The following is a 57,671-nucleotide window of genomic DNA, read 5'->3' as shown; positions in this document are numbered from 1 at the left end:
GCGCCGATTATTGGGATTGAACCAACGACCAACTGGTTAACAGCCAGCTGCTCTACCGCTGAGCTAAATCGGCATTTGCATTTAATAAATTGCTAACTAATTATAGCACAATCAAAAAATAATCAAAATTTGTTTTTTATTTTTTGTCCAATCCTTTGTGTTTATATATTATAACAATAAAATCATTTTCTTTAAATTTTTGATATAGTAAAACACACATAAAATGTGTGTTTTGATGTTATTATACATTTGAAAAAATTGCTCATAGAATCAACACAATAGCAACACCTACAGTTAATCCTATAATCAAAGGTCAAATTAGTCTTACATTTGCTAATTTATTTTTTTTATTTACTTTTTGAATTTCTTGTTTTTCCATAATTTATCCTTGTTTAAATATTATACATTATTTTTGGATAAATACATTTGAAAGAAATTTTTTTGTTTTCTTCTTATTCGCTAATCACTTACTAGTAACAGTCGCCATTGATGCTGCACCTGCTAATAAAAAAGCGTTTTCACTATTTTGATTCTTTAAATAACTTGCAGCAAATATTGAAATCATTGTATCACCTGCACCAGTTGCAGAAACTAAGTCAACCTTTTGTTTAATTTTTAGAGTATAAAAATCTTGCTTTGAATCTAATAAATATGCACCTTTTTCACCATTTGATACTATTACATTTTCAGCACCTAAATTTTGTAATTGTTGCATAGAATGTTTTATATCATGAACTGAATCTGATAAACTAGCAAATATCATCTTTAATTCATCTATATTGGGTTTAATTAAAAATGGTTTAAATTGCAAAAAATTAATAAAATTTGAACTCTCTATATCCAAAACAACCTTTATATTCTTTGAAGAAACAAATTCGAGTATCCTCAATAACAGTTCTTCATCTGCTTTACCCATAAGCATTAAAACATCATCCTTAGTAATTTTATCAAGTTCTTTAAATAACTTGTTTTCTTTGTCTGCATTAATCAATGTTTTTGGTCCGTTGAGTTCAAAATCAGTTGTTTTTCCATAGTATTTAATATTAATGCGAGTTTTTTGTTCTGTTGCTATATTTAAAACATCAAGTTTTTCTTTTGAAAAAGTATCTTTTTGGAACATATCAAAAGTTTGTGAGTCAAAAAATGTTATTGCTTTATTATCAAAACCGTGTCTTTTTAATACTACTGATGCATTTAAACCCTTACCACCAGGTAAAAGTTCGAATTCACCATAACGGTTCACTTTCTTTAAATCAAAATTTTCAGATGTAATGAATAAATCTATTGAAGGTGATAATGTAAGTGTATAAATCATTAATTTACCTGTGGTTTTTTAGGGAATTTTTTATTAATATAACTTGCAAGTCAAATAGTACCAGCTGATGCGAATGAACCAGCGATTAATGCTAATAAGAAAAATACTATACCTAATCCTATTGATAAACCAATATTATTACCAAACAATGATGAACGTGCTAAGAAGATAACGAAGATTCCACCGTGTGGAGCAATTATATTAACTCCGAGAGCTGCTGTAATTAAACCAGCAACAACTCCACCGACAATATTTGCAGGAATCATAACCTTTGGATTTTTTGCTGTATACGGAATTGCTCCTTCTGAAATAAACGACAATCCAAAGAGAATGCTTGATCATTTACCTGCATCACGATCTTCTTTTGATCATAATTTCTTGGTAAGAAACATTGACACTGATATTCCAAGTGGAGGCACCATTCCGGCAGCCATAGCGGCAGCCATTGGTATAGAACTTGTTCCTCCAGAAATTGATAATACCCCGAAAATATATGCAGCTTTATTTATTGGCCCACCTAAATCAACAGCCATCATTGCTCCAATGATAATTCCTAATAATCAAGCTAAATATGGTTTGCTTTCAAATAATTTTAAGAATAAATATAATCCCAAGTTAATGTAAATTAAAACTATATTTACACCTCAAAAGATAATTGAAATAGCAAATGTTGAAATTAAAGGCATAAATAAGATGTTCTTAATCCCTTTCATGCTTTCTGGTAATTTACCAAAGACATATTTAGCAAAAACAATTACCATTGCAGCAGCAAAGAATGCACCTAATATTCCACCAATGAATCCGGACCCTGTTTCAAGCACTTTATCTGCATCTGCGCCTGCTGCTTTAATACTTTCACCTAAGAATCCGTATGTTTTAGCAAGTTGCCCACTTGCTATTGCTCCAACTACAAATCCAGGTAGCAATCCTTGACGACCTACAATTGAAAAAGTTATATATGCAGTTAAAATAGGAACTGCCAAACCAAGCCCAATTTTACCAATTTGGAAAATAATATTTGATACTGGTGCATTAAATCCGAAACTTGATAAAAATTCTTTTGAATCAACATTAGTTCCATTTGATGAGCCAATAATTAAGTCAATAATGAATGCAATCGCAAGCATAATACCACCAAAAATAATAAATGGTAGCATATGAGAAATCCCAGACATCAATGAACGATACATTTTTTTAGCAAATCCATCAAAAGTCATTGCTGCTTCAGTTTGGTTGCTTGGTGCATTTATTCCTTGTAATTTATTTCCTTGTTTATCTAGTATCTTCTGAATTTGTTGCTCTGGTTTATGAATTGCTTTTTGAGTTGATATTTCGATAACATTATCACTATTAGCAAATCTTGATTTTTCAATTTCGCGATCTACTGCTAAAATCACACCTTTAGCATTTTTGATATCATCATCAGTTAGTTTATTATCAATCCCATCAGCTCCTTGTGTTTCAACTTTAATTTTTACATTCATTTGCTTAGCTTGCTTATATAATTTTTCTTTAGCCATAAATGTATGTGCAATTCCAGTTGGACAAGCTGTAACAGCAACAATATCGTAAATATCATCGCTTGATTTTGAATCAGTTTGTATATTTTCAAAACTATCAATTAGGTTTAAAAATTCATCTGCAGTCTTTATTTGTTCTAGTTTATTTATAAAATCTGCTTTAATTAACAAACTTGATAAATTAGCCATAATTTGCATATGTTCGCTTGAACGATCATTTTTAGATAAAACTATTCCAAAAATATATTTGATATTTTGATTATCAATAGAATCTCAATTCAAATCTGAGGTTCTTATAAAAACAAGGGTATTTTTTAAAACAATATCATCTCCTATATGTGGCATTGCGATATGGTCACCTATACCTGTGGATGCTTGATTTTCGCGTTCTTTAAATAATGCTAATGCTTTATCTTTATCCGATACATATCCTTTTTGATAAAGTTCATTTGATAAAAATTCTAATGCTGCATCCTTATTAGCAAAACTTTGAACAAAAAAGATAGTATCTTTTTGTTCGAATAATTTTGTGATTTTCATTTTTCTCCTTTCTTTTTTGTGTATTAAATAATAACAAAAAAGCAAAAAGATGTAATTAATTATTCAAAAATTTGGTGTTTTAACTTATTAGCAAATTTATTTTGTTATATAATTAACAAGTTATAAATAAAGGTATATAAATCGTATATTTACTTTTATATCTATATCATAGACTTAAAAGTAGAATATATAATTTTGTTATTTTTATAATAAATTAATTTTATACCTTTAAATTTATAATAAATAAAGTGTATTTATAAGGAGAAACTATGAAAAAACCAATCTTAACACAAGAACAACAACTTGATATTCTAAAGCAACAAATGCAATTCTTTATAGATTATATTTTAAGAAGCGAGTTATATAGTTATATTAAAAATAATCGGAAAATCCAGGTATCAAAAAATATTAATTCCAAAAATGGTTTTTACGAGCGTACCTTGAATACACAAATAGGTAAAATAAAAATTTATCATCCTAGACTAAGAACAACTAGGTTTGTTTCAGTTTTTATCCAAAAATATAATCGCGAAAGTCCTGCTTTTTTACCTAATATTTTCTATTCATATGCACACAATGTAAAGAGTTCTGATAAAATAGAATATTTATCTAATATTATGTCTAGTTATGACAAGGAAATTCAAAATAATTTTGCTCATGCTGTTATAAACAATGCCTGCGATTTTATGCAAACACCAATAGAAAAAGTTTGTGATTCGCTTTATTTAAATAAAATAAATATCAAAAATGACTTTGATGATAAATTTAATGAATATTACTATTTAATTACTGAGAACTCTAATAATCATCAGATTATATGTATTTGATTAAATGATGATAAAAACGAAAACTACTGAACAGTAGTACTAAACGACTTAAAACAACGAGGTTTACAAAGAATTAAACATATTTACAGCAATAATCATAGATTCAATAATGAAGCTGTAAATATCTTTGGAAAAGTTGTTGTCCATAATAATTTAGAATAATAAACTACCTAACTACCTAGGTAGTTTATTATTCTAACATCTTTAATAAAGTGTTTTTAAAATTCTGTGAAAGGGTTTGACTAAAATTAAAGAATTCTATTTTTCCGTTCATCTTATTAAGCAAATTATCTTGATTCTTTCAAAATGGCCCATCTGTTATCAAGATAAAATTTACTCCTTTGCTAACTAATTCATTTTTTCTGTTTATATAACTATCTATAATCTCAATTGGTTTGGAACCAGAATTTAAGAAGAAATTAACTTCAATATTTAAAATTTTTTCATTTTTAATGAGCATAAAATCACCTATTTTATGTAAAGATTTTATGCTATTTATCTTTTTAAAATTCTGCTGTGAAAACAAATGAATATTATATTTTAAACATATCTTTTTTAGTTGTTGATAACATCTTGCTTCAAATCAATTTCCACTTCTATTTTTTCTACCATTAGAATCTAAACCGACTAAAATACCTGTAACATAGTCAAAAACAGAAAATCTAAGTATATTTACAAAAAGATTTTTTAATCCTGTTTTGTTAAACAATTCAAGGAATTCGTCTATTTTACTGTCTGTTAATGTTATCTTTTCATTAAAACTATATTCTTTTATAAAATCTAAATCATCTATAATTTTAAAAGTCTTGTTTTTAGAAAGTTGTTCTCTTTCATTTTTACTTAATGCTAATAAAAGAGGAAAAACTGAAAGAATGTTTGAATTATTATTTAAAAGTTGCTTAAAAACTTCATCAAAATTAGGGTTTTGAACTAAAACTTCCATTTTTTCTAACAAATCCTTATACTTATCTATTCTCAAAACGTTATCTCAATTTGTAAAAAATAAAAAATTTCTGTTAGTCACTAACAAACTGCTTTTAAACTCTTCAATATTAGTCATATTAATAATTAGTAATAATAATTTCTTCCCCTGTTCTTTTGTTTTTATCCCTGTTTATCATTCTTTTAACAACTATTACCTCTTTGTTAAATCCTTTATATAACTGATTTATTAAGGGTGTATTATGATTTGTAATCATAAACAGACATCCTTTTTTATCTAATTTTTTAACTTCTTCTGAAAGTCGAATATGATCATCTTTGGTGAATCCTGTTTTATTATATGCTACAAATATTGCATCGCCTACTACATCATAAGGACTATCAATAAAAATAAAATCTCCCTTTTTTGCTTCATTTAATACTTCTGCAAAATCATGATTCATTATTTTTATCTTTCGATTTAAAAATAATGAAACATTTTTAATGTTTTCTTCGCTAAAAGATGGGTGGTTTTGATTTCCATTGAACGGAACATTAAATTCTCCTTTAGAATTAACCCTATATAAGCCGTTAAAGCAGCGTTTGTTTATATATACAAACATAGCTGCAAGTTGCATATCATATTCATTTTTAAGCAATTTCTGGTTATATTTTGCTCTTATGTAATAATAATCTTCTTTACTGGTATATTTTTGATCATATTTGCTTAATTCATTAATAAATAACTTGTAATTATCTTTGATGTTTTTATAAACATTAATTAATGCAGTATTAATATCATTGATAAAATATTCTTTTGCTTCAATTGTAAATAATACAGCTCCACCACCTACAAAGGGTTCAAAATAACGATTTATATTTTTTGGTAGTTTTTGCTTTATTTTATTTAATATTTGTCTTTTTCCACCTGCTCATTTAACAAAAGGCGATATTTTTTGAGAATCCATAATTTAATTTTATTATATTTACTCACATCACATTTTAAATTTCAAAAATTTATGATGTGATGTAAAAACATCTCCAGTGAGATGTTTTTAAATTATTACAATCCTAATTCTTCATCTGTTGGAATTTGTAGATTTGAACCTACATATTGGAATATTTCTGGACTTTGTTTGATGTATTTACCTTCTAAAATCCGAATTACACTATCGACAGTATCTTCTAAGGAAACATATTGACCAGGTGCTTTAGTAAAGTGTTCAGTCATAAAGAAATTTTGGGTAAAGAAGTTTTCAAGTTGTAAGGCTTTTTTAACAATTGTCTTAGATTCTTCATCTAGTTCATCAAAACCAAGAATTAAAATAACATCTTCTAAGTCTTTATATGCTTTCAAAATTCTTTTGGTTTCTATAATTGCATCAAAATGTTTTTTACCAAGTAATTTTTCATCAACTGAGTTAGATTGTGAAGCGAGTGGGTCAAAAGCAGGGAAAATATTTTTGGCTGATTGCACACGTGAAAGCACTAAACTTCCATCAAGGTGGTTAAATACAGCAACTGCTGATGGATCAGATAAATCATCCATAGGTAGGAACATTGTTTGAAATGATGTGATTGAACCATTTTCGTTTTTATATAAACGATCTTGGATATTAGCAACATCTGATTCTAAGGTTGATTGGTATCCACCAACTGATGGTTTTTTACCTAAGGTTGCACTAGTTTCATTTTCGGCTTGTAAAAAACGGTAAATATTATCGATAAATAACAACACATCCTGATGTTCAACATCTCTTAAGTATTCTGTAGCAGTTACCCCGATTGGAACAATTGACATACGAGCACCTGGTGATTCGTTCATTTTTGAAATATACATTGCAGAACGATCCATTAAGTTTGAACTTTCAAGTTCATTAAATAATTCGATGGCTTCACGAGAACGTTCTCCCGAACCGATGAAAACATTTGATGTATTAGCACTGTTTTTGTTAACATTAAAGATAATTTCTTTCATTAACACAGTTTTACCAACTCCTGCACCTCCAAAAATACCTAATTTATATCCTTTGATAATCGGGATAAAGAAGTCAATTGCTTTAATTCCTGTTTCAACAAGTTCAATTTCATTATGTAAATAACGATTTGGATTAATTGTTGAATCCATTTCAATGTATTTTGGATGGGTATCACGATCTAATAAAGGTTGTCCACGGAATGAATAAATGTTATTTAATGATTGCAATCCAACTGGAACCATAAAACTTTGTTTAGTATTAATTACAGCATCATCGATCGATATTTCTTGTGAGTTATAAATTATAATAGCACGAATAGTAGTATCATTTAGTACTCTTTTTACTAGCAGATAGGTTTTTCCATCATGTAAAGTAAGCAGTTGATTTACTTTTGGAAGATTGTCTTTATCAAATTCTACTTCTATGACATCTGAAAATAAATTAATAATTTTTCCTGGCATTATCTATCTCCTAATTCTCTAGCAACTTGTTCTAATATCGCAGGTTGGATTTTGAATAAATCATCTGTTTCAATTTCTCAATTTAAATTATATGTATCTGAATATTGTTTCAATGCATTAGCAAAAAATGATTTATGTAAATTATCATCGTAGTTTTCACCACTCATTACAGTATTATATGAATTACGCGCTTGCTCATCAACTTGAATTAATTTATCAATAAAAGCGATTGCTTTTTGTTCATCTTTAACACCTTTTAAAATAGTTCAACTGATTAACTTTGATGAGAACAAAATAAGATCTTGGGTATGTAACGAAAATCCTCTTTGGGTAAACATCTTATCAATCATTTTTCCTTTATAAATTAATAACGAAGTTTCTTTATTAAAATCATAATCTAGCATCGCAAGCTTTAAATGACGTTTATATTCTTTATATGCTTTACCAATTTCAGCAGCAACCTTAGTAACAAGTCTACTTTGCACACTTGAACCAGTTCTGGATACTGATAAGTTAATGTTTATTGCTGGTAATACCCCTTGTGAGAATAAATCAGCACTTGTAACAACTTGTCCATCGGTAATTGAGATAATATTTGAAGCAATTAACGATGTAATATCACCATCAACAGTTTGCAGAATTGGTAATGCTGTAATAGTTTTACGACCTACAAACGAACCAGCTCTTTCGAGTAGTTGTGAATGTGAAAAGAATGTATCTCCAGGCATCGCTTCTTTTCCTACTGGTCGATCTGTTAATAAAGCAATTTCACGGATAATATTAGCATGCTTGGTTAAATCATCAAAAACAATTAATACATCATCTTCATAAGAAATATTTTCAGCATGTGCCATACCGATATATGGTGCTAAATATTGTTCATATGCACTTGTTGATGGTGCATCAATTATTATAGTATTTTCTAAAGCATCATATTCTGCTAAGGTATTATAAATTCTGGTAATCGCTTCGCGTTTTTGTCCGATTGCTACATAAACACATTTTACCCCGTTGCGAGCTTGGTTAATAATCGCATTTAACGCAATATGAGTTTTTCCGGTTTGACGATCTCCAATGATTAATTCACGTTGTCCTTTACCAATTGGGATTAATAAATCGATTGCTACAATACCGGTAAATAATTGTTCGTTTAAGGTTTTGACGGTGGTTAAATCATGTGCTAGTTCAAAGATTTTTGCTCCGAGTGGAGTAGGTTTATATGTGTTTTCTGCAGTTGGTAAAATCACATTCCCTTCGATGTCAATAACCTTACCAAAATAATTTTGAAAAGTATCAATTCTTGCTTCATCGTTTTCTAAAACAACTTCTGAATTAATCCGTAATTGTGCATTTTTGGTATTAGCAATCAAAAAGGCACGGGTTTTGCTTGCATTGATTAACATAAGTTTTATCTTAGGATTTTCCTTAAGGTGATAAAACTGTCTCTGTTTATAAGGGAATTCACCAGATACTTCAACTATGTAATCAAAAATTGATGTAATTTTTGGGTTATTCATATTAAATTCCTTTCAATCCTATTCCTAAAAATACTGAACCGATAGCTAGGAATAGAATAATTGCTACGATTGCGATAATGTAAATAGTTTTAAGTTGATTATTTCTTTTAAGTCTATTAATAATAGCTTCAACAGAATTCAATGCAACTAAAATGCTTCCTGTGGCTAAAAATAATATTCCTAAAATTGTTAACAGATTATTATCAGTTTGTTTAAACTTTTGTAATTGACTATCAATTAATTGATAGTGTTGTTGATATGAATCAATTGTTTTTTGACTTTCTTTATCTGCATCACTTTGATCTTCTTCGGGTGGTGTAGGCGGTAGTTTATTAGCAATAATTAACTGTTTAAGTGCTAACATACCAGGACCAATTTCTTTTACTAAATTAACATAATTATCATATCAAGTTATAATATTAAATGTAGGTTGTTGTGATTGTGAATATTGTAATAATTTGTTAATGTTAACTTCTGTCTGTTTAATAAAGTCGTTAAATACTTTGGTATTCGCTTTAATTTGTTTAATATTTTCTTCCACTGTTTTTCTTACTTCATTATTTTTTAAAGCAAGAAGAATAAAAGTTAATTCATCTTTATATGCTTGTGCAAGGTGAGAAAAATATGGACCATTATATCTTTTTGACTCAACTGATGAACCTTTAAGATTTCTAAATAAAAATCCCATAACTGCTTCAGAAGAAGTTTTTATTGATTGTGCATTTACTTTGTCATAATCTGGAGTATTTATAACTGTAAATTTTGGATCATTTAACAATGTTTCACGTTGGATGTTGAATGGTTTTTCGGTTGCTGTAAATTGCACCCCGTAAACTACCATACTAAAAATTGCTGTTCTAACATCTTTTAAGAAATTTAATTTATCATAGTCTAAATAGAATGTTTTAGTTACTTCATTGTCACCGTCTTTAACTGTATCTTCGTATTCAATACCTACTGCTTTATATAAATCTTCGAATTTTTCTTTTAGTGCTTTTATTTCACCTTGATATAAGAAATTGAATCTCTTGTGAGTTTCATCATCAGTGGTATCAAGGTATTTATATTTTGTAGAACTTGGAGCATCTTTATCAGCATCTGTTTTATTTGCATCCGAATCAACTTGTGCAACTTGATATTCACGTTTTAACTTAGGATCTAGTAAGTCCTGAATTTCAATAGTAGGTATTAATGAATTTCTAGCATTATCGGTAGGTTTTTCAAGTTTTACAACTCGATATCTATAACGAATGTTAATCGGATTATCAAAGAAGAATAAACTATCTTTTACTTCTTGTGAAACATTTTGGTCATTGAAAACCCTATATAAATAATCTCCCAAATCTTCTCCATCATTTCTTGCGATAGGCAGATTTTGATCAACAGGGTTATAAAGTTTATAACTGATATTCGGAAATAATGGTGGTAGTTGCAAAATTAATTCTTGAGGATTTATCGGAGGATTTAATGCATCATTGGGTTGTTCAGGTAAATTCGGATTTGTATTCGGTGCAGCTGAATCAGGTGGAGTGACTTGATTGTTTTGTGGGGGCTGTTGCTTAGGTTCTATCTCAATATCTTTGTTAGCTTCTAAGTCAAATGCTGTATATCTTGGTTTGATCTTATTTATAAAGTATTCATCTCAAGTTTTAAATCCTTTAGGTGGTGTAACAGTATATGAATCGGTTTTAGGATCATATACAACTTCAACATTCTTACCGATTTTAGTGATATCATCAGGATTCATAAAGATTTCTGAAATCTTATCTTTTAACTTATTGATATACTTATTTAAAGCTGTATCGAGTTCAGTTTTATTAATGGTATTTTTTTGATCTTTACGTTTTTCATCAATATTAATTTCATTTTGATCATTACCTTCAATAGCCTTCTCATAGTTTGTCGGATCACTTTTACCGACTTTTATATTTGTATAATCCTTACCATTGAACTTAACGGTTGCATAATCATAATATTTATCCCGAGATATTACCTTTGGAAAGATTGCATTCATTCCGTATTTTTCAGGGTTAGCAGCAATATCATCTTTATGATCACTAAAGAATTTAATTAACTTATCTAAGTAAGTTATTTTACTTCGATTTCCACGATAATCATCTTTTGGTTTTTGTTCTTCACTACCTTTTCCTGGTTCTTCCCCAGGATTGGATGGTTGTTGTTGACCACCCTGACTGCCTGGATTTGATGGTTGTTCATTACTTCCTTGATCCCCTGGATTTTGGGTATTTCCACCAGGTTTTGTTTCAGGTGTTGTTGAAGATGGATTTACAGCAGAATCAGCAACTTTTTGTTCTTTATCTCTTTCGTTCTGTAAATATTGAATAAGATTATCTAAAAAAGGTTTTAAGTCTGAATGAAACTTATCATCTGCTTCTGTTCTAAATGTATCAAAATCAGGCGATATATCTCTAGGTTTATTTTGCTTTGGATTGCGAGGATCCTCTGGTGGATTATTTGGATCGCTAGGTGTCCCAGGATTATCTGGAGTACTTGGATTTTCTTCACCATCTGTTTGCTTAATATCTAACTTTGCTTTGTTTTGTGTAGAAAACGAAATTATAGGTGTCATTGTGGTAGTTGCTAACGAAAGAACATTAAGAATTTTTTTTCATTTTTTACTCATATGTTTCCCTTTCTGTTAAATTCAACAACTGCTTTAATTCTAATTCATATAAATCATTTTTCAAGTCATCTAATAAGATGGTTTCATCAATGCTTAAACCGACAAATCGCAAGGTTTTTAAACGAGATATTTGATATTTAAGTGGATCAAGTTCTTTTTTGTATTTTTGCTTTGTTGCAGCAACTTTGAAAAAATGGATATTAGAAAATGAATTTACTAAGGTTTTATCAGGTTTTGAAACTATATTAACATTCTTTAAAAACATAAAGAAAGTGTTTTTGTTTTGTGGATTAACTAATTTAATTAACATTCTTGGATATGCACCGATAGAGTTATCAGAAACTTTAATTCAAGTATTTTCTTGATAATGATTAATATATAAATCATAATTTTTAATTCTTAATTTCTTATTATCCAAGAAAATCATTTCAATAGGTTTACTCATACTCATTTCGACCTTCTTCAAAAATAGTTTGTTTTTTCTTAGTTAATAAAACAATTTCTTCTATTTGTTTTTCTTGTTTAATGCGATGGATCTGTTTAGTAACTTTAAGAAGTTCTTCATCGAGTTGTTTTACTTTTTTATTAGCAGCAACTAAAGCATTTTTAGCATTATAAAACGATGATTCGATAATTAATGAGTTAATGGCGTTTTCAATGAAAATGGTAATTTGATTATCAATAAAACTTTCAATGTTTGGATAAATTTTATAATCTTTAATAACCTTATCAAACTCATTTTCTGGATGGATGTTAAGTAATTTACCAACATCAAAATTTGACATCGGAAGCAATGTAAAAGGTTCTTTATAGTTTTTATTTGAGTTAATAACTAGATGCACATTTTTATATTCACTATCTAAATATAAAATCTTGGTTAGTTGTGCTAATGTTCTTGTGAGGTTTTTTTCTGCAGAACTTTTAAATGTTTTAATTACATTTAAATTATTGCTTTTAGCAAAATTTAATGCACGGTTTCCGATAGTAATAAAATCAACATTTTTACCTTTAATTTTATTTAAAATTGTTTTTTCATAACGAGTATATGAATCGGTTCCATATTTTTGTTCTTCAGTTAAATAAATATACAGTTCTTTTTCTTTAATAAATGATTTTTTTAGATTTCTTAAAAAACTATTATTTTTAACAAATGAAATATCTTCAATAAAACTGTTTTTGATGTTATATTTATTTTTAAGTGCTTGAATTAACTGCACATTTAATAAAGCATTATCAACATAAAAAGCAAGTTTTCGTGTTAGTTTAACAATTGTTATTAATAAAATATTTTTATCATTATTAACTTTGATTTTAATATTTTCAAAGTTTTGTTTTTTCTGAATGATATCTTTTAAATGCATTTTATTCTTCTTTTAAAATATTATTATTAAAGAAAAGTTTTAAAGCATTGGTATATTTTGAAATAAATAAAACTATGTTAGGTAGAATTTCAACAACATAACCACCTAGTAGCAACCTTAATAAAGATAAATTAATTTCATTTAATAAAATTTCAAATTTGTCTTCATTTTGGTTAGGATTTTCAGTTAGATAAACCTCTCCGTCAACTTTTTGATATTTAGCAATTTCTAAATTTAATTCATCTATATTTTCATCTGGGTTAACAACCAAATCAAAAGATTGTGTTTTAAAACTTATTGCTTGATTATTAGATGATTCATATTTAGCTAACATCGGAACTAGTTTGTTAAGACTAAATTTTGGATTTAAATTAAAAGTAATTACAAATTTTTGAAAAAGTAAATCATATTTATTTTTAAATGCCTTTTTAACTTGTTCCTCAAAGTTTTCAAATTCCTTTGAATTAAAACTTGAATTAAGTTTTAACAAAACAGAAGCAAAGAATTGTTTGTAACTGACGAATTTTGATTCTGAAACAAGTTGGTTATATGAGTTATAAACCTCTAAAAGTTCAGGTGTTTCAACTAGTATAGTTTTATTTTTCATGAGTAATTACTCCTTTATTTTTAGATGCAAAATTAATTTTATGTAATCAAACATAAGTGTAAATAAGAATTGAGATAAAGAACAATCCGACAACAATTAAATTAATAATGGTAAGTATTTTAAGTAAGGAAATTGGGGTAGGTGCTGATATCAACATAAAGTTATCTTGAGCAACTAACAAGTGATTTAAAGCATAGATAAAGATTAATGAGCTATGTAAAAATAAGGAACTAAGAATTGCAAAAATTGATAATCGATTTATATTTTTATGACGAACAATATAATGAATATAAATTGCTGCAGAGAAGATAGTTATCGCAAAGACATTATATACATAATCGCTTGGGCTAGATATAACAAAGATTGAAACTGTTAATAGCATTCATAACAATCCTTGTGTTAAGGACATATAAATGGTAAATAATGCTGTATTTTTATTTTTTCTAAAGAAAAATTCAATCCCAACAAAATATCCTGTAGTAATTAAGAATCCAATTACTATGAATAAAATGTATAAATAATTATATGAATCACCACCATCTAATAAGGTAAGACGATTTCGCAAATTGATAGTCATTGTTTTAATAACTAATAACAATAAAACACCTATAATAGCAAAATATAAAACAAATTTATCTTTAGAAGCATTATCAGAAATTTCATTTTCACTATAACGAAGCACTTTTTTGATGTTTGCTCCTAAAATAGATAAACCAACTAAGATAAATAATAAAATAATGATTACTAGGTTTTTAGCAGCTTTAACATTAAATAATGCATCAACAGCTGCTCAATAAGAGTTTTTGCTTGAAAATAATAAGTATTCTGAACCTTTTATTAATTCGTTACCTGGGACTGTTGCTCTAATGGTATCTGGATTTTCTTGTGTAGGTTCAGGAAAATAAGCATTTGCATCTCATAAAAACATATTAATTAAGGTAAATAATAACAAGATAGTATGTGAAACTATTTGAATTACCAAAGGTCATATTGAAGCATATAAAAGTGGTTCTGATTTACGTTTATAAATATAAGTATATATTTCATACGCAACATTAATTAAAAATAGCGGAATTAATAAATAATACAAACTAAATACATCATGAGCGATTGTTGTGGTATCTTTGGTTAATGCAAAAAAGAGTGAAAACAATGATATAAGTGATAAAGTAAAATATAGTAAATAGAAAATTAAATAAGTTGCAATACGTTCTTTTTGTTGTTCTATTGATTTGAAGTTTTTAAACACTGAATAAAAGAACACAAATACAAGTGGACTAAAGCGCAGCATTATTACAGCATTATCTTGCCTTGAAATTACTGAATTAAAGTTAAATAAATCTGAATATGGTTTATCCGAAGCAGATTGACTAAGTAATGATGTAAGGAAAATAGATTTATCTAGCAAGTTGACAACAACTAACACCGAAATTACAAAGAAAGAAACTAAAATATATTTATAAATAGTGCTTCATCAACTCTGTGATTTAGAATTAAGTTGATTGCTATAATCATTATAAATTTTTTGATTGATTATGACTTTATTAATTTTGTTCATTATTTTCCTTGGTATTTTGATATGTTAATAGATTATTAGTAAATTTAAATTGTTCTGGGATGTTTTCGCTTGCAAATCCATTTGGAAATAAGTTAGTTTTACCGATATTTAACTTAGACATTGCTTCACGATATGAATTCTTTTGATCTTTTCCACCACCATAAATTAAATCATATTGTGGTAAATTATAGCTTCCATATAATCCATTATAACTGTATCCTTCGGATCTAAATGCTGCTGCTAAACCGGTTCTTGCTGTTGGATTAGAATAATGATAAATTCCAACTAACTCGTTTTTTTGGTTTCGAACCGACGAACCAGATGCACCACCACCTGGAGCATATCAACGTGGCATATATTCTAAACCAAAGTTAATATATTGCTTATTATCATCAGATGTATATAGGTTTTGTAACGGACTTTTACCGTGAGATAAAACAGGTGCAGATAAGAAAGCATCAGTAAGGCCGGGTTTATCAATAAAGGTCCGATATGCTAAATCATATGATAAACGGTTCCCACGAGCAAGTCGTTCTTGGGTTTTTTGATCTGAATCGTTTTCTCCTACCTTATAGTCATAAAAATCAGGATCAGAATTAATTCATAAGGTCCGATAATATTTTGCTACATTAATTTGGTCATCATCAATATATCTTTTTAGATAAAAATCTCTTCAACTACCTGAATCAGCTAACGGGAAACCTAGAATAAATAATTGATCGTATTTATTTAATGAATTTTCTTCGTTTTTCTTAACTGCTAAGGGGACATTAATCTTTTGATAATCTTTTAAATACGAATTAGGTAAGAATTTAACTTTTTTATCATCTGGTAAGTCCTTATAATCATTAGTAACCAATTTTGCTAATGCTGCAGCATTGGATGCTTCATTAGTATTTATCAAAACTTTTGATAAATCCACTTTTTCAAAATCTATTTCTACTACTGCAAAATCAGCAAATTCTTCTACATTTTTATATAAATCTTTTTGTGGTTCTGCTAAATAATCTGATGGTTTCGTTTTAAGAAAATCACGTGCATCAAAAACTCTACGAATTGCTTCCTTGTTAAATCCAAAAGTTCTAAACATTGCAGGACTATTTAATCCAACTAATTTTAAGGTATTTAACACAGGATTAACATCCTTATTCATTCTGGTTATTCCAAAACCAACAAACCTTCCTTCTTTAATCGCATCAGCAACATGTAAATTAGTTCCAAAATAAAACTTAGTTGGGTAGCTTCCATCATCTGGAATTTGATAATCCATAATTCACATTGTTCCACCAATATTATCTTGTTGTTTAGCAAAAATAGGTAGGGTAATTAATGAATTATAAGCAACAGATGAATTAATTTCATTTAGAACTCTTTGCTTTACATCAGCAGGGAAATTTGCTGCTTCAAGTTGCTTGCGCATTGGTGCTTTATAAATTTCTAAATAATCATTTACAAGTTTATTAACTTTTGTGTAATCATTATTATTTTCTTTAACAAGTTCGTTATAAACTTCATCACGAACATATTCTTTTCATTGCGATCCTGGATTTTTAGTAAGTCTTTCAGTGTAATATTTAACTCTTTGTGGATCACTTAATTTTTTTATAAATTCAGTTAAATCTTCTTTGTTTTCAAGTATTTTAGCAACTTGATTACGAATATTTTCATCACCGGAAACTAAGAAGTTCCCAATATTAATTGCATATGTTTGTTTTGCAATATCAACATATGTTTGATTAGGTAGTGTACGAGCTAATCCGGTTGTTTTAAACGGTTCTTTCTTACCATATGAATCAACTCAACTCGGTTGTGCTGGTTGTGATTCTTGATTAATATATAATCCATCCACACTCCCATCTGATTTATAAACAGGTGTAGAAAAACCTTTAACAACACTGCTACGATAATCAGAAACACCTACCGACGCTGCTTTTTGATTAAAACTTGCTATTTCAGATGCACTTGTTTTTTTGAAAAGTCCACCTCTTAAACTCTCCCAAGAACCATCAGCAGATGCATATTTAACAAATGAATCAGTATATTTTTGATTATCATAATCATATCTTTGTTTTAAATCTTTATTAAAGTAGGTTTTGAATTCGTCATTACTTGGAGCAGGGATATGGATAGTTTCTTCCATACCTTGCTTAAATCCACTGATATCATAACTTTTCACAATGGTATCTTTTTTATTAGTAGGATTGGTGAATTCAACATATATAGTTAATTTACCTTCTTGATTTGCCTTAGCACGATTATTTCCATCTAAAGTTGCATTAGTTAAAACTGCCTTAAACTTATTTATGTAGTTATCTTTAACCTTAATACTTCAATTTTGTAAGTTATCAAAAACTTTTGTAGGAAGTGTATTTTCTTTTGTGGTAGGAACTAATGTGTTTGTCGCAACTAATTCAAATTGGTCATCTGGTTTTAATGAATTAACTATTGTAGCAAATTCTGCTTTTGATATAGGTTTAACTGGTTTTTGCACACCAACAGATTGTCCACCTGAACCACCGGAAGAACTTGAACTCCCTGGGTCATTAGAACTTCGTGTTCCATCCTGATCAGAAGAACTTTTTGCTCCTCCTGAATCGGTTGAACTAACTGAACCACCTTTTGTTACTGAACCATTAGTATCTTTTTTGTCCTCTTTGGTTCCACAAGCAACAGCAATTGTTGCTGGAATTAATAAGGATGCAGATAAAATACTAAATCGTTTTATTTTATTCATATAACCTCCTAAGTTAATGTAAGATCATCTTCTTGTTGACTATATACAGCAACTGTATATCCATTTGATTCAAGTTGTTTTTTTAACTCTATTGCTTGTGGTTGTACATAAATGGTCGTTTTATTAAGTTGTTTAGCTAAATCAAATAAATCTTTTAAATAACCTAATCCACGTGATGTTAATTGATCTGAACCGGTTAAATAAACATATTTAGTTGTATTGTTGTTACTAAATATTATTTTTGCATCTGGTGGACCCGGTTCTCCTTTAGCGATGTTTTCAAAACCTGCATCATTTAATTCTTTAGAAGAAATGTTAAAGTATTCTGAATCATTAAATAATAATAATCTTTTAATTTTTCTTGGAGCATTTGATGTTTTAACTACATCTGAGAATACTAAACCATGCAATGAACGAATTGATGGTGCTCTAGAAAAATCAAGACCTAACGGATAACTGTTTCCACTTTCATTGTTATCGGGATGGTTTCCACCTCCGCTTTGTCCTTCAAATATTTTTTCATTATTTCTAGTTCAATATGCCATTCTTAAACCATCATTAATTCTTGAATATGGATCAGAAGTGTTCTTTTTTATATCACTTTCTTCAAAAGCAAGAGAGTCAAATACAATTCTAGTAGCTATATTTGAATTCGCTGGATAATCTCTACTTACATTATAATCTAGTGTATTAACCCAAGCGGTTTTACGAAGAGCTAACGGGTTAATTGATCATTTTTCTGAAAGTGCATTTCCGGTTGTATATAAACCTAATTCATCGATTTCTTTGTATTCTAGCTCTATTAATGCAGATGTATTTGCAGCAGATGCATCAAAGAATAATTCTAATTGAGGAATTTTTTGAGGTAATAAATCTAAAATTTCTTTAAATTTCTGATTCGCCGATGCTGCACCCATATTTAAGAAACGATATGAAGTAATATTAATATTATCTTTTTTAAATCCTTCCAAAAGTTCTTTTGTTTTAGCATATGCTTTAGAATCAAACATATTAATTTCTAAAACAGTTCCTTCATTAAGTTGTCCATCAACTTTTTGCTTTGCTGTAAGTTTATAAATATTAATACCTTTTATTCCTTGAATATCATATTTAGCAAATCTTGCTTCATATTTTATATCAGTTTTATTTCAGTCTTTATAATTACCACTTAAAATTGAATCACCATCACGGCCAAATGGTCCTGAGATCCTAAAGGTTCTCCTAGTTTCATTATCTCTTGTTTGTACACCTAAAACTGAGTTAAATTCATCTGGTTGACCAAATGCATGTGAGTTAATTTTTCCATCTTCAGTGATATAAATTTCTCTCGGATCTAAAACAAATCCTTTTTGTAATTCCGAATATGCACTTGGATCTATTTGGGTAAATTTAGAAAAGTCAATATTTTCTATTAAGAGTCAATCACGAACTGTTTTATCAGGGTAATTTTTAAATTTTTCATAATCAGCTGGATTCTTTAAAAAATACTTGATATTAGGTGAATCTATTAATCTACTGTATTGATATCGTTTTTTTTCTCAAACTCATGGTTGTTGATTAATATAACTTTGAATATTAGCATCGCGTTCAGTTTCTGTTTTATATTGTTTATCATCAAAAATTTGCTTAATAAACCCTATTGTATCATTCGGATTATCATGTATGGTTTTAAATGCTGCAACTGCATTAGATAAAACCCTGTTAGTCAGTTGGTCTGTAACTGTAATACTATTTAGAACCTTATTTATTTCCTGTGAATATGGTCTTCGATTAGCGATATCACGTTCTACATCATATTGAGCAATTGTTCTTCCTGGATTTTGTGTAACATCTGCATCAACAGGTACACCTTGAATATATATTTTATTCGATTGTTCTTGTTTAGGACTAAAGTTTTCTTGTTTTTTTACTTCCTGCTTTGGAGGTTGAGCAATTGGTAATTCTTTCTTTTCGTCTTCTTTTGGTGGGGTTATAACGATTTGTTTTATTTTTTGCGCTGAAGCAGGTTCACTCTTCTTTATTTCTTGTTTTGTTTCAGGTTTTGGTTCATCTTTTTTCTTTTCAGGAACTTGTTTTAACTCTTGTTTTTCTATCGGTTTTGGTTTTTCAATTTGATTTAAAATAACTGTTTCCTTAGTTTTTGTCACTTCTTTGTTTTCATCAACTTTTTTAGTTGTCTTAACAGTAGGTTCATCTATTTTTTTAACCTTTTCTTTTGGTTTAGGTAAATTTAAATCAACAACTGAACTAATGCCAGCTGTTATATCAGTATGATTTATATTTTCTAAAACTGGTTTATTAATTGATTCAGGTAGGTTGCTACTATTATCTGACGATGAGGTGGGTGAAAAATTATACAGGACTGATCCAGTGACACTTGAAACAAGTGATGTACCAACTACTAAACCACTTAATATCAAATATTTTCGTTTTAATTTTATACTCATATGACACTCCTTCGATTGACACGTATATATATATATATATATGAAATATATGCATACATATCTACTTAAAATGTCTTCTATACTGTTATTATAGTATTTTTACTAAAAATAAAAGATTTTTTTCTTTAAAAAGTTTTTACTTTTATTTTCTAATGCAAAATTATATTATTTTTTCATTTTATAAAAGAAATTCATAAAATTTTTTTTATAGCAGTATTTTATAGTAAATTATAATTTTGTATAATTAATTTATGAATAAACCTAAAATTATTTTTATTGACTTAGATGGAACAGCAATTGATGGTCCTGGAGAAAAGTTTTGACAAAAAGAAGTAACCGAATTTACTAAGGAAATAGTTAAAAAAGTTCAAAATTTTATTCCTATTGTAGTTTCAACAGGACGTGGGGTTAATCCTAAAACTCTTGCTATTGTTCAAAGTTTAGGTTCAAGCTCTTATATTGCTTGAAATGGTGCTCAAACAGTTATAAATGGACAAGTTGTCCATTCAGTTGTTATTCCAAAAGATATTGCTAATGAATTATTTGATGAAATAAAGAAAAATAAATGCTTTGTTGTTTATGATTCTAATCCAAGAGAACATGCATATACCAAAAACTGATTTTATCGTCTAGTAATGGGTTTTGGTAAAAAAACAGCAAAAAAATATTCACAATATAATAAAGATTTCGAACCTGCTAAAGCATTAATTTGAAGTCCTTCAAAAAATAAAATTTTAAGATTAGCTGAAAAATGAAGCGAAAAATTTGATGGAAAATTAAATGTTTCATTATCTGGAAGTAACAATATTATCGAAATAACAAATGTAGGTATTTCTAAGGGTGCAGAAGAGGCAAGATTATGTGAATTATGGGGAATTGATCCAAAAGAAGCAATGCATATCGGTGATTCAATGAATGATGCATCTGCTAAAGAACATATTGGTAAATTAGTTGCTATGGCTAATGCTGTTCCTGAATTAAAAGAAATTGCTGATCAAGTTACAAAATTTCCTTGTTCTGAATCTGGATTAGCTCGTTATATAGAGCAATTTATAAAATAAGCAGATTTTATCTGCCTATTTTAATGTCTTTTGAATTTGTTTATAAATATCAGAATTAGTTGTATCTGAAATCTGTGCAAGAACTTCATTAAGTAGTTTTGCTTCTTTTCTGGAAATATCAGGAACTATAAAACTTAAAATAACAATTAAATTACCAACTCCATATTTGTTTTTAACGCCCTTACCTGGAATTCTAATTTCTTGACCAGATACATAACTTCTTTTTAATGTATAACTTACATCGCCATAAGGTGTAGGAATAATAACATCTCTTTCTGCTAGCACATCGAAAACTGATACTGGATAATTTAAATATAAATCATTATCTTTGCGTTTAAAATGTTTATGTGGTTTAATACGTATTTGAATATACATATCTCCTGATGATCCACCATTAATTCCTGGTTCACCATAACCATCGAGTCTTAATTCTCTACCATCATCTATTCCTTGTGGGATTTGTAAGTTAACAGTTTTAAGTTGTCTTTCATATTTGTTACCACGACATACACTACATTTTTTAACTATTCTTTTACCAACTCCACCACAAGTTCCACAAACAACATGCTGTTGCATTTGTCCAAAGATACCACGTGCCACTTTGGTTACATGACCACTACCTCTACATGTTGAACAAGTTTGGATATCAGATGCACTTTCAGCTCCACTTCCACCGCAATGTAAACATGTTTCATTTTTATACATCTTTTGTTTAATATTTTCACCCATTAAAGATTGCATAAAAGTAATTTCCATTGTTGCATGGATATCTTGACCCTTTCGTGGTTGATTGCTTGTTTTGCGAGAACCACCACCAAAACCTGAAAATATTGATTCAAAAATATCACCAAACCCTTCGAAACTACTTGCAAAATCCGAATAATTTGCTCCATTTGCATATTGTCCATTTGCTCCAGCATGTCCAAATTGATCATATGCACTACGTTTTTTAGAATCTGAAAGCACTTCATATGCTTCATTTATTTCCTGCATCTTTGTATGACTATCTGCATCAGTTGATTTATCTGGGTGATATTTTTTAGCTAACGAACGATAAGCTGATTTAATCTCTTGCTCGCTTGCTGTTTTACTTACTCCTAAAACTTCATAATAATCTCTCTTTGTACTCATAGTATTTAAATTTTAGCACATTTTTTGTTTATTTGCTAATTTTTTAATTTTTTATTCTTCTAATTTAATAAGATACTTTTTAATCTCACTATCACTTTTATCACTATATTTTAATAATAAAAGTATTTCTTTTTCATTTATTTGTTCATAATTAAAATCAATTTGCCCTTTTTCCTTAGCAAACCTACGGATAATATCTTTGATTATTTCTTCAACTATTTTTTTATCTAAAATATAATTACCATACTCGTCTTCTTGAACATATTTAGCAAAATACCTAGGTTCTAGAATTGGAAAAGATGTTGCTATCTCTTTCTCTTTAATAGGAACCGTATCTTCTTTATTAGTATTCTCTTCTTTAACTTCTTCTTTTTTATTTACTACTGTGTATATTCCATAACCAACTCCTGCAATCGAAAAGCCTACTAATATAGATATTGTGAATTTATAAATCTTCTTCATTTTTCTTTCTTTTAATTCACTGATTAAGTTTAAAAGTATTTATGTCATAGAGTTTCTCAATTAAAACAGAGTATTTAAAAATTTGTTTTTTAAATTCTTCTGAATTATTTATCGGCAATTCTTGAATAATTAATGAATTCGCTTTACTTGGTTTGCTCAATGCTTTAAAGTTTTGTTTGCGGTTGATTATAAACTTTGCATAATTTGTTTCAATGTAAAACTTAGAATTCAACTCACCTGAAAAGTTTTTATTTACTACAACTGAATTATCAATTTTTTGAATCAATTTTGCATCTTCTGCCTTTGCAGATGTAACAAAATCAAAATTGTAGCTTATCTTATTAATTCCTGCTACTTTTTTATCTGCTAATTCTATCTTTTGCTCTTTTTTATCTTTATCAAAACTTGCTGCATAATTACTTTTTATTACATTAAAAGACGTGGAGTTTGGTAGATATTTTTCTATTTTTTCATCATATGATTTATCGCGATAAACATATAATTTTAAAGGTGTTGTCACACCTTTTGATGTATTTAAATCATCAAAAGTTAAAAAGACATTCCAATACCTTTTGCTAATCTCTAACTTTTTATTATGAATACGATAAGTAATAGAATAAGGGATTAAAAGTTTTGCTAAATTTTCTTTTATGATTAAATTATCAACATAATTTTTAATATGATTTTCTTGGATTTTGATTTTTCTTAAAGGTTTATCATCATCGGTTGCTAAAACTATCGAAATTTGCTTGTTCTCATTAGTTAAATCATAAATTAAACCAAATCTTTGCAAACTTGCATCAAAGATATCGTGATCTTTATTACCATAAAAAATATGCACTTTGTATTTATGAAGATTTTCAACTGCATTTGCACCATTTAAAGTTCGAAACAAAATTACAGTTTTCTTTGCACCTAAATTTCTTATAATTTCTATTTCAAAATTTCTGTTAAATGTTTTTACAACTTGATTATCTTCAATATTATATGTAACATTTTCAACAATTAACTCACTGCTTCGCTGGACATCATCATAATTATAATAATAAGGAATCATAAAAGTAACCTACAAACTGATTAATTGCATCTTTTTTATACTTATAAAAGGTTGTTTTAGAAAAGTGTTCTTCATATCAAGTTGTTTTACTCCTAGTTGCACGATCTAAATAGCATTTTTCAATAATCCAAGCATTTCGTGGTGTAAGATAATTTAAAATTGTGTGAATAATATCATTTTTATCATTTAGTTTTCTTTCAAAATTTTTTAATTCAGCAATCCTATTTTCTTCTGTCTCTAAGGTATTAAAACGAATCCTAATCAATTTCTTACGAATATGATCTAAATATTTTTCATATGAATCAAATAAGGATTTCATAATTTTTAGTTTAAAATTATAGTTGTTTTTGTTCTTTAATAATGTGTCTTTTTTTAAGTCAATTTTAAATACAAATTGATCATCTACGTACGGTTTTATTTCTGCCATAGTTTTCCTTTTTCTGAGGTTTCCCCTTTTAATTTATAACATTTATAAATATAAAATTATGGAAATTATTACAGACGAACTAAATACGGACTAATACGGGAATTTTTAATTGAAATTCCACATTTTTTTTACATAAATATATAATTTTATATAATAAGAAAATGAACGAAAATATAGCAGCAATTAGTAGTGGTTCACGAATAAATCAACCGATTTCTATTGTTCGTGTAGCAGGTCCAGATGCCGTTAAGATAGTTAAAAAAATTTTTAATGGTAAGGTTGGAGATGATCATCAAATTACATATGGTCATATTTTTGATAACGATATTTTAGTTGATGAAGTCTTGATAATGTGGTTTGTCGGTAAAGAATCGAAAGGAAAAATAATTTATAACAATTATGTTGGTGAACCCTTGATTGAAATTAATTGTCACGGTGGAATTGTAGTAACAAATAAGGTATTAGAACTACTTTTAGCAAATGGTTGCAGATTAGCAGAAAAAGGTGAATTTACCCGTAGAGCATTTTTAAACGGTAAAATGGATTTAGTTAAAGCAGAGGCGATACATGATTTAATTATGTCACAAACTACTTCACAAGCATTTGCAAGTGTAAATAAATTTAACGGTAAAGCATCACAACTGATTGATGAATTTTCTAATGATTTAGCTTTATTAATTGGTATTTGTGAAGTAAATATTGATTATCCTGAATATGAAGATGTTGAAAAAGTTTCTACTCCTTTGATGCTTGAAAAAGTTGAAAATTTAATTACAAAACTTGAGCAAATTGTAAAAGTTTCTGAAGATAGTAGATACATTTTTGACGGAGTTCATGTTGCTCTTTTAGGTAAACCTAATGTTGGTAAAAGCAGCATTTTAAATACATTATTAAGCGAAGAAAAAGCAATTGTAACTGATATTGCAGGAACCACCAGGGATTTAGTTGAAGCAAGTTATCAAATTAATGGGATTTTATTTAAACTTATTGATACAGCAGGATTAAGAAAAACAACAGAAGTAATTGAACAAATTGGGATAAAAAAATCACTTGAGCAAATTCAAAAAGCTGATTTAGTGGTTCACATCCTTGATCCAAGTCAAAAAGAAGATGAATTTGATGAAATGATTTTTAAAGAGAGTCAAAAACTAGGGAAATTTTATATAAAAGTTCAAAATAAATCGGATTTGGTTAATAATAAAAATACTAACATTGTTAATGTTTCTGCTTTGAATAATGACATCAAAGAGCTTGAAGAAGCAATGGTTAAGAACTTTGCAGATATTAACATTTTTGATGAAAGAATTTTTAATAACACTCGTCAATTATCACTAATAAAATCTGCACTAAATTCAATCAAGGAAGCAAGAAAATCCTTACAAAACGATCAAACTTATGATGTGATTATTATTGATTTATATAATGCTTGAGATGAGTTGCAAAATATCAAAGGAAACGCTAATCGCGAAGACCTTTTAGATGTGATGTTTGCAAACTTTTGTTTAGGAAAATAATGTCAAATAAAAAAAACAAATTTATCGACGCTCATTGTCATTTGTTTACAGAGTATTATAAAAAAGAAGAGATTGAAAATATTGTTGCTGACATTAACAGCAACAATATTGAATTTATAATTAATAACGGGGGTTCTCACAAAAACAATCTTGAATGTATCGATCTTGCTTTGAAATATCATTTTATAAAAGCTTGCATCGGTATCCACCCCGAATCTGGTGAAGGTGAAAATGACTATCTGCAAGTTGAAAAACTTCTAAATGAACATCAAAATTTAATTGTAGGAATCGGTGAAATAGGTTTAGATTATTATTATGAAGATGGTTTATCAAAAGAAAAACAATTGCTTAGTTTTGAAAATCAAATAAAATTAGCAAATAAATATAATCTTCCTGCTGTTATTCATATCCGTGATAAAGAAAATGTATATCAAGCTTACCGAGATGTCTATGAGATATTAAAAAAATATCCAAATTTAAAATGTATGTTACATACTTTTGCAGGAGATTTATATTGAGCAAAGAAATTTATGGAGTTTAAGAATCTTTACTTTTCTTTTAGTGGTGTAATAACTTTTGGTTCTGCTGATAAAACCAGAGATGTTATTAAAATGCTTCCACTTGATCGAATTTTAATTGAAACTGATTCTCCTTATTTAAGGGTACATCCATATCGTAACCGAATAAATGAGCCTAATACAGTTGTTTATGTTACTTATTATCTTGCAGGTTTAAAATCATTCGGAATGGATAAGCTTGTAGATCGAATTAATCGAAATTTAAGGAAGTTATTTAACTTATAATGAAAAATGCGGTATATGCTAAAAAGAAGTTTGGACAAAACTTCTTAATTGATAAAAATATTATTAATAAAATTATTATTCTTGTTGAAGCATCCGATTATATTGTTGAAATAGGTCCAGGTAGAGGTGCATTAACATCTCAACTTATTAAAATTGCTAAATCTGTATCTGCATACGAAATTGATCCGGATATGGTAATTTTTTTGAAAGAAAATATCAATACAGAAAACTTATTTATCTACCAGAAAGACTTTTTGAAAGCCGATTTATCAAATCTACCTAAAAGCATTATTGTTGCAAATATTCCTTACTATATCACAACTGATATTCTTTTTAAAATTTTTGAACATCGAGATAAATTTTCAAAGGTGATTTTGATGGTGCAAAAAGAAGTAGCTCAGCGTATTGTTGCAAATTATAAAAGTAAAGAATATTCCAAACTTTCTCTTTCATGTCAATTTTTAGCAAATGTAAAAATAGAATTTGTGGTTTCTGCTTCTTGTTTTTCCCCTGCTCCAAAAGTAGATTCAGCAATTATTTCCTTAGAATTTAAAGATAATATTGATAACTACACCTGAAATATGTATAAAGAATTTTTTAAACTGTGCTTTATAAACCGTCGTAAGAAGCTTATAAGTGCATTAAAAAGTGTTTATTCGATGTCTGATATACAATTTGCTTATAACTGTCTTAAAATGCACGAAAACATACGAATCCAAGAGATTCCAATAGAACAAGTGATTTTACTATATCAATATTTAAATAAACGAATATAAAAATCTGGCCTAAGCCAGATGTTTTATTTGCATTTTTCTAAAAAACTTTTAACTTTTGTTAATATGTTTTCACTTGTAAACCCATTGAGATGATATACAAAGTCTCCAGGTGCTGAGTGACCAAAATCTTTGGCAAAATGTCCATCGAATTTTTGATATAAAGCTAATTTATATCAAAGTGGATCATTTGATGCTTCAACTGCAAAGTTAGGAAGTTTATCTAACCCAAGTTTTGAAATTAATTCACTGTCATCTAGCAATAACTGTAATGATGGAACTGAAATCACATTAGCAACAATATCACTTCTTTTTAGTTCTTCTGCTGCTTTATATACTAATTCAACTTCTGAACCTGATGCAAGTAAATTTACAACAGCTGATTTATTTTGTGAAATAAAGTAGGCAGGTTTAAATGTTTCTTTTTGTAAATTAAATGACTTCATTGGTTGACGGGTTGCAATAATTGCTGATGGTGTAGATTTTGAATTCAATGCATATTTAAATGAATTCAACATCTCATTTTCATCACAAGGACGAAATACTAGATAGTTCGGAATACTTCTTAAGGTTGCAAGTTGTTCAACCGGTTGGTGGGTTGGTCCATCTCCCCCAACTTGATATGAATCGTGACTAAATACAGCGATGTTTGGCAGTTGCATAATCGATGATAATCTCAATGCTGCCTTTCCATAATCGGCAAAAACTAAGAATGTTGCCCCAAATGTTGGCATTCCAGAATGTAATGCAATCCCGTTGTTAATTGCAAACATTGCAAACTCTCTAATTCCGTATTTTACATTACGATCACTGTTAAATCCTACTTTTGTAGCCCCTCTTAAGTCAGCAGAACCTCCTAAGAAGTTTTTGTGATTTTTATCCAAATAAATCATAATTTCATCAACATAGTTTCTTGATGCTTGACTAGTTTGCTTAAATTGAAAATCTTTGAAATCAAAATGTTTTTCTTTGTTAATAAGTTGTTTTAATTCGGCTGCTAATTCAGGAAATTCAGTTTGATAAGCTTCTAATTTCTTCTCTCATCTTGAATAAAATCCGTGTTTGGTTTTTAATAATTTTGAGCCAAATTGATATGCATTTGGATCATATTCAAACGGATTAGTGTAAGATAAACCTAAATTTTGTTTATATTCTACTGTCGCTTTTTCATCTAAAATTCCATTATGTCCTTTAGGTGAATTTGCAACCTTAGTTCCGAAAGCAATTGTAGTAGGAACCTGGATGTAACTTGGACGTGTGCTTTTTTTAGCATGTTCTAATGCAGTTAAAATTGTAGCAGGATTATTGTTTTTTAAAATTTGCACATTGAAATTTAATGCTTTGAAATATTTTTCAAAATTGATATTATTTACTTCTTCAGAAGCTGTATCAATTTGCATATTATTATAATCATGCACTAAAATCAATGAATCGAGTTTATTGGTTCCAGCAAAGGCACATGCCTCAAGAGCGACTCCTTCTTGAAAGTCTCCATCTCCACAAAGAGCAATAACATTATGATTAATAATGCGATGTCCTTCACGGTTGAAACGATTTGATAAATGTTTATTTGATAAAGCCATACCAACAGCCATACCAACCCCTTGCCCTAATGGTCCAGTTGATGCATCAATATAATCCAGTTTTTCAATTTCTGGATGTGATGGTGTTTTAGAATCATACATTTTATGTTGTTTGATATCTTCTAAGTTAAGTAATCCCATCAAATGATATAACGAATAAAGTCCCATTGAACCATGTCCTGCTGATAAAACAAAACGGTCACGGTTAAATCAATGTGGATGTTCTGGTGAGAATTTTAAGCTTTCTCCAACAATGGCATAAAATATTTCTGAAGCACCAAGTGCCATTCCGATATGTCCTTGTTTTGCGTGATTAATTCCATCTATTGCTACAGCACGCATGTTAGCAATGAAATCTTTATGGGTAAAGTTTTTTTTATGCATTTTGTAGTTGATCCTTCTTTCTTTTGTCAAAAACAAATCTTTTGATAAGTCCATCTGTGACTAAAGCAAGATAACCAGCAATAATTACTCCAAAAGCTACGAATTTACCAACTTTTGGTATTAAACCAAGGATACCAGGAATAAATCCAATAAAGTAATCAGTATCTCCTCAGTTAAGTGATGTTATAGAAATATTTTTAGATGTTTTTTCAATTAGCACCCCTAGTTCATTGGTTGCTGTTGGAGCTCAATTTCCTGCTACAAAGATTACAGGAATGAATGTGATAATTAAACCTACCACAAATGGTCCAACAATTGCACCAATGATACCACCTTTGATATTTCCAAACACCCCCGATGTTGCACCTAAGAAAAAGTGTGGAACTAGTCCTGGTAGTACAACTGCAGGTATTAATGCCGCTTTACCAAGTCCAATTGTGATGAACATTCCTATTATACCAGCAATAAACGAAGAGATAAACCCAATTATTACAGCATTTGGTGCATATGGAAATACAACCGGACAATCCACGGCGGCTTTAGAATTTTTAATTAATTTGTCGCTAAATCCTTTATACATCGGAACTAGTTCGCCAACAAATAATCTTACACCTGCTAAAATTATTTCTACCCCTGCTGTAAAGGTAAACGCTTGCACGAACATTGTAATAACTCAGTTTCCTGATGCTAAAACTTCATATGCAGCAGGTGCATTTTTAGCGTTAATTTTACCTATTTCATATAGGATACCACCTGGTAAAAAGGCAGCTAAATAGAAAACAAATACAGTTATGGAAATAGAAACTAAAGTATTTCTAAAGAAAAATAATGATTGGGGAAATTTAATTTCTTCAGTTGATAAAACTTTTCCTTTCTTTAACTTATTAATTCCTTCTCCAATTAAACCTGATAATGCATATCCGAATCCACCAGTATGTCCTAGTGCAATTTCGTTGCTTCCAATAATTTGTTTCATATATCTTTGTTGGACTGCAGGAGAAAGCACCATATAAATTGCCATCAAAGCGGATGATGTAAATAAAGCAAGAGCAAAGTCGCCTGGTTTATGTTCAAAATCAAATCCAATGACATACATGACTGCTGCTAACATTAATGAACTGTAATAAAGCACATGTCCAGATAAATAAACATATTTAAATCTTGATGTAAGTGCTAAAACAATATTTAACAGCATCGCTACCAGCATTACAATTGAACCTAAGGTAGCAATTGATGGTAATGCTTGAGCAAGTGCTCCTGCAAATGCATCATTGTTTGGAATAATTCCATTTAATCCATAAACTGATTCAAAAACAGGTTGAAACTTATTAAGTGAACCAACAAGTACACCTGCTCCACCACCTAGGATTAAAAATCCAACAATGACTTTAAATGTAGAAATTATTACTTGGGATGCCTTCTTACGTAGCACCAAAGCACCTATCATTGTAAAAATTCCAACTAATAGGGCAGGTGTACCAACGAATGCCTTTAAAAATCCAAGCAATCATAATAAAAATGCCATACATCCTTTCTAAATTAAGTTTAATAATGCTTTTAACTTAGTTTCTAATTCGGTTTTTGATAATATGTTGGTTAAAACAACCATTCTTTCTTTTGGAAAATCTAGTGCTGGTGCAACATCTGCTCCAACTACAACATAATCTACACCATTTTTGCTAAATGATGAAATATTAGTGTGTTCAACACTGTCATATTCAACACCTAATGAATCTAAAACTGATTTAACATTCATCTCTAATAGTAGCGATGAACCCAAACCAGAACCACATACACATCTAAAATTCATATTTACTCCTTGTTAATAAATTTATAAATTCACTTTTATCACTTACTGCTAGTGCTTTTGATTTGAAATCTACATCCATAAAGTATTGTGCAAACTGTGAAATCAACAGAAAATGAGAATCATTATCTGGAGCAGATAATGTGATAATTATTTTTGCAGCTTTTTCTTTTTGGCCATTAAAAACTATTTCTTTATCCAAAATTAATGTTGATGTTGCTGGTTCAATGCAGTGTTCTCCTGCTGGTGCATGCACTAAAGCAATACCTTTTTCTAAGACATAATATGCCCCATATTTTGTTGTTGATTCTAAAATCATTTCTTCAAGTTTTCAAGTTGCTTTTTTATTTTCAACTAGCATTTTTACACCGATATGGATTGCTTGTTTTCAGTCTGTTATATCTTTTCGAAACTCTAGCATACTTAAATCAAATAATTTCATCTTTTCTCCTATTTAAATTTTATAAATGCGACAGTAATAAACAAAACAAACAACAAAATAAGCATTATGATAAAAGTTAAGAAAATTATTTTTCCGCCTTTGGTGGTTGTTTTGTGCTTATATTCCTTTGGTACTGGTAAACTTTTAATATAAAAGAATTTATTTGGATTCTTAGCAATTATTAATGATTCATTTTCTTTTTGCTTATATAATTTTTTTAGTTGTTCATCATTTAATGATTTTAAATACTCCAAATCCATTTCATATTTATAAATAAGATGTTCAATAATTTTCTCTTTATTCATCATTTCCCCAATGCTTAAATTTATAAACAATTTCACTAATAAATTTGATATAAAAATTACTATATTTGCTTAGGATAAATAATTTTTTATACTTTAAATAACTCAATATCAATACAAGATGTTGGTTATAAAAATTTTCTATAAAATAATTTTTTGTAAGTATATAAATTTGTTTAGATAATTTATAATTAACTGCAAAATCTATTGTTATTACAATCATTATAAAAGACAAAATCATAATAAAAGCAATTCAAAAGTTCATCATTAAAACTATTCATAAAACAGTTGTTAATATAAATACAAATCACTTTAAAATTTCTTGGTTTATATTTCATTTAGCACTTGTTTGTTTTGTTTTATAATAAAAATAAACTAAGTTTACTAATGCATATATATTTGAATCAAGATAATCCTTATCAAGATATAAAATTGATTTTTTAATATCCAATGATGTTTTAAAATAAGAAGTTTTTAAACTGATAGCAAAAGATTTATGATGTCTTGCTTCAACATCTTGCTTTAACTTAACCAAAAACCTATCATTAATATTCAACCCAACTCTTTGATATTTAATTTTTAAATTAAACGAATAAACAAAATGAATAAATAGTTGAATGAGTAAAATTATTATTAAAACGAATGCACCGAAGATGTTAAATTGCATTATTGCTATTTTTAAATAAGTTTCTTTTTAATAACATCTCAACAACTTTTTCTGCATTTAAATTCTTTTTTGATAACTGTGAAATTTCTTTTGAAAGGGAGTTTATATTTAAGGTACGATATGGACTATTATTATCGATTAATTCAAATGATATATTTTCATCTATGAGTATTATTATTTCAAAAAAGTCTTTAAATTTATGTTTCATTCATTTATTAATTTCATTTAATCAACTCATTTTAAGGTTTTCTTTATATTTACTTTTTTTATTTGCTTGCAGCAAGATTCCGTTTGAATCTATCTTTATTTTTTCAAAATTTGAACTTGTTATAATGTTGCTAATAACAAAAATTTTTTCTTGTGTTATTACAACACCACTTAATATTGAAAATCCTTTTTTAGCAAAAGAGTTTTTTATTAAAATATTGGTTAAAACACTTGATTGAGTAAGGTTTTTTAAGATTAATAACTTATCTACTGTTGCTTTTGATGTGTATCCTATATTGTTATTGATATTTTTAGCATCCTTATTGTTTGCTTTCAATCAAATTCTTCAGATAATAACACCTATTAAAATAAATCCTAATAAAGTTGATAAAACTATAATAATAATGGTTTGAAAGGTCATTAAAAATTATCCTTTCATCAATTACAAAAATCTTTTCCATCTGCAAATGAGTATATGATAGATCCACCAATCGCTACATCTATATTATGCAAACTAAATAAATATGAATTTTCTTTTCTTAAACCACCATCGCTATATATTTTGATGTTCGAGTTGATATTTTTGATAGTTTTTGTTTTATCAAGAAGTTTAGGACTTAACTTTTTTCCTGTTCCTCCTATAACATCAATTGTCATTAAAAGTATTTTTTGTGAATTTATAATAATATTTTTATAGTTTATTGGATCATCATTTGCTTGTAGCATAATCCCAAAATCTATATGTGGATAATTATTTTTGATTTTATAAAATTCTGTATTTACTTTTTCAGCAGGGATAAATATTGTTTTAAAACCTATATCAATTAGTTTTTTGATATGAATATATGGATTATTTAACATCAAATGCACATCAAAATGCACATTTTTATATCTATTAATTAAAAACTCTGCTTGATCAAATGTAACCCCAAAATTACTTACATAAACCCCATCCATAAAATCAATATGAATGTGTTTCATACCATTTTTAACTAAACTATCAAGTTTTGATAACGAAATGTATGAATTAAGTGCAGCAACAGATTGTGAATATTTCATAAAATCTCCAATTACCCATAAATAATTTTATGCTTCCTATATATATATATATATAGCGAATAAAGTTGTGTAATATAGGATATTGATGAATATTTTTTCATATTTTTGCCACATTATGATAATTTAATTAAACAAGTATAAAAAAATAGTTTATAAGTATATATTTTAAAAATGGTAAACTAGTCGCTCATAAGCAAATATAACATTCAAGCTACAATATCTTTAACTAAATTAATGCATTAAATATTTCTAAATCAACCAAAATACATCTAATCAATAAATTAAAAATTTATATTAGATATTCATATATAATTTTATAAGGAGAAAAATGAAAGATATATACTCGATCTTAATTTTGTTATTAATAGTTGTTTTTTCCTTTAAATTCATAAAGGACACTTTTGATGTAAGAAAATATTATATAAATAATGTTATTTACAAAACTACTAAATTATGAATGTTATATAACTGAATAATCTTACTTTTTTTTGCTACCATAACTTTTATTTTTTTATTATTATTTTCGACAAAGGTTATTTTAATAAAAAGTTACACTGAAAAACAACAAGAAGAAATAATTAACATAATTTGATATAAAACTTGAATAATATGAGTATATATTGGTTTGTTTTTAATTTATCTATCATTAATTAGTTTTAATATATATTTTTATATTAAAACTAAAGTAAATATGCATATAAGTGATCAAGAATTTAGTAGTTTTGATAAAAATCGCATAAACGATTTTTCTGTTGAAAATTCATATTTAATAAAGCGCAAAAAACAACGTAGTGGGGTTATCGAACAACAAATTCGTTTTCAAGACTACATTTCTGTTGCTAGACTAAATAGATGATTTGGTAAAAAATTATTTTATAAGTCAATTGTAAATCGATGTTTATATTTTTATTTAAGACAACCACAAAAACTGACTGCTAAAGGTCAGCAGTTTAAAGATACTAATGAAGCTTTATTAGTTTTAATTCACGCTGCTGTAAGATTTATAAATAACATATCAATTAAAAAAATAGGGATAAACGAATTATGAAACATTACTAAGAATTTAATTAACTAAATTGTATAAAAATAATATGCAAAAAGATTAATAATATTGAAATTTATTAAGCTTTTTTTGTTACTTTATATATTATCAACATTTTTCGTTTATTATTTAATTAGATATTGCATAAAACGAGTGTAAATATTAAAAAACTAATTAAAATGAATTTAAATATTAAACCTTATATTTGCTATATCTAAGAATCAACTATTATTTTATTAGTAGTTGTTATTTATAATAAATTAAGGAGTTGTATTGAAAAAGAAAATTAAGATGCTAATGGGAACTTCATTATTTATTACATCAATAGTTCCAATGGTAATTACATCAAACATAAATAAGAATTTTAATCAGAAAATAACTATATCAGAGAACTGGTATGATAATTTTAAAGAATTTAAAATAGAAGTTAGAGATTCATTTATCAATCAATTGTCATTAACTAAAAAAGGTTTAATGATAATAATTTTGAACTTAAAATTTTACTAAATCATCAATATAACCTAAATGATGACACACAGAAGCCTAATATAGTTTTTTATAAGAGCAACGAATTTATTAATAATGTAAAAATTACCGGTAATTCATTTAAAAATTATCTAGTAAGTGAAGAATTACCAATTGTATGGTTTTATTTTAATAACGAAAAACAGAGAGAATTGTTTGTTAAGTCACTTAAAGAAGATGAAAATATAGCAAAAATTATTTTATATACAAATAATATGAAAATCCTCAAATCAACAGTAAACGATAATTTTCTTTCTGACCTTTATTTCGATAAATATACTGGATCATCTGGTGGTGGTTCAAGTAATACAAATTCGTATAATTTTTCAAAATATGATATATTAAACAAAAATGATATATTTAAAATCTTAAATTTTGAAAATGGATATAAAAAGAGTTTAACAGAGACAGATAATAACAGTTTAGATGTAGGAGTTTTAGAATTTGGTAGTGTTTTTGATAAATTTAAGACAGATAATTTTTTCGCAACTTCCGTAGAATTTCTAAATAATGATATAGATAACAAAAATAATACATGAGAGCATTTGTTAAAAGTATCATCAATTATTGGTGGTGAAGAAGGTTTCGATAAATCAGCAAAATTATATATTGCTTCATTCAACTCTAGAAATGGCGACTGACAAACTAAATTGGAAAAATTAATTAAATATTATGGTATTAGAATAATTAACCATAGCTATGGTATGGAAAAAGATTGATATAACAGATTTTATTCTGAAGAGCGTTTCTTGTTAGATTATTTATCGTGCAAGTATGGAGTGATTAATGTTATTTCTGCCGGAAACGAAAATATCGGTGATCAAAATTCTGGTTGAATCAATAATTATTCTCTTTCATACAATTCTATAACTGTCGGTGCCCTTGATAAAAACTATAAATTTCCAGTCAAAAACAACAAATTAGCATTATATTCAAATTATAAAACAGATAATGCTAATGGTGGTCCAGCAAAACCCCTAGTTGTTGCTCCAGGTTATTTTAATTTTAAAGATAGTGATGGTAGAGAAGGAACATCGTTTGCTGCTCCTGCAATAACCGGATTAATTTCAACATTATTAAAATTAAAACCTAATTTAAATAATGAATTTAGAATTCCAGTAATCAAAAGTATCCTAAGTGCAGCTGCTATTTCGATAAGCGACAAAGAACATACAAAAAACAAAAACGGATTTAGTGATAAATACGGTGCAGGGATTCCAGATTTTAATAATATGTTAATTGCTGCTAAAAATATTGAAACTTTTTCTGCAACTGACTTTGGTTTTCTAGATTCTATAAATAAAGAAAGCAAACATTTTAATGCTTCAAAAGGTGATACCATAAAAGCAGCATTATCATGACTATTTAATGCTGGAATAACTTCATTATTCGGTCATTCTGGGTTTCCACTTATATATCCTAATGCTGATACAAGAACATATAACGGTCCTTTTAAAGAACATGCGAAAACACTAGAAAATAAAAATGAATTAACTAATGAGTTTTATGGTCCATTTTTATACAAACAACTAAAAAAATTCGGAATTTCACAATCTTATTCTGATAATTATAAAGGTTTTTCTGATTATAACTTATCACTTCAAGAATTTGTTGATGGTAAATGAATTACTATTGATACTTCTAATTCAAACGATTCAAATGATGAACTTATAGAATATAAAGTAAATCACGACGGAGTTTTTAGGTTATTAGTTACAGGTTTTTGAAGTTCTTTTTACAAATATTCAATAAAGGATTTAATAGCATTTACATATGTCATTCAAAAAGAAAATAATTAGATTTCTAATCACTTCATTGCCAATATACACTTCTGTGTCTGTTGCATGTGGATCTAAGGTTGAAGTTAATAAGGGATCGGAAAATAAACAAGAAACTTTACCTAAAATACAGTTAAGCGAACCTGAATATCTAGAAAGTATTAACTTAAAAACTCCTTTATTTGTGAATCTTATTAAATTGAAGCAACAGCAACAGAGCATTATAACTTCTAATAGTGTTTTATTTGACCAATTTATATTACAACTTTTTAACAAACGAAATCGTAATGAAAAACGATTTAATTCTAATTTTAAATTTATAAAAGATGATTTTCTCCGTATTAAAACTGAGCAAGATTTTTATATGAATATCGTCTCCCTTATTAACAATTTGTATACTTATCTGGGTTTAAATAAAACTTTAACAGACAAGCAAATAGTAGAAATATTTGAAAATGATTTTTTAAATAACAAAAATATAAGTAATATTCTTAAAGATAACGATATTATAATAACTGAACAAAAAGATAATTGAAGTTCATTTGGATACGATTATATTCTTATAGATGAAGATAAATCAAATATAGATGTTGTTTATGCTCTAAAAGCAGAACCATATTATATAAATAATAGAGTATCATTAGTTTCAACTACCGATCTTAGACCAAACAGACATATATTTTCAGCATTTTTAGTACCCAAAGATAAGGAATTTGCTCTTTTAAAAACAGACAAAGAACAAAACGAAAAATTACTTTCTGCTTTATATAAAGAAGCAGATTTTATTTATATAAATAAAGAAGATAATATAGAGCATTTAATTACATCTGTAAGCAATAATCAATCTGAGATTTATAAAGAAATTAATTTTTTAGGTAAATTGACTAATGATACAATTTCAGACTGAGAATTGAATCAAGGTATCAAAATTATCACAAATATAGATGAATTTTATCAACTTATTATCACTCCTTTACAAATTCTTGCTGCGAAACAAAATTTTCTTATTACTCCCGATGAACTTACAACAAAATTTGAAAAAATATTTTTAAATAATCAAAAAATTATTGATATTTTAAAAAACAACAGACTTCTATTTTATACGCAATTATTCAGCACTCTTGGAGATTATTTTAAAACACCATCACATATACTAAAATTAAATAAAAATAATAACGAAAAATCTGTTTCCTTAGGTTTAATAAATGCATCGTTATTTAGTTATAATTTCACTATCAATCCAGATAAAATCGATAAGAATCAAAATCAAATTAAACTTTTTTATAATATTATCTTAATACCAAATGATTATAAGTTAAATATAAAAACTGTGTTAAGCTTTAAGGAAGCAAATGACTTTTTGGTTAGAGAGAACAAAACCATAAAAGTAATAAAAAAGTAAATTTTCTTATGTAGGACACCGAGGCCTACCTTAAACATAAACCATTATTAAAAACTAATTTACACAAAATTTTTATACTCAATTATTGAAGCTTCTTTTTCACAGATTTTGCACATTTTCTAAGTTTTTCACAAAATTTTTTTGAAATTTCTCCCTTTTTTATGTAGAATAAGAATGTAAAAAATTAAAGAGAAATTTATTTCTTAATAAAACATAAAAGGAGCAATATGAAAAAGCAAATTAAAAAAATATTTTTATTTAGTAGTATTTTAACTACATCAGTTGCTAGTATAGCAACATTAATAACTACAAATATATTAAAAAATCAAGAAAAACCTTGATATTTAGGATATCAAAATAATAAATTAGAAGTTCGTATAAATAAAAACGGACAACTATTTAATTCTGTCAGGAATGTACCTGTAAACAATAATTATGAATTAAAACTTTTATTGAATTATGAAGCAAACAATTCAGTTATGGATGAAAACTGAACCATCCAAAAAAACAATGAATTCTTAGAAAACATTAAAAAATCAAATTTATATTTCAAAAGCTATCAAACAAGTTCAATGATGCCAATAGTTTGATTCTATTTTAATAATGAAAATCAAAGAAAAGAATTTCTCAAAAGTATTATAGATAAAAAAGAAATTTATAAAGGTATTGTATTTCCAAACGAAATACAAAATCTAGAATTATCTAAAAGCAACAGTTCAGATAAAGAAGAAGAAGAAATCGATTGAGATGTTTACTATAATCGCGATATTACAATAGATAATTCAAAAGACTTAGACATTGTAAACTTTAAAAAACAAATAGAAAGAGAAAATAGCAGATATTGAAATAAAAAAGGAAATGTTGGTGTTTTAGAAGTAATAGGAAGTATAGACGAAAGTAAGTTACAAAATTTTAATAGATTTGGTATCGAATTATATAATACTTCAAAATTTTCAAAAAGTCACCATGCAAACGAAGTTTCAAATATAACAACAGGAATGAAAGGTTATGATAGATACTCTAAACTTTTCTTTTCTACTCATATTAACGATTCAGAATGACAAAGCTCTATTGAATGAATGGTTAAAGAAAAAGGTGTAAGAGTTATAAATCATAGTTATGGTGAGAGAAAAGATAACAGACGTGTATCATATGACGAAAATAATTTATTTTTAGATTATATATCAAGAAAATATGGAGTTGTAAATATATTTTCTTCCGGGAATGGAAATGATGAAAGGGAAAAACAAAATGAATGAATTAATGGTGACACACTTTCTCTTAATAATATAGTAGTTGGTGCATTAGATTTTGATGAAATAGATCAAAAACCTACTGAATCAATAGCAAAATATTCTAATTATTTATTAAGAAGTGCTTATACATCACTTTCTAAACCTAATGTTGTTGCTCCAGGATATTTATATAAAAGATGGCATAAAAACAGTAAAGGTGAGTGAAATTATTTAGATACAAATGGGACAAGTTTTGCATCTCCTGTTGTTACAGGTTTAGTTTCAACATTATTAAGAGAAAAAGATTTTTTAAATAAAGACAAAATTAGATTACAAGCAATAAAAGCTATCATAGGTGCTTCATCAAGAGCTCCAAAAGTAAGTAATCTTAACTACAAAGAGAATGGGTATACTCAAAAGTATGGTTCCGGTATTATAGATTTTGAAAATATGCTTGAAGCGGCAGATAATTTAGTAACTAAAGAAGTTTCAAAATCTGATAATGATTTTGTTTTATGAACTAGTTCCTTTTATGTTCCAAAAGGTAAAAAAATTAAAGGAGCAAGTTCTTGATTGTTTAATGCTGGTTTATTAGAGACACCTGAAAATTCACCAAGTTACAATGCAAATGTAAATTGATGATGGTTTTTAGGACTTTTAGGTGGTGTTATAGCTAATTCAGTTGAAGGAGCAAGATTATCAAAAGAAAAAGCACAATGACTTGAAACACATATAGATGAAGAAAGACTTAATTTAATAACAGTAAATCAAAAACAGCAAGATAAGTTATTTTCTGATTATGATTTATATTTAGAAAAAAAAGATAGGGATGGTAATTGAAAAGTAGTTAAAAGTATTACATCAATTAATTCTAATGATGAAATCCTTGAATATATAACACCCGAATCAGGCATTTATCAATTAAAAGTTAAAAAATATTCAGATGTATTATTTAATAATTCAATTAATGATAGTTTAGCTTTAACATATACAGTGCAGGAAAAATAGCATGAAGAATTTTATAAAAAAATGAGTTTTTCTTTTTTCTGCATTAACACCTTTAATTGTTGCTAGTTGTGGAAACACCGCAAATAACAAGGAATATTTTATTAAAAATTTCAAGGATTTTGATTGATATATCGAATACAATAAAAAGCAAAATTCTATTAAAAATATTGGAGAAAATTATTTTTCTTATATGTGAGAAAATAACAAAGAAAATAATGGTAAGTTTGAACCCTTGTTCAAAGATAAATATGTATTTATTAAATCAGTTGAAGAACTTAATCGATTATTTTTAGATAAATTTAATTTAAATTATGTTAAGAAATATTATCGAACATTTAAAGACAAAGTTGATTTTGACATTAACACTCTAACAACTGAAAAACTAAAACAAATGAACAAAGAAGAGTTTCAAAAGATTTATTTAAATAATGAAGATATTGATGAATTCTTTAAGACTAAAAATTTGTTAATGAATGAAGCTGGTAAAAATAATTTAGCAACATCACAATATAACTTAGTTCCAGATTACAAAAAAGACGATGCAACGAATTTAAAATTTTTATTTATTAATTTAGAGCAATTAGGTGCAAATTTTGATGATAAAAAAAGCACATATGAAGTACATATAACAATGAATGTAAAATATATTGATAAATCTAGAACCATTACTGTTATTAAAAATCCAAGTAATCATCAAATAAAAGACCTTTACCAATATTTTTATGAGACAATATCTTTAAAAACTAGTGATATATAATTTATACATATAAACTTTATAAATGCAGGAAGCTAGTAAAAATTACTAGTTTCCTGCATTTATATAACTTTGAACTATAACTATTAACATTTTTGACCACATCACTTGGTTAAACAAATTTTAATAATCAATTTGAGACGGTATTTGTTATAACTGTGTTAAATTTTAAAAAATTATGAAAAATCACAGTAGAGTTGAACAAGAAATGAAAGAAATTAAATCAAAAGCTAATGAATGAATTTTTTGTTGATTTACCAGAAAATGTTAAAAATATGTTTGTTTCTTATATTAGTTCGTGAAACAATAGTAAGGATATTAAGTTTGAAAAACCTAAATTCTGCACAAGTTGTGGTTCTGTTAATATTCATAAACACGGAGCAACTAATAATATGCCGCATTATAGAGGTTATGATTGCAAGAAAAAACTTAGCGATTTTGCACAGGAACAGTTTTTGAACATTTAGGAAAAACACGCAGAGCAAAATATCCTCTGTTTTTTGATTGTCATTTAAAGAAATTATCCCCCCCCTTCTGCAACTGCAGAAATTTGTGGGATAAATTTAAAACTCCTTTTCTTTGAAGACACAAATTACTAGATTTTATAAAATCAAAGTAATATGAAAACGAATCAGTAGTGGAATAACTGAATTAGATGAAATATACTTTAATAATGTAAGAAAAGAAAATTTCAATGTTGGAATCTGAGGAAAAGCAGGAAAAAGTGGGAAATCCATGTATTTTACTTCAAAGGGGCATTAGTTAGAAAAACATTGTCTTTCTACAATAGTTGATCGAAATAGAAATATCACAATTCAATACTTAGGTGCTGGAAGATCTTCCGTTAAAAAAACTTTATAATGCTTTCAAATATAAAATTACGAATACAGAATCTATACAATTTTTAACAGATGGTGAAAATGCTTATAGTGATTTTGTTAACAAAATAGACGGTAAGCTGTTTATCGTTGAAGTAATACAAAGAAAACCAAGGATTTTTAATGATAATTTAAATTACAATATGAAAGCAAATTGAAAAACTAAATATTACATCCAAAATGTAAACATTTACCATTCAAAATTAGAGAATTGGGGAAATATTTACAAAAATGTTTCAAGCAAGAATTTAGTGAAATATATAAATTGAGTCAAGTGAGTTAGAGCAAACAAAAATAACCATTACTCTATGGTTACTACACCGAACAAATTTTAACATGCAGGTAAGAAATGTAGGATTTCTAAATTTATAAAAAATCACAATATTTAAAACATAAACCATTAATTAAAAAACTAATTTACACAAAAATTTTTATACTCAATTATTGAAACTTCTTTTTCACAGATTTTGCACATTTTCTAAGTTTTTCACAAAATTTTTTTTGAAATTTCTCCCTTTTTTATGTATAATAAGAATGTAAAAAATTAAAGAGAAATTTATTTCTTACTAAAAATAAAAGGAGCAATATGAAAAAGCAAATTAAAAAAATATTTTTATTTAGTGGTATTTTAACTACATCAGTTGCTAGTATAGCAACATTAACAACTACAAATGTATTAAAAAATCAAGAAAAACCTTGATATTTAGGATATCAAAATAATAAATTAGAAGTTCGTATAAATAAAAACGGACAACTTTTTAACTCAGTGAGGAATGTTCCTGTAAACAATAATTATGAATTAAAACTTTTATTGAATTATGAAGCAAACAATTCAGTTATGGATGAAAACTTAACCGACCAAAAAAACGATGAATTCATAGAAAACATTAAGAAATCAAATTTATATTTCAAAAGTTATCAAGCAAGCTCAATGATGCCAATAGTTTGATTCTATTTTGATAACGAAAATCAAAGAAAAGAATTTCTCAAAAGTATTATAGATAAAAAAGAAATTTATAAAGGTATTGTATTTCCAAACGAAATACAAAATATTCAATTATTTAATACAGATAATTTAGATAATGAAAAAGAAGAAGAATCAGATGTTTATTATAATCGTGATATTACAATAGATAATTCAAAAGACTTAGACATAGTAAACTTTAAAAAACAAATAGAAAGAGAAAATAGCAGATATTGAAATAAAAAAGGAAATGTTGGTGTTATAGAAGTTAATGGAAGTGTCGATTTGTTAAAATTACAAAATTTCCAGAGATATGGTATAGAATTTCAAGATACAGTTAAAAATATCGAGAAAAGTCACCATGCAAACGAAGTTTCTAATATTACAGCAGGTGAAAAAGGATATGATAGATATTCAAAACTTTTCTTTTCATCATTTACTAAAAATGCCGAATGACAAAAAACTATTGAATGAATGGTTAAAGAAAAAGGTGTAAGAGTTATAAATCATAGTTATGGTATGAAATATGATGACGAATGAACAAAATATGATGAAAATAATTTATTTTTAGATTATATTTCTAGAAAATATGGAGTTGTAAACATATTTGCATCTGGAAACGGAAATGATGAAAAAGAAAAAGAAAACGAATGATTAAACGGTTATACACTTTCACCTAATAACTTAGTAGTAGGAGCACTTGATTTTAACGAATTCACACAAAAACCTACTGAATCAATAGCAGAATATTCTAATTATTTATTACAAAATGGCTATGTTTCCACTTCTAAACCTAATGTGGTTGCTCCAGGATATTTATATAAAAGATGACATAAAAATAGTAAAGGTGAGTGAAATTATTTAGATACACTTGGTACAAGTTTTGCATCTCCCGTTGTTACAGGTCTAGTTTCAACATTATTAAGAGAAAGAGATTTCTTAAATAAGGACAAAATCAGATTACAATCAATTAAAGCGATTATAGCTGCTTCATCCAGAACTCCAAAAGTAAATAATCTTAACTACAAAGCGAATGGGTATACTCAAAAATATGGTTCTGGCATTGTAGATTTTGAAAATATGCTAGAAGCTGCAGATAATTTAGTAACTAAAGAAGTTTCGAAATCCGATAATGATTTTGTTTTATGAACTAGTTCGTTTTATGTTCCAAAAGGTAAAAAAATTAAAGGAGCAAGTTCTTGATTGTTTAATGCTGGTTTATTAGAGACACCTGAAAATTCACCAAGTTACAATGCAAATGTAAATTGATGATGGTTTTTAGGACTTTTAGGTGGTGTTATAGCTAATTCAGTTGAAGGAGCAAGATTATCAAAGGAAAAAGCAGAATGAAATAAATATCATATTAGTGAAGAAAGATTGAATTTAAAAACACTAAAACAAAAACAAGATAATAAGATGTTTTCTGATTATGATTTATATTTAGAAAAAAAAGATAGTAATGGTAATTGAAATGTAGTTAAAAGTATTACATCAAGCAGCTCTAATGATGAGTTACTTGAGTATATTACTACTGAAGCAGGATATTATAGATTAAAAGTTAAAAAATATTCAGGTGTGCTATTTGATAATTCGATCAATGATAGTTTAGCATTAACATATACAGTGCAGGAAAAATAGTATGAAGAATTTTATAAAAAAATGAGTTTTTCTTTTTTCTGCATTAACACCTTTAATTGTTGCTAGTTGTGCAAGTAGCAGTAACAAAGAATATTTTGATTATAATTTAATAAAATTTAATGGTATTGTTAGAAAATATAAAGAGCAAAATAGCATTGAAAATATTTATGAAAACTACTTCTTTTATATGTGAGAAAATAACAAAGAAAATGCTGGTGAATTTCATTCTTTATTCAGAGATAAATATGTTTTTATTAAATCAGTTGATGAACTGAATCAATTATTTTTAGATAAATTTAATTTAAATTATGTTAAGAAATATTATCAAACTTTTAAAGATAAAGTTAATTTTGATATTAATACTCTAACAGATGAAAAACTAAAACAAATGAACAAAGAAGAGTTTCAAAAGATTTATTTAAATAATGAAGATATTGATGAATTCTTTAAGACTAAAAATTTGTTAATGTATGAAACAGGAAATAAAAATTCTGGATTTTCTCAATATAACTTAGTCCCAGATTATAAAAGAGAAGATACAATGCATCATTTATATTTTTGACTGATAAATTTAGAGCAATTAGGTGTTAAATACAAAGCTGAAGAAAGTTCACAAAAAACCCGTATAACTATGAATGTAAAATATATTAATAAATCTAAGGCTATCACTGTTAATAAGAATCCAAGCGATCAGCAAGTAAGGGATCTTTTTGAATATTTATGAAACGAAATAAGTTTAGCAACTTCAGATGTCTAATAATTTAACATAAAGCATACATACAAGAAAGTATAAAACCAGCAGTTTTTAACTTTGAATCGTCATAGCAAATTGCTGTGGCAATTTTTAATTTAAATTTGTTTGCGTTTTTTATTCATTATATCGTTTCACTTTACTCTTGAGAATACTTAATAGTTTTCATAAGTTGTTTTTGAATAACCTCTACAATCTCAACATTCAGATTTTAAGTTTGAAAATAAGTAATCTATTTCTCTGTTGTCTAAATAAAAATTTTTAATTTATTTATCTTAGTCATTTCGAAACTGCTTTTTCATATTTTTTACATATTTTCAAAATTTTTTACTATATTTTAAATTATTTTTTTAATTTCTCCTTTTTTATGTAAAATAAAAAAAGTAAGAAATTGAAAAGAAATTTATTTCTTACAAAAAAACACAAAAAGGAGTAAATATGAAAAAGCAAATTAAAAAAATATTTTTATTTAGTAGTATTTTAACTACATCAGTTGCTAGTATAGTAACATTAACAGCTACAAATGTGTTAAAAAATCAAGAAAAACCTTGATATTTAGGATATCAAAGCAATAAATTAGAAGTTCGTATAAACAAAAACGGACAACTATTTAATTCTGTGAGGAATGTTCCTGTAAACAATAATTATGAATTAAAACTTTTATTAAATTATGAAGCAAACAATTCAGTTATGGATGAAAATTTAACCGTCCAAAAAAATAATAAATTCATAGAAAACATTAAAAAATCAAATTTATATTTCAAAGGCTATCAAACAAGCTCGATGATGCCGATAGTTTGATTCTATTTTGATAACGAAAATCAAAGAAAAGAATTTGTCAAAAATATTATAGAAAAAAAAGAAATTTATAAGGGTATTTTATTTCCAAATGAAATACAAAATCTACAATTTTCTACCAACAGTTCAGATAAAGAAGAAGAAATTGATTGAGATGTTTATTATAATCGTGATATTATAATAGATAATTCAAAAGACTTAGATATAGTAAACTTTAAAAAACAAATACAAAGAGAAAATAGCAGATATCGAAATAAAAAAGGAAATGTTGGTGTTATAGAAGTAAAAGGAAAAATCGATACAACAAAATTACAAAACTTTCAAAGGTATGGTGTTGAATTACAAGATATTGATAAAAAGATTAAACTAAGTCATCATGCAAACGAAGTTTCAAATATCGCAGCAGGTGAAAAAGGATATGATAGATATTCAAAACTTTATTTTTCAGCATTTATTGATAATTATGAATGACAAAGTGCTATTGAATGAATGGTTAAAGAAAAAGGAGTAAGAATTATAAACCATAGTTATGGTATGAAATATGATAATTGATGAACCACATATGATGAAAATAATTTATTTTTAGATTATATTTCTAGAAAATATGGAGTTGTTAATATCTTTTCATCCGGAAATGGAAATGATCAAAAAGAAAAAGAAAACGAATGGGTAGATGGGTATGCACTTTCACCTAATAACTTAATAGTAGGGGCACTTGATTTTAACGAATTCACACAAAAACCTACTGAATCAATAGCAGAATATTCTAATTATTTATTACAAAACGGCTATGTTTCCACTTCTAAACCTAATGTTGTTGCTCCAGGGTATTTATATAAAAGATGGCATAAAAATAGCAAAGGTGAGTGAAATTATTTAGATACACTTGGTACAAGTTTTGCATCCCCTGTTGTTACAGGTTTAGTTTCAACATTATTAAGAGAAAGAGATTTCTTAAATAAGGACAAAATCAGATTACAATCAATAAAAGCGATTATAGGTGCTTCATCCAGAACTCCAAAAGTAAATAATCTTAACTACAAAGCGAATGGATATACTCAAAAATATGGTTCTGGTATTGTAGATTTTGAAAATATGTTAGAAGCTGCAGATAATTTAGTAACTAAAGAAATTTCAAAATCTGATAATGATTTTGTTTTATGAACTAGTTCGTTTTATGTTCCAAAAGGTAAAAAAATTAAAGGAGCAAGTTCTTGATTGTTTAATGCTGGTTTATTAGAGACACCTGAAAATTCACCAAGTTACAATGCAAATGTAAATTGATGATGGTTTTTAGGGTTTTTAGGTGGTGTTATAGCTAATTCAGTTGAAGGAGCAAGATTATCAAAGGAAAAAGCAGAATGAAATAAATATCATATTAGTGAAGAAAGATTGAATTTAAAAACACTAAAACAAAAACAAGATAATAAGATGTTTTCTGATTATGATTTATATTTAGAAAAAAAAGATAGTAATGGTAATTGAAATATAGTTAAAAGTATTACATCAAGCAGCTCTAATGATGAGTTACTTGAGTATATTACTACTGAAGCAGGATATTATAGATTAAAAGTTAAAAAATATTCAGGTGTGCTATTTGATAATTCGATCAATGATAGTTTAGCATTAACATATACAGTGCAGGAAAAATAGTATGAAGAATTTTATAAAAAAATGAGTTTTTCTTTTTTCTGCATTAGCGCCTTTAATTGTTGTTAGTTGTGCAAATAACTCAAACAACAAAGAATATTTTTATAACGATTTAGAATACTTTACCGGGGTTGTGTTAGAATATAAAAGGCAAAATTCTATTAAAAATATTGAAGAAAATTATTTTTATTATATGTGAGAAAATAACAAAGAAAGTGCTGGTGAATTTCAACCTTTGTTCAAAGATAAATATGTTTTTATTAAATCAGTAGAAGAACTTAATAAATTATTTTTAAATAAATTTAACTTAGATTATGTTAAGAAATATTATCAAACATTTAAAAATAAAGTTGATTTTGACATTAATACTCTAACAGCCGAAAAACTAAAACAAATGAACAAAGTAGAGTTTCAAAAGATTTATCTAAGAAATCAAGATGTTAATGAATTCTTTAAGACTAAGAATTTGTTAATGTATGAAACAGGTAATGAAAATTCTGTAATTTCACAATATAATTTAGTTCCAGATTACAAAAGTAACAATACAGCAAATTTACATTTTTGGCTTATCAATTTAGAACAATTAGGTGTTAAATATGATAACAAAAACAGTTTGCAAAAAACACATATAACTATGAATGTAAAATATATTGATAAATCCATGACTATCACTGTTAATAAAAATCCAAGTAATCAACAGGTAAAAAATCTTTATGAATATTTGCGAAAATACACAACTTTAGCAACTTCAGATGTTTAATAATTTAACATAAAAACAAACAAGCAAGAAAGTATAAAACCAGCAGTTTTTAACTTTGAATCGTCATAACAAATTGCTGTGGCAATTTTGAATTTAAATTTGTAAAGCAAGACAAAAAGATTAACAACTAATTGTGTTAATCTTTTTGTCTTGCTTTACCATCTTTTTAAAAAATAGTCGCACAATTAAAATTCATAAAAATTTAAAAAAATTGTTTGGGTTTTTAAAAAAATCCTGTATTATATTATCAGTAGCAATAGCAAGTGGGATCACCTGATACCATTCCGAACTCAGTAGTTAAGCCACTTTACGCCGACGATAGCCCAACGGTGAAAATAGGAAGCTGCTTTTTTTATACCTTTTGAGCAGCTTCCGAAAGGAAATATATGAAAACATTTAAAATTTGAAATAATGATAAAAAGCAAGAAGTTTTAGAATATCTTTATAAAAAAGACCCGATTCAATATTTATTTTTAATCTCTGATATCGAACAATACGGTTTACAAAATCAAAATATTAAAACTTTTGTTTTATATAACAAAAAAATAGAAGCAATTTTTTTAATGTTTTATTCTAATTTAGTTGTGTTATTTGATACTGATGCTATAAATATAAATGAATTTTTGAAAATATTAAATAATGAAGACATTCAAAACCTAATTATTGATACAAATTTTTATAACTTTTTAAATAAACATAAACTTATTGATTCGCTGGATTATATAGTAGAAAAAGAACAGATTGCTAAGTTAGATGTAAATATTTTTAACATGCAGACAAAAGACTTTTTAGCTAAATCTAACCCAGTAACTGAAACTGACATCATAGAAGTTATCAATTCTAAAAAGCAAATTAAGGAATGAGGTAATGTTAGTGGGCATACTTTAGATGTAGAATATTTAACTAATGAATTAAAAAGTGGATATTATCAAGCATTCATAATTAAAGATGAACAAATGGTTATATCACATGCTTCTATAAGTGCTAAAAACAAACAAGTTGCTATGATTGGTGGAGTATATACATTAAACCAATATCGCCGTCAAGGACTTGCTTATGATTGTGTAATTAATTTAATTAGAAAACTTATTTATCAGAACCTAACACCTGTTTTATTCTTCAGCAATCCTGTTGCTGCTAAGATGTATTATAAACTTGGTTTTAAAGACTATGGACAATTATTTGTATTGCATAAATAAAAGCACCACAATGGTGCTTATTTTATTTTTCTATCTTAATTTTGACACTTGGACCCATTGATGCTGAAACGGTAAGATTTAACATATATGTTCCTTTAACAGCAGCAGGTTTAAGTTTTTTAATTAAGTTAATCAAGGTTTTTGCATTTTCAACTAATGCTTGTGTTGACATACTTGATTTACCGATTAATGAATGCACGATTCCAGCTTTATCAGTACGGTAATTAGCTTTTCCTTTTTTAAGTTCTTCAACAGCTTTTTCAGGTGTAGGAGTAACAGTTCCGGTTTTAGGATTAGGCATTAAACCTTTTGGTCCTAAAACTTTTCCATATTTACCTAATAAAGGCATCATTGTAGGGTCAGCAACCATAACATCAAAGTCAAAATCACTTTCTTTAATCTTTTGTTCAAGAGCAGGACCATCTAAAACAATATCTGCTCCAGCATCTTTAGATAATTTTTGTTTTTCTACATTATTTGTAGCAACAAGAACTTTAACAGTTTTACCTGTTCCGTTTGGTAATAATACTGCACCTCTAAGTTGTTGGTCAGCTTTACGAACATCTAAGTTTAAATTAAATGCTAAGTCGATTGAAGCATCGAATTTAGCATATGAAGTTTTTTTAGCTAATTCAATCGCTTCTGACAAATCATAAGCAATAGTTCTATCAAATGATTCGCGAGCATTTTTTAGGTTTTTTGAAATTCTTTTTGCCATTATTCTGCTCCTTCTTCTGCTTTATCATCTGAGTGTGTATGCACTTCTATAGCTTGACCTTTAGTTTCATTTAATTTAGTTTGTGCCTCAACAAGAGCGGCCTCTTTTGCGGCAGCAGCAGATGCAGCCTTTGCAGCAGCTTTTGCTTCAGCCTTTGCTTTAAAGATATCATCATAACCTTCAACCAAAACACCCATTTGTTTTGCTGTTCCAGCAACTGTTGCCATTGCAGCATGGATATCATTGGTATTTAAGTCAGGAAGTTTGTATTCTGCAATTTCTTTAAGTTGTTCTTTTGTAATTGTTCCAACAATAGTTGTTTTAGAGTTTTTTGAGCCTGATTTTAATTTTGCTGCTTGCATAATTTTATATGAAGCAGGTGCTGTATAAAGTTTAAATTCAAAACTTTTATCTTTATATACTGTAATTTTTACAGGAACTGGTTCATCGCCTCTGTCTCTGGTTGCATCGTTAAATGCTCTGGTAAATTCAGGCATATTAACACCAACTCCAGCTAATGCTGGACCTGGTTTAGCTTTACCGGCTAAAAATTGAAGTTTAGCAACACGGTGTATTTCTTTTTTTGCCATTTTAAAATCCTTTCGATAATTGTGGTCTGCGATTTAATAATCTCCCACTTGTGACAATTAATAAATTGCTTTTTAATTATATTAAAAAAGTTTTTTTTCAAAAACCTTTTTATAAATATTATTACTCTATACACAAGAGATAAAAGTTATTCAAAGTCTATCATTTCAAATTTATCAGGATGACTTTGAATTTCTTTTTGTAATTTATATTTGAATGAATTTGGATTATTTTCACTTTCATATCCTAAGTAATCATAATCATATGAATTCAATAATCCAAATCCGTATCCATTATCACCAAGATTTTGCATAAACAATGCTACCATATTCATATCTTCATCGAAAACTAAACTACCCGACGCACCTGATGTTAAATCATACTTGTTATTAGGTAAATCATTTAAAATAAAACTTCTAAAATTTCCATATTTAGCAAACTCAGGTACCTGTTGGTTAATTACAATATCATCAATTCGATTAATAATGTGTTCACGGTATCTTAGCCCACTATTTCCTGCATGTGAATCTTGAGGAAAAGAACTAAGATAAAATTTTACATAATTATCTGCACTTAGATATTTTGCTTGCTTACTTAGTTTTAAGTTAGGTAATTTTTTTCAGTTGTTCAAATAATTTAATACTTTTAAATCATTTGAATTTTTAGCTCTTTTTATCAGCTGTGCAATATCAATAATATTTATTGAAATGTCTGCTTCATTTAAATTACCTTGTCCATAAGGATCAGAAACCAACTTACCTTGTTTATTATATTGATTAGTTGCTTGTCAAAAGTTCAAAACAAAATCATTTCTTTCAACATCGATTGATATATCATTTGCTCAACTATTTACTTTATTATCATTAAAATCAGGGATTAATAATTTTTGTGGTATTCGAGGATTACCCCAATTATTATTAAGGATGTCACTAACATGTCTGTTAGTGATAAAGTAATACCTTTGATCATTTATATTAGTAGGTTTAACCTTAGCAATCATAGTAGAAGTTCCACCACCTAATACAAATACTCTTGCTTTAATCTTATCAAACATTGCATTTTGCTTATTAATTATCCGTTTACCACTATATACCATATCTTTTGGATTATATGCTAAACCATTTGATGCTAATTTTGCATATAAATCATCTGTATGATAATCTTCAGATAATGAAAAATTCATGTCATCATTTTGGTTTGCTAAATAAGTAATTTCAGTTATTGTGGAAAATTTATCAAACATATCTTTATTTACATCATCAAAACTAAATGATTTTGTGTTTTGAGGTTGCAAAACAACTTTTATCTTATCATTATCAAGGCTTGTAGCATATGAATAACCATTTATATTACCCTGAATCAACTTATCTTTAAGAAGTTCTTCTAAATCTATATCAATAACAATTGGTTGACTCTGAGTCTGTGTGTACATCTGATTTAGTATCTTGATAAATGTAAATCTAATTTTTCTTTTTGAAAAAGGTTTATTCAAAAAGTTTTTAATTTCTTTTTTAAAAATAAGATTATTATTTTGGATTTTAAGTTCATTATTTTTTATATGTGAAAGCATTATTTGATGTTTTAAAACATTAATACTATCATTATTCTTCAAATGCACTTTTAAATCAGGAACATAAGAAAAAACTGATTTTCTAGGATTTTCATCCATATTTGGATAAAATCACTTAGGAAAATCACTATAGACTTGCCCTTGTGAAGTTATATATGTAAGAACTTTTTGCATCTCTGTTCTAAAGTAATTTGATACTATATTAATATTATGTTCACTATTTTCTAATATAACAGAGTTAGGAAAAGAAGATTTATCAAAAATTTGTTTTGGGTTGTTTATATCACCTGGATATGTTAAATTAGAACTAGAATCAATTTTTTCTGTTGGAGAAAATTGATATTCTGTATTTGGTTTTTGACTTTCTTTTTTCTCAGATTCGATTGGTTTTTGTTCATTATCTGGTTTTTGTGAATCCTTGTCTTTATCAGGCTCTGTTATTTCTGATTTTCCTAGTTGCTCATTGTTATCAGGATCGATGGGTTTTTTTGTTTCAACAGGTTTTTGTTCTGGACTTTGCTTTGGTTGCTGTGGTGTTTGTGGTTGGGTCTCGTCTGGTTTTGGTGCTTCTTTTTTTGCAGGTGGTTCAGTAGGTTTAGGTGTACTTGGAGGTTTATCTTTACCTATAATTTCTATTGGGTTCGATGGTTGCTGCAAAATTATTCCTTTATTTGGATCATGCACTTTTTGTGTGTTTTCAGGTTTATGGGTCACATTACTCTGACAAGAAACATAAAGCACCGATGACGATACTAAAATTATGCTTAATAAAGATTTAATTTTCATTAACGTTTTGTCCTTGAGTAATAATATGTATTAAGCAATGAATTAACTTTATCATCAACCCCTCATAATCTTGCATGGATGATATTTTTATCACTTTCATCTACTTCATAGATTTTTACTGCTTTAACATCATAGGTATTATCATCCGATACAAAATAATTTCTACGAATTAACTTATAATCAAGTTGAGTAGATGGAGTATAGTTAATTAAATTAAAATTAGTTACATTTGGATACTTTTCTGATAAAACCTCAAAAAACTTAGGTGCCATATCTTCATCGATAATCATATGCGAAAACCAATAACCCATTGTATTCAAAACTTCTTCTGTTTCTTCTTTAACTTGTGATTTTTTATAATTTTCATCATCTTTTTGCTTTATATTGAAATAAAATTGCTCAAAAAACTCTTTGAATAATGGATCATTGAATTTTTTAGCAGCTAAATCACGAAAATTTTGCAAGTCTGCATCATCAAGTTGATCATGTTCCAATGTTTTCTTATAAACTTCAATTAATTCATTTTTGAAATTGTTAAAAATTGTTGTTGGATCTGAACTAAATTTATATTCTTTATTATTTTTTTCAAGTTCTTCTGCTGCCGCTAAAAACACATCGCGCATTTCAGAAGTGAGATATTCATCATACATATCAATAATATTTTTGTTAGTATTAATGTTATTTAAATGTGCATAAAAAGCATGTGAAAGATTATGATACAAAGTCTTTTCAGTTGGTTTGGAAATAGTTTCTGAAACAACTAAACCATCTACTAATAAGATGTTTTCACGAAATTTTATTGCTTCTACTGTTCCATCATCAACAGTTACATTTTTTTCAGCTAATTTACCATCTTTATATTTATTAAAGGTAAATCCATTATCAGCTGCATAATAAGTATCCAAAGCATCTCCGTTATACATAATAGCTGAATTTACATTACCGTTTTTTGTATTTAATAACGCTTGCACAATGGCTTGTCCATCTCCGTTAAATGACAATGTATTTGATGTATCAGTAATATTTTGTCCAGTAGATTTATTAACCATCTCTACAAAACTATTAACTATTCTTTCATAATTATCTAAATCTACCTTACCACTATGTGGTGTAAGTTTTGTTGCTTTTTTAGGAAAATAATAAGAAGAACCATACAAAAGTTCAGCACGCACCGCATCGGTTAACACCATATGTTGATACCCATTTTTAAAAGCTGTATTTATTAAGTTAAATAAAGAATTAGGTTTCAAATATTCGGAATATAAATGTGTATCTTCTTTTTGTGGGTCAACAAATTTAGATGTGTTTTTGGGATCTTTTGCTTGCTGAAGTAATTCATCACGATTTTTTTGAAAATCTTCATCAGTTAGTAATTTTCCAAAAGTTTGATTTGTTGGTTTACCACTTTGTTTATGCTTTGCATAAGCAAAAACTGCATCTTGGATATAATAAGGAACAAAATATTGTCATAAATGCTTTTGTGGTCTATCAATATCCTTTAATTCTTCATCATAACTAGCAAGGTGATTAAAAACTATCGGTGTATAAATTTCCTGTAATTTCTTTTTTAATTGGTTTTCGGTTTTTATCATCTGATTTGGGTCACTTATTTCAAGTAATTGGTTAAAATCTATTGGTTTAATTAATCCTTTTTTAATTAAACCAATTGCTTGAAAGTCGCTTCCGATTCCTGCAACGGCTTTATGGTTATTTAATGCAATAGTAAAGTCTTGAATTTCATTAAATTCCTTATAATCAAAGTCTTTATTAATAAGGTCTCGATTAACATCATCGATATATGATTTATAGTTAAAAAATGCTGGTTTAAATGGTGATTCTACCTTTGCAGCAACTACTGCTGCAACTGCAATTCCTACTGCAATCGCTCCTGAACCGAGCAATCATCTTTTGGTGTATTTACTACTAAAAATGTTTCTATTTCTTTCCATCACTTCCTTGAGTTATTTTTTATAAAATTATTTTATTAAATTCTGAAAATTCAAAAGAAAAAAAATAAAAAAAGCTCGGATATCCAAACTTCTTTTAGCATCATAAGCCGTGTTCTGTTCCTTAAAAAAGGTGCTGATAATTTATCTAACATAAAATATGTTTTGCTTGCTAATTCATTTATTAACTTACAATTCCCCTACCAAATTTGGGTTTCTAGTTCATGGAGTTTACCGCGTTTCACAATTCTCGTCTCTGTGGCACTAGTCGTCTAAGCTTAAACTTATTAGGTTTAACATGATCACTACTAACATCGCAGTTAGTACTAGCACGGACTTTCCTCTACTTTTTAAAGCAGCTATCAGCTAATGCAAATGATATTATATATCAATTTATGTGTATTAAATAAATTATTTTGCTTTCATAAAGCAAAATGAATACTTATAAAATTTATATTTTATAATTATGTTTTTTATAAAAGATAGATATAATTTATAGGATTTTTCAAAATTATAGAAAAAGGGAGGTTTGTTTGGCTAACATTAAATCTAAGATCAAAAGCATTGTCAAGATGGAAAAAGCTCGTCAAAGAAATGCTGCAATGAAATCTAGAGTTAAAACCGCAATCCGTAAAGCTCGTGAAGCAGTTTTAGCAGCAGACGAAAAGGCAGCAGTATTAGTTGCACAAGCTCACCAAGTAATTGCTAGAGCAGTTACCAAAGGTGTTTTCCATAAAAATAAAGGTGCTAGAAAACACTCACGTTTAGATCAATTCGTTAATAAGACAAAAGAATCTAAATAAACTTTGACAAGCTAAGGCTTGTTTTTTTAAACCTTTATTCACAACTTTATTCACATTTTGATGAATAATTTGTAGTTTCAATTACTTTTAGAAAAATAATTTATAATATAAAAATAAAGGTGGTAGAAATGATTAAAAAAATACCGAAGATTAGGTTTAAAGAATTTAATGAAGAGTGGAATTATGAAGTTTTAGGGAATCTTGTTGATAAACAAAAAAGTGATTTGAAAGTTTCAGAAATAAAAACTGATGGAAATGTAGATATTTATGGTATTGATGGAAAAATAGGAAAAAGTTTTTTGAGAGAAACTTTTAATGAAGATATTGTAATCATATCAAAAGACGGTTCAGTTGGTAAATTACAAATATTACCTAAAAATTCTTGATTTACATCAACATTAGAAGGAATTTTCATAAAAGAAAAATCATTAATTAATAACAATTTTCTTTATCTAGTTTTAAATAATATTAAATTTGACGAATTTGTTGTTGGAACAAGTATCCCACATTTATATTTTAATGATTATAAGAATCTTAATATTTTCTTGCCTTCTTTAAATGAACAAAAAAAGATATCAAAATTAGTTTTTTCGTTAGATTCATTTATAAAACTAATTCAGCAAAAACTCGATTTTTTTTATTGTGTAAAGCAAACTTTTTTATCAAAAATGTTCCCTGATCAAAATTCAAAATTTCCTAATATTCGTTTCTCTGAATTTACTCACGCTTGAGAACAGGAGGTTCTGGAATCGCTCTTTGATTCATATG

At 27.4% G+C, this 57,671-nt stretch carries 50 protein-coding genes, 1 tRNA gene, 1 rRNA gene and 1 other RNA gene (1 of these 53 running past the window's edge); 21 read left to right on the top strand and 32 right to left on the bottom strand.

Going from position 1 to position 57,671, the window contains the following annotated elements; translation table 4 throughout:
- The 4 genes from ACXYRQ_RS02600 to ACXYRQ_RS02585 all read right to left on the bottom strand — a co-directional run.
- A tRNA-Asn gene (locus ACXYRQ_RS02600) sits at window positions 1-73 on the bottom strand (it extends 2 nt beyond the left edge of the window).
- A gap of 168 nt (window positions 74-241) precedes the next feature.
- On the bottom strand, window positions 242-379 hold the full coding sequence (locus ACXYRQ_RS02595) for a hypothetical protein (RefSeq protein WP_435129979.1): 138 nt from the start codon (window positions 377-379) through the stop codon (window positions 242-244).
- Window positions 380-406: 27 nt separating this feature from the next.
- Window positions 407-1,315: a 1-phosphofructokinase gene (locus tag ACXYRQ_RS02590; RefSeq protein ID WP_458614249.1), complete on the bottom strand. Its 909-nt coding sequence runs from the start codon at window positions 1,313-1,315 to the stop codon at window positions 407-409.
- Complete coding sequence (locus tag ACXYRQ_RS02585; protein WP_458614719.1) at window positions 1,315-3,375, bottom strand: PTS fructose transporter subunit IIABC; 2,061 nt, start codon at window positions 3,373-3,375, stop codon at window positions 1,315-1,317. The genes ACXYRQ_RS02590 and ACXYRQ_RS02585 overlap by 1 nt, the downstream gene beginning before the upstream one ends.
- A 269-nt stretch (window positions 3,376-3,644) precedes the next feature.
- Between ACXYRQ_RS02585 and ACXYRQ_RS02580 the strand changes: the two genes are divergently transcribed.
- Window positions 3,645-4,364: a transposase gene (locus tag ACXYRQ_RS02580; protein WP_458614718.1), complete on the top strand. Its 720-nt coding sequence runs from the start codon at window positions 3,645-3,647 to the stop codon at window positions 4,362-4,364.
- 28 nt (window positions 4,365-4,392) lie between these two features.
- Here the strand turns inward: ACXYRQ_RS02580 and ACXYRQ_RS02575 are convergent, their stop codons facing one another.
- The 11 genes from ACXYRQ_RS02575 to ACXYRQ_RS02525 all read right to left on the bottom strand — a co-directional run bounded on the left by ACXYRQ_RS02575 (window position 4,393) and on the right by ACXYRQ_RS02525 (window position 20,431).
- The gene (locus tag ACXYRQ_RS02575; protein WP_458614717.1) at window positions 4,393-5,262 is read right to left on the bottom strand and encodes a DpnII family type II restriction endonuclease; all 870 of its coding nucleotides are present in this window, start codon (window positions 5,260-5,262) and stop codon (window positions 4,393-4,395) included.
- Between the two features lies 1 nt (window position 5,263).
- The gene (locus ACXYRQ_RS02570) at window positions 5,264-6,091 is read right to left on the bottom strand and encodes a DNA adenine methylase (protein ID WP_458614716.1); all 828 of its coding nucleotides are present in this window, start codon (window positions 6,089-6,091) and stop codon (window positions 5,264-5,266) included.
- A gap of 95 nt (window positions 6,092-6,186) precedes the next feature.
- The gene (locus ACXYRQ_RS02565) at window positions 6,187-7,563 is read right to left on the bottom strand and encodes an MSC_0618 family F1-like ATPase beta subunit (RefSeq protein ID WP_458597644.1); all 1,377 of its coding nucleotides are present in this window, start codon (window positions 7,561-7,563) and stop codon (window positions 6,187-6,189) included.
- Window positions 7,563-9,080, bottom strand: a complete 1,518-nt coding sequence (locus ACXYRQ_RS02560) for an MSC_0619 family F1-like ATPase alpha subunit (RefSeq protein ID WP_458597645.1) — start codon at window positions 9,078-9,080, stop codon at window positions 7,563-7,565. The genes ACXYRQ_RS02565 and ACXYRQ_RS02560 overlap by 1 nt, the downstream gene beginning before the upstream one ends.
- Before the next feature lies 1 nt (window position 9,081).
- Window positions 9,082-11,724 carry an MSC_0620 family F1-like ATPase-associated subunit gene (locus ACXYRQ_RS02555; protein ID WP_458614715.1) on the bottom strand — a complete coding sequence of 881 codons (2,643 nt, stop codon included), beginning with the start codon at window positions 11,722-11,724 and terminating at the stop codon, window positions 9,082-9,084.
- Window positions 11,717-12,169 carry an MSC_0621 family F1-like ATPase epsilon subunit gene (locus ACXYRQ_RS02550; protein ID WP_458607600.1) on the bottom strand — a complete coding sequence of 151 codons (453 nt, stop codon included), beginning with the start codon at window positions 12,167-12,169 and terminating at the stop codon, window positions 11,717-11,719. The genes ACXYRQ_RS02555 and ACXYRQ_RS02550 overlap by 8 nt, the downstream gene beginning before the upstream one ends.
- Complete coding sequence (locus ACXYRQ_RS02545; RefSeq protein WP_458614714.1) at window positions 12,162-13,085, bottom strand: MSC_0622 family F1-like ATPase gamma subunit; 924 nt, start codon at window positions 13,083-13,085, stop codon at window positions 12,162-12,164. Before ACXYRQ_RS02545 ends, ACXYRQ_RS02550 begins: the two co-directional genes overlap by 8 nt.
- A gap of 1 nt (window position 13,086) precedes the next feature.
- A complete protein-coding gene (locus ACXYRQ_RS02540; RefSeq protein WP_458597649.1) occupies window positions 13,087-13,692 on the bottom strand; it encodes an MSC_0623 family F1-like ATPase-associated protein in 606 nt (201 codons plus the stop codon).
- The gene (locus tag ACXYRQ_RS02535) at window positions 13,682-15,250 is read right to left on the bottom strand and encodes an MSC_0624 family F1-like ATPase-associated membrane protein (RefSeq protein WP_458614713.1); all 1,569 of its coding nucleotides are present in this window, start codon (window positions 15,248-15,250) and stop codon (window positions 13,682-13,684) included. Before ACXYRQ_RS02535 ends, ACXYRQ_RS02540 begins: the two co-directional genes overlap by 11 nt.
- Complete coding sequence (mip, locus tag ACXYRQ_RS02530; RefSeq protein ID WP_458614712.1) at window positions 15,237-17,984, bottom strand: Ig-specific serine endopeptidase MIP; 2,748 nt, start codon at window positions 17,982-17,984, stop codon at window positions 15,237-15,239. The genes ACXYRQ_RS02535 and mip overlap by 14 nt, the downstream gene beginning before the upstream one ends.
- Window positions 17,985-17,992: 8 nt before the next feature.
- Window positions 17,993-20,431 (bottom strand): putative immunoglobulin-blocking virulence protein, encoded by a 2,439-nt coding sequence (locus tag ACXYRQ_RS02525; RefSeq protein ID WP_458614711.1) that lies wholly within the window; start codon window positions 20,429-20,431, stop codon window positions 17,993-17,995.
- Window positions 20,432-20,682: 251 nt separating this feature from the next.
- Here ACXYRQ_RS02525 and ACXYRQ_RS02520 point away from each other — a divergent pair, with 251 nt between their 5' ends.
- Window positions 20,683-21,492 (top strand): HAD hydrolase family protein, encoded by an 810-nt coding sequence (locus tag ACXYRQ_RS02520; protein ID WP_458614356.1) that lies wholly within the window; start codon window positions 20,683-20,685, stop codon window positions 21,490-21,492.
- Between the two features lie 15 nt (window positions 21,493-21,507).
- Here the strand turns inward: ACXYRQ_RS02520 and dnaJ are convergent, their stop codons facing one another.
- Genes dnaJ through ACXYRQ_RS02500 form a run of 4 tightly spaced genes read right to left on the bottom strand, consistent with a single transcriptional unit; the run spans window position 21,508 to window position 24,569 of the window.
- Window positions 21,508-22,623: a molecular chaperone DnaJ gene (dnaJ, locus tag ACXYRQ_RS02515; RefSeq protein ID WP_458614357.1), complete on the bottom strand. Its 1,116-nt coding sequence runs from the start codon at window positions 22,621-22,623 to the stop codon at window positions 21,508-21,510.
- A 51-nt stretch (window positions 22,624-22,674) separates the two neighbouring features.
- On the bottom strand, window positions 22,675-23,085 hold the full coding sequence (locus ACXYRQ_RS02510) for an MHO_1590 family protein (RefSeq protein ID WP_458597655.1): 411 nt from the start codon (window positions 23,083-23,085) through the stop codon (window positions 22,675-22,677).
- Window positions 23,069-24,142, bottom strand: coding sequence for a hypothetical protein (locus ACXYRQ_RS02505; RefSeq protein WP_458614358.1), 1,074 nt, complete (start codon window positions 24,140-24,142; stop codon window positions 23,069-23,071). Before ACXYRQ_RS02505 ends, ACXYRQ_RS02510 begins: the two co-directional genes overlap by 17 nt.
- A complete protein-coding gene (locus ACXYRQ_RS02500) occupies window positions 24,123-24,569 on the bottom strand; it encodes an MG284/MPN403 family protein (protein WP_435128739.1) in 447 nt (148 codons plus the stop codon). The genes ACXYRQ_RS02505 and ACXYRQ_RS02500 overlap by 20 nt, the downstream gene beginning before the upstream one ends.
- A gap of 161 nt (window positions 24,570-24,730) precedes the next feature.
- On the opposite strand from ACXYRQ_RS02500, the gene mnmE reads away from it, so the two are divergent.
- Genes mnmE through rsmA form a run of 3 tightly spaced genes read left to right on the top strand, consistent with a single transcriptional unit; the run spans window position 24,731 to window position 27,662 of the window.
- Entirely contained in the window at window positions 24,731-26,083 is a 1,353-nt protein-coding gene (gene mnmE / locus ACXYRQ_RS02495; protein ID WP_458597657.1) for a tRNA uridine-5-carboxymethylaminomethyl(34) synthesis GTPase MnmE, read from the top strand.
- Window positions 26,083-26,886, top strand: a complete 804-nt coding sequence (locus ACXYRQ_RS02490) for a TatD family hydrolase (protein WP_458614359.1) — start codon at window positions 26,083-26,085, stop codon at window positions 26,884-26,886. Before mnmE ends, ACXYRQ_RS02490 begins: the two co-directional genes overlap by 1 nt.
- The gene (gene rsmA / locus ACXYRQ_RS02485; protein WP_458614360.1) at window positions 26,886-27,662 is read left to right on the top strand and encodes a 16S rRNA (adenine(1518)-N(6)/adenine(1519)-N(6))-dimethyltransferase RsmA; all 777 of its coding nucleotides are present in this window, start codon (window positions 26,886-26,888) and stop codon (window positions 27,660-27,662) included. The genes ACXYRQ_RS02490 and rsmA overlap by 1 nt, the downstream gene beginning before the upstream one ends.
- Window positions 27,663-27,685: 23 nt before the next feature.
- On the opposite strand, the gene ACXYRQ_RS02480 is transcribed toward rsmA, so the two are convergent.
- Genes ACXYRQ_RS02480 through ACXYRQ_RS02445 form a run of 8 tightly spaced genes read right to left on the bottom strand, consistent with a single transcriptional unit; the run spans window position 27,686 to window position 34,110 of the window.
- Window positions 27,686-29,626, bottom strand: coding sequence for a transketolase-like TK C-terminal-containing protein (locus ACXYRQ_RS02480; protein ID WP_458614361.1), 1,941 nt, complete (start codon window positions 29,624-29,626; stop codon window positions 27,686-27,688).
- Window positions 29,619-31,151 (bottom strand): PTS ascorbate transporter subunit IIC, encoded by a 1,533-nt coding sequence (locus tag ACXYRQ_RS02475; protein WP_458614362.1) that lies wholly within the window; start codon window positions 31,149-31,151, stop codon window positions 29,619-29,621. Before ACXYRQ_RS02475 ends, ACXYRQ_RS02480 begins: the two co-directional genes overlap by 8 nt.
- Window positions 31,152-31,160: 9 nt before the next feature.
- Window positions 31,161-31,436 (bottom strand): PTS sugar transporter subunit IIB, encoded by a 276-nt coding sequence (locus ACXYRQ_RS02470; RefSeq protein WP_458597663.1) that lies wholly within the window; start codon window positions 31,434-31,436, stop codon window positions 31,161-31,163.
- Window positions 31,426-31,875, bottom strand: a complete 450-nt coding sequence (locus ACXYRQ_RS02465) for a PTS sugar transporter subunit IIA (RefSeq protein WP_458614363.1) — start codon at window positions 31,873-31,875, stop codon at window positions 31,426-31,428. Before ACXYRQ_RS02465 ends, ACXYRQ_RS02470 begins: the two co-directional genes overlap by 11 nt.
- A gap of 8 nt (window positions 31,876-31,883) precedes the next feature.
- On the bottom strand, window positions 31,884-32,180 hold the full coding sequence (locus tag ACXYRQ_RS02460) for a hypothetical protein (protein ID WP_458614364.1): 297 nt from the start codon (window positions 32,178-32,180) through the stop codon (window positions 31,884-31,886).
- On the bottom strand, window positions 32,173-32,844 hold the full coding sequence (locus tag ACXYRQ_RS02455) for a hypothetical protein (protein ID WP_458614710.1): 672 nt from the start codon (window positions 32,842-32,844) through the stop codon (window positions 32,173-32,175). The genes ACXYRQ_RS02460 and ACXYRQ_RS02455 overlap by 8 nt, the downstream gene beginning before the upstream one ends.
- On the bottom strand, window positions 32,834-33,472 hold the full coding sequence (locus ACXYRQ_RS02450; protein WP_458614709.1) for a hypothetical protein: 639 nt from the start codon (window positions 33,470-33,472) through the stop codon (window positions 32,834-32,836). The genes ACXYRQ_RS02455 and ACXYRQ_RS02450 overlap by 11 nt, the downstream gene beginning before the upstream one ends.
- Complete coding sequence (locus ACXYRQ_RS02445) at window positions 33,472-34,110, bottom strand: beta/alpha barrel domain-containing protein (RefSeq protein WP_458614708.1); 639 nt, start codon at window positions 34,108-34,110, stop codon at window positions 33,472-33,474. Before ACXYRQ_RS02445 ends, ACXYRQ_RS02450 begins: the two co-directional genes overlap by 1 nt.
- 328 nt (window positions 34,111-34,438) lie before the next feature.
- Here ACXYRQ_RS02445 and ACXYRQ_RS02440 point away from each other — a divergent pair, with 328 nt between their 5' ends.
- From ACXYRQ_RS02440 to ACXYRQ_RS02375, 14 genes are all read left to right on the top strand, one after another.
- Complete coding sequence (locus ACXYRQ_RS02440) at window positions 34,439-35,185, top strand: hypothetical protein (protein ID WP_458614707.1); 747 nt, start codon at window positions 34,439-34,441, stop codon at window positions 35,183-35,185.
- Window positions 35,186-35,425: 240 nt separating this feature from the next.
- A complete protein-coding gene (locus ACXYRQ_RS02435; protein WP_458614706.1) occupies window positions 35,426-35,659 on the top strand; it encodes a hypothetical protein in 234 nt (77 codons plus the stop codon).
- 233 nt (window positions 35,660-35,892) lie between these two features.
- Complete coding sequence (locus ACXYRQ_RS02430; protein ID WP_458614705.1) at window positions 35,893-37,476, top strand: S8 family serine peptidase; 1,584 nt, start codon at window positions 35,893-35,895, stop codon at window positions 37,474-37,476.
- Entirely contained in the window at window positions 37,451-38,857 is a 1,407-nt protein-coding gene (locus ACXYRQ_RS02425) for a hypothetical protein (protein ID WP_458614704.1), read from the top strand. Before ACXYRQ_RS02430 ends, ACXYRQ_RS02425 begins: the two co-directional genes overlap by 26 nt.
- Before the next feature lie 227 nt (window positions 38,858-39,084).
- On the top strand, window positions 39,085-41,100 hold the full coding sequence (locus ACXYRQ_RS02420) for a S8 family serine peptidase (protein WP_458614373.1): 2,016 nt from the start codon (window positions 39,085-39,087) through the stop codon (window positions 41,098-41,100).
- Between the two features lies 1 nt (window position 41,101).
- Window positions 41,102-41,857 carry a hypothetical protein gene (locus ACXYRQ_RS02415; RefSeq protein WP_458614703.1) on the top strand — a complete coding sequence of 252 codons (756 nt, stop codon included), beginning with the start codon at window positions 41,102-41,104 and terminating at the stop codon, window positions 41,855-41,857.
- 230 nt (window positions 41,858-42,087) lie between these two features.
- Window positions 42,088-42,321: a hypothetical protein gene (locus ACXYRQ_RS02410; protein ID WP_458597680.1), complete on the top strand. Its 234-nt coding sequence runs from the start codon at window positions 42,088-42,090 to the stop codon at window positions 42,319-42,321.
- Window positions 42,322-42,680: 359 nt separating this feature from the next.
- Window positions 42,681-43,067: a hypothetical protein gene (locus ACXYRQ_RS02405; RefSeq protein ID WP_458597682.1), complete on the top strand. Its 387-nt coding sequence runs from the start codon at window positions 42,681-42,683 to the stop codon at window positions 43,065-43,067.
- Window positions 43,068-43,318: 251 nt separating this feature from the next.
- Window positions 43,319-45,334, top strand: a complete 2,016-nt coding sequence (locus tag ACXYRQ_RS02400) for a S8 family serine peptidase (RefSeq protein ID WP_458614702.1) — start codon at window positions 43,319-43,321, stop codon at window positions 45,332-45,334.
- A gap of 1 nt (window position 45,335) precedes the next feature.
- Window positions 45,336-46,091, top strand: coding sequence for a hypothetical protein (locus ACXYRQ_RS02395; RefSeq protein WP_458614701.1), 756 nt, complete (start codon window positions 45,336-45,338; stop codon window positions 46,089-46,091).
- A 432-nt stretch (window positions 46,092-46,523) separates the two neighbouring features.
- Window positions 46,524-48,536, top strand: coding sequence for a S8 family serine peptidase (locus ACXYRQ_RS02390; RefSeq protein ID WP_458614700.1), 2,013 nt, complete (start codon window positions 46,524-46,526; stop codon window positions 48,534-48,536).
- Window position 48,537: 1 nt separating this feature from the next.
- Window positions 48,538-49,293: a hypothetical protein gene (locus ACXYRQ_RS02385; RefSeq protein ID WP_458614699.1), complete on the top strand. Its 756-nt coding sequence runs from the start codon at window positions 48,538-48,540 to the stop codon at window positions 49,291-49,293.
- Window positions 49,294-49,539: 246 nt separating this feature from the next.
- Window positions 49,540-49,645: ribosomal RNA gene (gene rrf, locus ACXYRQ_RS02380) — 5S ribosomal RNA — on the top strand.
- A gap of 34 nt (window positions 49,646-49,679) precedes the next feature.
- Window positions 49,680-50,492: a GNAT family N-acetyltransferase gene (locus tag ACXYRQ_RS02375; RefSeq protein ID WP_458614697.1), complete on the top strand. Its 813-nt coding sequence runs from the start codon at window positions 49,680-49,682 to the stop codon at window positions 50,490-50,492.
- 22 nt (window positions 50,493-50,514) lie between these two features.
- Here the strand turns inward: ACXYRQ_RS02375 and rplA are convergent, their stop codons facing one another.
- The 5 genes from rplA to rnpB all read right to left on the bottom strand — a co-directional run bounded on the left by rplA (window position 50,515) and on the right by rnpB (window position 56,474).
- Window positions 50,515-51,210, bottom strand: coding sequence for a 50S ribosomal protein L1 (rplA, locus tag ACXYRQ_RS02370; protein WP_458614696.1), 696 nt, complete (start codon window positions 51,208-51,210; stop codon window positions 50,515-50,517).
- Window positions 51,210-51,800 carry a 50S ribosomal protein L11 gene (rplK, locus tag ACXYRQ_RS02365; RefSeq protein WP_435128655.1) on the bottom strand — a complete coding sequence of 197 codons (591 nt, stop codon included), beginning with the start codon at window positions 51,798-51,800 and terminating at the stop codon, window positions 51,210-51,212. Before rplK ends, rplA begins: the two co-directional genes overlap by 1 nt.
- 146 nt (window positions 51,801-51,946) lie before the next feature.
- On the bottom strand, window positions 51,947-54,154 hold the full coding sequence (locus ACXYRQ_RS02360; protein WP_458614695.1) for a hypothetical protein: 2,208 nt from the start codon (window positions 54,152-54,154) through the stop codon (window positions 51,947-51,949).
- The gene (locus ACXYRQ_RS02355; protein WP_458614694.1) at window positions 54,154-56,103 is read right to left on the bottom strand and encodes a type 2 periplasmic-binding domain-containing protein; all 1,950 of its coding nucleotides are present in this window, start codon (window positions 56,101-56,103) and stop codon (window positions 54,154-54,156) included. The genes ACXYRQ_RS02360 and ACXYRQ_RS02355 overlap by 1 nt, the downstream gene beginning before the upstream one ends.
- 99 nt (window positions 56,104-56,202) lie before the next feature.
- Window positions 56,203-56,474: RNase P RNA component class B (gene rnpB, locus ACXYRQ_RS02350), an RNA gene on the bottom strand.
- 159 nt (window positions 56,475-56,633) lie between these two features.
- Here rnpB and rpsT point away from each other — a divergent pair.
- Both rpsT and ACXYRQ_RS02340 read left to right on the top strand, forming a co-directional pair.
- Entirely contained in the window at window positions 56,634-56,903 is a 270-nt protein-coding gene (gene rpsT, locus ACXYRQ_RS02345) for a 30S ribosomal protein S20 (RefSeq protein WP_458598167.1), read from the top strand.
- A gap of 128 nt (window positions 56,904-57,031) precedes the next feature.
- Window positions 57,032-57,671 (top strand): restriction endonuclease subunit S (locus ACXYRQ_RS02340; protein ID WP_458614693.1); only part of this gene is annotated, 640 nt, incomplete at its 3' end.

It is taken from the genome of Mycoplasma sp. 394 (assembly GCF_054353895.1).
The sequence above is the reverse complement of the archived record's forward strand: the minus strand, read 5'-3'. Positions and strand labels throughout refer to the sequence as shown.